The organism is Paraburkholderia sp. RL17-347-BIC-D (assembly GCF_046027915.1).
GTDB lineage: Bacteria > Pseudomonadota > Gammaproteobacteria > Burkholderiales > Burkholderiaceae > Paraburkholderia.
On sequence record NZ_JARESS010000009.1, the window covers coordinates 1 to 56,535 of the forward strand.

52 protein-coding genes (1 of these 52 only partly in view) are annotated in these 56,535 nt (G+C 64.4%); 22 read left to right on the forward strand and 30 right to left on the reverse strand.

The window, feature by feature from the left end; all coding sequences use genetic code 11:
* Positions 1-339: 339 nt before the first annotated feature.
* On the forward strand, positions 340-669 hold the full coding sequence (locus P0D96_RS14305; RefSeq protein ID WP_132382733.1) for a hypothetical protein: 330 nt from the start codon (positions 340-342) through the stop codon (positions 667-669).
* 31 nt (positions 670-700) lie between these two features.
* Here the strand turns inward: P0D96_RS14305 and P0D96_RS14310 are convergent, their stop codons facing one another.
* The gene (locus P0D96_RS14310) at positions 701-1,285 is read right to left on the reverse strand and encodes a malonic semialdehyde reductase (protein ID WP_132382735.1); all 585 of its coding nucleotides are present in this window, start codon (positions 1,283-1,285) and stop codon (positions 701-703) included.
* Between the two features lie 154 nt (positions 1,286-1,439).
* Here P0D96_RS14310 and P0D96_RS14315 point away from each other — a divergent pair, with 154 nt between their 5' ends.
* From P0D96_RS14315 to yjfF, 5 genes are all read left to right on the forward strand, one after another.
* A complete protein-coding gene (locus tag P0D96_RS14315) occupies positions 1,440-2,051 on the forward strand; it encodes an alpha-ketoglutarate-dependent dioxygenase AlkB family protein (RefSeq protein ID WP_408313975.1) in 612 nt (203 codons plus the stop codon).
* A 340-nt stretch (positions 2,052-2,391) separates the two neighbouring features.
* Positions 2,392-3,378: an ABC transporter substrate-binding protein gene (locus tag P0D96_RS14320; protein WP_132382739.1), complete on the forward strand. Its 987-nt coding sequence runs from the start codon at positions 2,392-2,394 to the stop codon at positions 3,376-3,378.
* A gap of 215 nt (positions 3,379-3,593) precedes the next feature.
* Positions 3,594-5,231 (forward strand): sugar ABC transporter ATP-binding protein, encoded by a 1,638-nt coding sequence (locus P0D96_RS14325; protein WP_408313977.1) that lies wholly within the window; start codon positions 3,594-3,596, stop codon positions 5,229-5,231.
* Positions 5,228-6,259, forward strand: coding sequence for an ABC transporter permease (locus tag P0D96_RS14330; protein WP_408313979.1), 1,032 nt, complete (start codon positions 5,228-5,230; stop codon positions 6,257-6,259). Before P0D96_RS14325 ends, P0D96_RS14330 begins: the two co-directional genes overlap by 4 nt.
* Positions 6,256-7,353, forward strand: a complete 1,098-nt coding sequence (gene yjfF, locus P0D96_RS14335; RefSeq protein WP_132382745.1) for a galactofuranose ABC transporter, permease protein YjfF — start codon at positions 6,256-6,258, stop codon at positions 7,351-7,353. The genes P0D96_RS14330 and yjfF overlap by 4 nt, the downstream gene beginning before the upstream one ends.
* Before the next feature lie 19 nt (positions 7,354-7,372).
* On the opposite strand, the gene P0D96_RS14340 is transcribed toward yjfF, so the two are convergent.
* Both P0D96_RS14340 and P0D96_RS14345 read right to left on the reverse strand, forming a co-directional pair.
* On the reverse strand, positions 7,373-8,674 hold the full coding sequence (locus P0D96_RS14340) for an MFS transporter (RefSeq protein WP_408313981.1): 1,302 nt from the start codon (positions 8,672-8,674) through the stop codon (positions 7,373-7,375).
* 66 nt (positions 8,675-8,740) lie between these two features.
* Positions 8,741-9,520, reverse strand: a complete 780-nt coding sequence (locus P0D96_RS14345) for a putative hydro-lyase (protein WP_408286116.1) — start codon at positions 9,518-9,520, stop codon at positions 8,741-8,743.
* A 183-nt stretch (positions 9,521-9,703) separates the two neighbouring features.
* Between P0D96_RS14345 and P0D96_RS14350 the strand changes: the two genes are divergently transcribed.
* The gene (locus P0D96_RS14350; protein WP_408313983.1) at positions 9,704-10,642 is read left to right on the forward strand and encodes a LysR family transcriptional regulator; all 939 of its coding nucleotides are present in this window, start codon (positions 9,704-9,706) and stop codon (positions 10,640-10,642) included.
* Between the two features lie 29 nt (positions 10,643-10,671).
* On the opposite strand, the gene mdcH is transcribed toward P0D96_RS14350, so the two are convergent.
* The 8 genes from mdcH to P0D96_RS14390 are packed head-to-tail and all read right to left on the reverse strand — an operon-like array spanning position 10,672 to position 17,769.
* Positions 10,672-11,604 carry a malonate decarboxylase subunit epsilon gene (gene mdcH, locus P0D96_RS14355; protein WP_408313985.1) on the reverse strand — a complete coding sequence of 311 codons (933 nt, stop codon included), beginning with the start codon at positions 11,602-11,604 and terminating at the stop codon, positions 10,672-10,674.
* Positions 11,604-12,308 carry a malonate decarboxylase holo-ACP synthase gene (locus P0D96_RS14360; protein WP_408313987.1) on the reverse strand — a complete coding sequence of 235 codons (705 nt, stop codon included), beginning with the start codon at positions 12,306-12,308 and terminating at the stop codon, positions 11,604-11,606. The genes mdcH and P0D96_RS14360 overlap by 1 nt, the downstream gene beginning before the upstream one ends.
* Positions 12,308-13,126: a biotin-independent malonate decarboxylase subunit gamma gene (gene mdcE, locus P0D96_RS14365; RefSeq protein ID WP_408313989.1), complete on the reverse strand. Its 819-nt coding sequence runs from the start codon at positions 13,124-13,126 to the stop codon at positions 12,308-12,310. Before mdcE ends, P0D96_RS14360 begins: the two co-directional genes overlap by 1 nt.
* Positions 13,123-14,007 carry a biotin-independent malonate decarboxylase subunit beta gene (locus P0D96_RS14370; RefSeq protein WP_132382759.1) on the reverse strand — a complete coding sequence of 295 codons (885 nt, stop codon included), beginning with the start codon at positions 14,005-14,007 and terminating at the stop codon, positions 13,123-13,125. The genes mdcE and P0D96_RS14370 overlap by 4 nt, the downstream gene beginning before the upstream one ends.
* Entirely contained in the window at positions 14,004-14,318 is a 315-nt protein-coding gene (locus P0D96_RS14375) for a malonate decarboxylase subunit delta (protein ID WP_132382761.1), read from the reverse strand. Before P0D96_RS14375 ends, P0D96_RS14370 begins: the two co-directional genes overlap by 4 nt.
* Complete coding sequence (locus P0D96_RS14380) at positions 14,306-15,304, reverse strand: triphosphoribosyl-dephospho-CoA synthase (RefSeq protein WP_408313992.1); 999 nt, start codon at positions 15,302-15,304, stop codon at positions 14,306-14,308. The genes P0D96_RS14375 and P0D96_RS14380 overlap by 13 nt, the downstream gene beginning before the upstream one ends.
* Before the next feature lie 2 nt (positions 15,305-15,306).
* Entirely contained in the window at positions 15,307-16,986 is a 1,680-nt protein-coding gene (mdcA, locus tag P0D96_RS14385; RefSeq protein WP_408286102.1) for a malonate decarboxylase subunit alpha, read from the reverse strand.
* Between the two features lie 9 nt (positions 16,987-16,995).
* Entirely contained in the window at positions 16,996-17,769 is a 774-nt protein-coding gene (locus P0D96_RS14390; RefSeq protein ID WP_408178460.1) for a GntR family transcriptional regulator, read from the reverse strand.
* A 191-nt stretch (positions 17,770-17,960) separates the two neighbouring features.
* Between P0D96_RS14390 and P0D96_RS14395 the strand changes: the two genes are divergently transcribed.
* Both P0D96_RS14395 and P0D96_RS14400 read left to right on the forward strand, forming a co-directional pair.
* The gene (locus tag P0D96_RS14395; protein WP_408314142.1) at positions 17,961-19,259 is read left to right on the forward strand and encodes an MFS transporter; all 1,299 of its coding nucleotides are present in this window, start codon (positions 17,961-17,963) and stop codon (positions 19,257-19,259) included.
* Positions 19,260-19,431: 172 nt separating this feature from the next.
* Positions 19,432-19,758, forward strand: coding sequence for a type II toxin-antitoxin system Phd/YefM family antitoxin (locus tag P0D96_RS14400; RefSeq protein WP_408313994.1), 327 nt, complete (start codon positions 19,432-19,434; stop codon positions 19,756-19,758).
* Positions 19,759-19,811: 53 nt separating this feature from the next.
* Here the strand turns inward: P0D96_RS14400 and P0D96_RS14405 are convergent, their stop codons facing one another.
* Positions 19,812-20,732 (reverse strand): DMT family transporter, encoded by a 921-nt coding sequence (locus P0D96_RS14405; RefSeq protein ID WP_132382769.1) that lies wholly within the window; start codon positions 20,730-20,732, stop codon positions 19,812-19,814.
* A 114-nt stretch (positions 20,733-20,846) separates the two neighbouring features.
* Between P0D96_RS14405 and P0D96_RS14410 the strand changes: the two genes are divergently transcribed.
* Positions 20,847-21,725, forward strand: coding sequence for a LysR family transcriptional regulator (locus P0D96_RS14410; protein ID WP_132382771.1), 879 nt, complete (start codon positions 20,847-20,849; stop codon positions 21,723-21,725).
* Here the strand turns inward: P0D96_RS14410 and P0D96_RS14415 are convergent.
* The 6 genes from P0D96_RS14415 to P0D96_RS14440 form a co-directional block, all read right to left on the reverse strand.
* Complete coding sequence (locus P0D96_RS14415; RefSeq protein ID WP_408313997.1) at positions 21,710-22,768, reverse strand: ABC transporter ATP-binding protein; 1,059 nt, start codon at positions 22,766-22,768, stop codon at positions 21,710-21,712. The genes P0D96_RS14410 and P0D96_RS14415 overlap by 16 nt on opposite strands.
* Before the next feature lie 28 nt (positions 22,769-22,796).
* Complete coding sequence (locus P0D96_RS14420) at positions 22,797-24,401, reverse strand: ABC transporter permease (protein WP_408313999.1); 1,605 nt, start codon at positions 24,399-24,401, stop codon at positions 22,797-22,799.
* Complete coding sequence (locus tag P0D96_RS14425; protein ID WP_408314001.1) at positions 24,401-25,444, reverse strand: iron ABC transporter substrate-binding protein; 1,044 nt, start codon at positions 25,442-25,444, stop codon at positions 24,401-24,403. Before P0D96_RS14425 ends, P0D96_RS14420 begins: the two co-directional genes overlap by 1 nt.
* A 58-nt stretch (positions 25,445-25,502) precedes the next feature.
* A complete protein-coding gene (efeB, locus tag P0D96_RS14430; RefSeq protein ID WP_132382779.1) occupies positions 25,503-26,810 on the reverse strand; it encodes an iron uptake transporter deferrochelatase/peroxidase subunit in 1,308 nt (435 codons plus the stop codon).
* Between the two features lie 37 nt (positions 26,811-26,847).
* Positions 26,848-27,999: an NHL repeat-containing protein gene (locus P0D96_RS14435; RefSeq protein WP_408314004.1), complete on the reverse strand. Its 1,152-nt coding sequence runs from the start codon at positions 27,997-27,999 to the stop codon at positions 26,848-26,850.
* Between the two features lie 101 nt (positions 28,000-28,100).
* The gene (locus tag P0D96_RS14440; protein WP_408314006.1) at positions 28,101-29,624 is read right to left on the reverse strand and encodes a carbohydrate porin; all 1,524 of its coding nucleotides are present in this window, start codon (positions 29,622-29,624) and stop codon (positions 28,101-28,103) included.
* 335 nt (positions 29,625-29,959) lie between these two features.
* On the opposite strand from P0D96_RS14440, the gene P0D96_RS14445 reads away from it, so the two are divergent.
* From P0D96_RS14445 to hutC (P0D96_RS14485), 9 genes are all read left to right on the forward strand, one after another.
* On the forward strand, positions 29,960-30,643 hold the full coding sequence (locus P0D96_RS14445; RefSeq protein WP_408314008.1) for a hypothetical protein: 684 nt from the start codon (positions 29,960-29,962) through the stop codon (positions 30,641-30,643).
* A gap of 181 nt (positions 30,644-30,824) precedes the next feature.
* Positions 30,825-31,661, forward strand: a complete 837-nt coding sequence (locus P0D96_RS14450) for an arylamine N-acetyltransferase family protein (RefSeq protein ID WP_408314010.1) — start codon at positions 30,825-30,827, stop codon at positions 31,659-31,661.
* A 12-nt stretch (positions 31,662-31,673) separates the two neighbouring features.
* Positions 31,674-32,354, forward strand: coding sequence for a methyltransferase family protein (locus P0D96_RS14455; RefSeq protein ID WP_408286083.1), 681 nt, complete (start codon positions 31,674-31,676; stop codon positions 32,352-32,354).
* Between the two features lie 291 nt (positions 32,355-32,645).
* Entirely contained in the window at positions 32,646-33,506 is an 861-nt protein-coding gene (locus P0D96_RS14460; RefSeq protein ID WP_408286081.1) for a transporter substrate-binding domain-containing protein, read from the forward strand.
* Between the two features lie 99 nt (positions 33,507-33,605).
* Positions 33,606-34,328 carry an ABC transporter permease gene (locus P0D96_RS14465; RefSeq protein WP_132382791.1) on the forward strand — a complete coding sequence of 241 codons (723 nt, stop codon included), beginning with the start codon at positions 33,606-33,608 and terminating at the stop codon, positions 34,326-34,328.
* Positions 34,329-34,342: 14 nt separating this feature from the next.
* On the forward strand, positions 34,343-35,098 hold the full coding sequence (locus tag P0D96_RS14470; RefSeq protein ID WP_106280534.1) for an ABC transporter permease: 756 nt from the start codon (positions 34,343-34,345) through the stop codon (positions 35,096-35,098).
* 35 nt (positions 35,099-35,133) lie between these two features.
* Positions 35,134-35,925, forward strand: coding sequence for an ABC transporter ATP-binding protein (locus tag P0D96_RS14475; protein WP_012426714.1), 792 nt, complete (start codon positions 35,134-35,136; stop codon positions 35,923-35,925).
* Positions 35,926-35,963: 38 nt separating this feature from the next.
* Positions 35,964-37,613 carry an HAL/PAL/TAL family ammonia-lyase gene (locus P0D96_RS14480; protein WP_408178447.1) on the forward strand — a complete coding sequence of 550 codons (1,650 nt, stop codon included), beginning with the start codon at positions 35,964-35,966 and terminating at the stop codon, positions 37,611-37,613.
* Between the two features lie 92 nt (positions 37,614-37,705).
* The gene (gene hutC, locus P0D96_RS14485; RefSeq protein WP_132382795.1) at positions 37,706-38,467 is read left to right on the forward strand and encodes a histidine utilization transcriptional repressor HutC; all 762 of its coding nucleotides are present in this window, start codon (positions 37,706-37,708) and stop codon (positions 38,465-38,467) included.
* A 24-nt stretch (positions 38,468-38,491) separates the two neighbouring features.
* Here the strand turns inward: hutC (P0D96_RS14485) and hutC (P0D96_RS14490) are convergent, their stop codons facing one another.
* The 5 genes from hutC (P0D96_RS14490) to P0D96_RS14510 form a co-directional block, all read right to left on the reverse strand.
* On the reverse strand, positions 38,492-39,295 hold the full coding sequence (hutC, locus tag P0D96_RS14490) for a histidine utilization transcriptional repressor HutC (RefSeq protein WP_408314012.1): 804 nt from the start codon (positions 39,293-39,295) through the stop codon (positions 38,492-38,494).
* Positions 39,296-39,347: 52 nt separating this feature from the next.
* A complete protein-coding gene (locus tag P0D96_RS14495; RefSeq protein WP_408178444.1) occupies positions 39,348-40,217 on the reverse strand; it encodes an amino acid ABC transporter ATP-binding protein in 870 nt (289 codons plus the stop codon).
* A 19-nt stretch (positions 40,218-40,236) separates the two neighbouring features.
* Positions 40,237-40,899, reverse strand: coding sequence for an amino acid ABC transporter permease (locus tag P0D96_RS14500; protein WP_132382801.1), 663 nt, complete (start codon positions 40,897-40,899; stop codon positions 40,237-40,239).
* 21 nt (positions 40,900-40,920) lie between these two features.
* The gene (locus tag P0D96_RS14505) at positions 40,921-41,571 is read right to left on the reverse strand and encodes an amino acid ABC transporter permease (RefSeq protein WP_106280544.1); all 651 of its coding nucleotides are present in this window, start codon (positions 41,569-41,571) and stop codon (positions 40,921-40,923) included.
* An 89-nt stretch (positions 41,572-41,660) separates the two neighbouring features.
* Positions 41,661-42,488: a transporter substrate-binding domain-containing protein gene (locus P0D96_RS14510; RefSeq protein WP_408314014.1), complete on the reverse strand. Its 828-nt coding sequence runs from the start codon at positions 42,486-42,488 to the stop codon at positions 41,661-41,663.
* Between the two features lie 288 nt (positions 42,489-42,776).
* Between P0D96_RS14510 and P0D96_RS14515 the strand changes: the two genes are divergently transcribed.
* Together P0D96_RS14515 and P0D96_RS14520 are read left to right on the forward strand one after the other, a co-directional pair.
* Complete coding sequence (locus P0D96_RS14515; RefSeq protein WP_408314016.1) at positions 42,777-43,766, forward strand: isopenicillin N synthase family dioxygenase; 990 nt, start codon at positions 42,777-42,779, stop codon at positions 43,764-43,766.
* Positions 43,763-45,175, forward strand: coding sequence for an FAD-binding oxidoreductase (locus P0D96_RS14520; RefSeq protein ID WP_408314018.1), 1,413 nt, complete (start codon positions 43,763-43,765; stop codon positions 45,173-45,175). Before P0D96_RS14515 ends, P0D96_RS14520 begins: the two co-directional genes overlap by 4 nt.
* Before the next feature lie 22 nt (positions 45,176-45,197).
* Here the strand turns inward: P0D96_RS14520 and P0D96_RS14525 are convergent, their stop codons facing one another.
* The 3 genes from P0D96_RS14525 to P0D96_RS14535 form a co-directional block, all read right to left on the reverse strand.
* Positions 45,198-45,980 carry a substrate-binding domain-containing protein gene (locus P0D96_RS14525; protein ID WP_132382811.1) on the reverse strand — a complete coding sequence of 261 codons (783 nt, stop codon included), beginning with the start codon at positions 45,978-45,980 and terminating at the stop codon, positions 45,198-45,200.
* Between the two features lie 173 nt (positions 45,981-46,153).
* On the reverse strand, positions 46,154-49,612 hold the full coding sequence (locus P0D96_RS14530) for an alpha/beta fold hydrolase (protein ID WP_408314020.1): 3,459 nt from the start codon (positions 49,610-49,612) through the stop codon (positions 46,154-46,156).
* A 204-nt stretch (positions 49,613-49,816) separates the two neighbouring features.
* Positions 49,817-50,608 (reverse strand): hypothetical protein, encoded by a 792-nt coding sequence (locus P0D96_RS14535; RefSeq protein ID WP_408314022.1) that lies wholly within the window; start codon positions 50,606-50,608, stop codon positions 49,817-49,819.
* Between the two features lie 470 nt (positions 50,609-51,078).
* Here P0D96_RS14535 and P0D96_RS14540 point away from each other — a divergent pair, with 470 nt between their 5' ends.
* Positions 51,079-53,031, forward strand: coding sequence for an ATP-binding response regulator (locus P0D96_RS14540; RefSeq protein ID WP_408178438.1), 1,953 nt, complete (start codon positions 51,079-51,081; stop codon positions 53,029-53,031).
* A 43-nt stretch (positions 53,032-53,074) separates the two neighbouring features.
* Here P0D96_RS14540 and P0D96_RS14545 read toward each other — a convergent pair whose 3' ends face one another.
* The 4 genes from P0D96_RS14545 to P0D96_RS14560 all read right to left on the reverse strand — a co-directional run.
* Entirely contained in the window at positions 53,075-53,851 is a 777-nt protein-coding gene (locus P0D96_RS14545; RefSeq protein WP_132382818.1) for a response regulator transcription factor, read from the reverse strand.
* A gap of 330 nt (positions 53,852-54,181) precedes the next feature.
* The gene (locus tag P0D96_RS14550; RefSeq protein ID WP_408286065.1) at positions 54,182-54,373 is read right to left on the reverse strand and encodes a hypothetical protein; all 192 of its coding nucleotides are present in this window, start codon (positions 54,371-54,373) and stop codon (positions 54,182-54,184) included.
* Entirely contained in the window at positions 54,348-55,352 is a 1,005-nt protein-coding gene (cydB, locus tag P0D96_RS14555; RefSeq protein ID WP_408178435.1) for a cytochrome d ubiquinol oxidase subunit II, read from the reverse strand. Before cydB ends, P0D96_RS14550 begins: the two co-directional genes overlap by 26 nt.
* A gap of 41 nt (positions 55,353-55,393) precedes the next feature.
* Positions 55,394-56,535, reverse strand: partial view of a cytochrome ubiquinol oxidase subunit I gene (locus tag P0D96_RS14560; protein ID WP_408314025.1) — the 3' portion only. 271 nt of this gene lie beyond the right edge of the window; only the last 1,142 of its 1,413 coding nucleotides appear in the window; its start codon lies off the right edge, out of view; its stop codon occupies positions 55,394-55,396.

Consider the following 56,535-nt stretch of genomic DNA (forward strand, 5'->3'; position numbering starts at 1 on the left):
GGGCCCCCCCCCCCCCCGCCGCCCCCCCCCGAGCCGATCCATTCTACCGAGATGTGCAAGCGCGTGCCGGCGGCGCCAAATTCGATGTCGGCACGCCAGACCGCCTACCTCTGAAGGTGTTCGCACGTTACTGCATTGCAGCAATCCACGCTGTTGTATGCAGGCCGTCCAGCTGGCTGATACGGTCGAATTAAATGGGCTTTGAATTGTGCCCGAGCGTGGACTATTCTCAAATAGAACCGGCTTGTATTAAAGCCAGGGCGAGGGCCACAATGAAGCCGTCGCAGTCCGCTTAGCGGTTCGTTTTGTCGCCGCCGGAAGGCGAAGCAGGAGGCGCACATGAAGCTGCTCAGATCAGGCAACCCGTTCCGCCACGCGCACCATGCGCATCACGTCGGACACGAGGGCAGCCATGTCATGCTGCCGCTCGTCGTCATTTCGGTGATGGCGATCGGCGTGTACTTCGGCGTGCGCAACATCGATTTTTCCGAGTTGGGCAAAAGCGCGCTGTTCTATGTCGTGATGCTCAGTGTCGCTCTGGGTATCGCGGGATTGTTCGGCGTCGTCGGGGCCTGGGTTCGGTCAAACGGCGACGACGCCGAAGAGGGCTTCTGCTTCATTGGCGCGTTGATCGGCGCCGTGGTGTTCTACGTGGCGATCTTGAGTTGACCGCTCTCAACAGCAGATCGGGCGCCGTGGATCAGACGATCCGCGCGGCCTCGTCGAAAGCGAAGCGCGGGCTGCGCGGGAACAGTTTCGACGGGTCGCCGTAGCCCAGATTGATCAGGAAGTTCGACTTCACGGTCGTGCCGGCAAAGAACGCTTCGTCGACCTTGGCGGCGTCGAAACCCGACATCGCACCCGTGTCCAGGCCGAGCGCGCGGGCGGCGAGAATCAGGTAGCCGCCTTGCAGCGTCGAATTGCGAAATGCCGTGTCAGCGATCGCCTTGTCGTTACCGGCAAACCAGCTGCGCGCATCGGCGTGCGGAAACAGCTTCGGCAGGTGCTCGTAAAATTCCATGTCCATCCCGACGATCGCCGTGACCGGCGCTGCCATCGTCTTCTCCAGATTGCCTGGCGACAAAGCCGGGCGCAGCTTCTCCTTGCCCTCCTGCGTTTTGACGAAGACAAAGCGGCCCGGGCTGGAATTGGCCGAGGTCGGGCCGAGCAGCACGAGTTCGATGAGTTGTTTGAGCACGGCGTCGTCGACAGGTTTTTGCTGCCAGCCGTTATGCGTGCGCGCTTCGCGGAAAAGCTGATCGAGCGCCTGGTCGGAAAGAATCATTTGATTGTTCCTTGAAGGTTGTGTGTGAATTGGAAAGGACGGCGCCCGGATCAAACCGCAAGCCGCGCGTAGGAGCGTCGCCGTCGTTGCCGCCATAATAGCCAAGGTTCTTTCCGGTCGCGCATTGAGCGCGCGATCGTACTCAGGCAATCTCATGACGGATCTCTTTGCGGATTTTTCCGATGCTCTGCCGGCGCCCGACGTCGACTGGTATCCCGACTGGCTGACGCCTGAAAGGGCGGCACGGGCCTTGACGCAACTCATCGACGAAGTCGAATGGCGTCAGGACATGATAGGCACGCCCGCCGGCCGCGTGCCGCTGCCGCGGCTGACCGCGTGGCAAGGCGAGCCTGACGCCGTCTATGTCTACTCGGGTATTCGCAACGTGCCACAACCGTGGACGCCGACCGTCGCCGAGCTGAAGTCCGCCGTGGAGTCTATTTGCAACGCGCATTTTAATAGCGTGCTGATCAACCGCTACCGCAGCGGCACCGACAGCATGGGTTGGCATGCGGACCGCGAGCCCGAACTCGGCGCACAGCCGGTGATCGCCTCGGTGAGCTTGGGTGTCGCACGCACGTTCGATCTGCGGCATAACAAGACCGGCGTCGTGCAGTCTTTTTCGCTGAAGGGCGGCAGCTTGCTGGTGATGAAGGGCAACACGCAAGCGGATTGGCGGCATCGGGTGCCGAAGGAGCCGCGCGTGGCGGGTGAGCGGATCAATCTGACGTTTCGGTGGGTGACGCCGCGCGCGAGTGTCCGCTGATGGGTCGCGTGTTGGGCGGCGGCGGTGGCGCCGCATAGCCGAGCGTGCCCGACAAGCGCGAACAAGCCGAACAAGCAGCCGAGCACGTAAGCGCATAAAAAAGCGCCAAGCGCATCGCCGAGCCAACCAACGCACTCCGCCCACATCAACAGCGCATCCCACGTCCACGCCACAACCGCCACCGCCCGCTATACCAAAATTGATATCGCCGACGCGAATCATATGATTGGACGGTTAACGCCCTAGACACTACGCTACATCACGATCCACGCACCGTGAGGGCCGCAACGGCTGGGCGGATTCGATGGGTCGCCTACACAACAACGATCAGGAGACAGTCATGGCGAATACACGACGCGCCGCATGTCGTGCGTTGGGCGCGCTCGCACTCTGCGCGGGCTTTGGTGCGCTGACGCTGACCACGCCGGGCGCTTACGCGCAGGACAAACAGATCACGCTGGGCTTCGCGCAAGTCGGCGCGGAAAGCGCATGGCGAACCGCCAACACCGAATCGGTCAAGTCCGCTGCGGCCGAGGCGAAGATCAAGCTCAAATTCTCCGACGCGCAGCAGAAGCAGGAAAACCAGATCAAGGCGATCCGTTCCTACATCGCGCAGAAAGTCGACGTGATTGCGTTTTCGCCGGTCGTCGAGTCGGGCTGGGAACCGGTGCTACGCGAGGCTAAAGCCGCGAAGATTCCGGTGATTCTCACCGATCGCAACATCGACGTGAAAGACACCTCGCTCTACGTGACGATGATCGGCTCGGACTTCATGGAAGAAGGGCGGCGCGGTGGTCATTGGCTCGCGGATCACTATAAAAACGACCAAGGCCCCGTCAACATCGCTGAACTTCAGGGAACGGTCGGATCGGCGCCTGCCAACGACCGGCACTCGGGTCTTCTCGAAGTGATCAAGAACGATCCCAAATTCAAGATCATTGCCTCGCAAAGTGGGGACTTCACGCTGGCCGGCGGCAAGCAGGTCATGGAAGCGTTTATAAAGACATATGGAAATAAAATAAATGTAGTTTATGCGCATAACGACGATATGGCGCTCGGCGCCATCCAGGCGATGGAAGAGGCCGGCATGCATCCGGGCAAGGACGTCATCGTCGTTTCGTTCGATGCGACCAAGGGCGGCTTCCAGGCGATGGCCGCAGGCAAGATGAACGTCGATGTGGAATGCAGTCCGCTGCTCGGGCCGCAATTGATGTCGGCGGTGAAGGATGTGGTCGCCGGCAAGCCGCTGCCCAAGCGTATCCTGACGGAAGAGACGGTCTTCCCGATGAGCGTCGCCGCGCAGACACTACCGACGCGCAAGTATTGACGGTAATTGATAAGGCTTCCTGACTGTCATAAGCGGACATAGACGCACGGAACAACGCGCGACAGGGAAGCGCAGTACCGACACACGAAAAAAGGTTTCTCCAGTGGTGCCTGGCCGTCCGTCTGCTTGGGTAGCGGGCGGCCTCTTTTCCGCGCAATGCCGGCTGGAGGCTGCTGGAGGCCGCCGAACCACGCACCGCCGATCGAGCGAGGCCTATGACGCATCCCGCTTCCGAACCGAATCCGCCGGCTGGCGGCACCGGCAACGCCCAAGCCGCCACCGGAATCACCGGCGCCGCGGCAACCCATGCCGACGGCACCACGAACACTGTCGAACCGATTCTCGCCACCGCCGGCGTCAGCAAGACGTTCCCGGGCGTGAAGGCGCTGCAGCGGGTCGATTTCCGCCTGTTCCCCGGCGAGATTCATACGCTGATGGGGCAGAACGGCGCGGGCAAATCCACTTTGATCAACGTGCTCACCGGCGTCGTCGCGCCGGACGCCGGCACGATCCGCCTCGGTGGCGAGGTGGTGGCGTTCGCCTCGCCGCAGGAGGCCGAAGCGGCCGGCGTGCGCACGCTGTATCAGGAAGTGAACCTGTGCCCGAATCTCTCGGTAGCGGAGAACATTTTCGCGGGCCGGCAACCGAGACGCTTCGGCGCAATCGACTGGCCCGACATCAAGCGTCGGGCTCAAGCCGCGCTGGCGCGCCTCGACGTGACGCTCGACGTCACCCGTTCGCTCGATGCATATCCGATCGCCGTGCAGCAGATGGTGGCCATCGCGAGGGCGCTTTCCGTCGACGCGCGTGTGCTGATTCTCGACGAGCCGACCTCGAGCCTCGACGACGGCGAAGTCAGCCAGCTCTTCAAAATACTTCGGCATCTTAAGCAATCGGGAATTGCGATTCTGTTCGTCACGCATTTCATCGAGCAGACGTATGCCATCTCCGATCGCATTACGGTGATGCGCAACGGCGAGCGCGAAGGCGAGTATCTCGCGCGCGATCTGCCGGCCGATCAACTGGTATCAAAGATGGTCGGCCACGAGCGCATGAGCGCACGTTTGCGTGAAGCCGCCCAGGAAGGACACGACACGCATGAAAAACAAGTCGCGCAGACCGTCCAGCCATTCATCGAGCTGCGCGGCGTCGGACGGCGCGGCACCATGCAGCCGATCGACCTCGACGTGCAGCCGGGTCAGATCCTCGGCCTTGCCGGTTTGCTCGGCTCGGGCCGCACGGAAACCGCGCGGCTGTTGTTCGGAGCCGACCGCGCCGACAGCGGCTCCATTCTGGTGGAAGGCCGCCCCGTGCGGCTGCGTTCGCCGCGCGATGCGGTGCGCCACGGCATAGGCTATTGCGCGGAAGACCGCAAGAAAGAAGGCATCGTCGCCGAACTGTCGATCCGCGAGAACATCCTGCTGGCGTTGCAGGCGCGGCGTGGCTGGTGGCGCAAGATCAACCGGCAACGCGCGCGCGAACTGGCTGATCTATGGATCGAGCGGCTCGGCATCAAGGCCGCGGATGCGGAACAGCCGATCGGCCTGCTGTCCGGCGGCAATCAGCAGAAAGCGCTGCTGGCGCGCTGGCTCGCCACCGATCCCAAGCTGCTGATACTCGACGAGCCGACACGCGGCATCGACGTCGCGGCCAAGTTCGACATCATGGATCGTCTGCTGGCGCTGTGCGCGAGCGGCTTGAGCATCCTGTTCATTTCGTCGGAGATCAACGAGGTGCTGCGCGTGAGTCATCGCGTGGCGGTGTTGCGCGACCGTCGCAAGATCGCCGAAGTGGCCGGTAAAGCGTCGAACGAGGACAACATCTATCGACTCATCGCGGGGAGCGGCGAATGAAGCTATCGAACTGGTTCGTGCGCGACGGCGCCGAGCGGCCGTTGATCTGGCCATGCGTCACGTTGGTGTTGTTGTGCGGGCTGAACCTGTGGGTCAATCCGCATTTTCTGTCGCTGCGCATGCTCGACGGCCATCTGTTCGGCGCGCCGATCGATGTGCTGAATCGCGCTGCACCGCTGGTGCTTGTCGCCACCGGCATGACACTCGTGATCGCGACGCGCGGCATCGACATTTCGGTGGGCGCCGTGGTAGCGATCGCGGGCGCGGCCGCCGCCACGATACTGGCAACGCAGCCGGTGCCGACTGGTGGACTGATCGCACAGGCGCTGATCGCGGCGTTGATCGTCGGCGTGTTGAGCGGCATGTGGAACGGTTTGCTGGTGTCCTTCGTCGGCATGCAGCCGATCATCGCCACCTTGATCCTGATGGTGGCCGGCCGGGGCATCGCGCAATTGCTGACGGCAGGGCAGATCATTCCGATCGGCGCGCCGGGCTATCTGTTCGTGGGCGGCGGCTACTGGCTCGGCGTGCCGTGCTCGGTGTGGATCGCCACGGTGGCGGTGCTGGCCACCGCCGCGCTCGTCGAAGGCACGGCGCTCGGGCTGTTCATTCGCGCGATCGGTGTCAATCCGGTCGCCACGCGTCTGGTCGGCTTGCGATCCAAAGCGCTCGTCTTCGCGGTGTACGGCTTCTCGGGACTGACCGCGGCGATGGCGGGCATTCTCATCAGTTCGAACGTGCGCAGTGCCGATGGCAACAACGCCGGGCTGCTGCTCGAACTCGACGCGATCCTCGCGGTGACACTCGGCGGCACGTCGCTGCTCGGCGGCCGCTTCAGTCTCGCGGGCACGGTGCTGGGCGCGCTGATCATTCAGACGCTGACCTACACCACGTATTCGATCGGCGTGCCGCCGGAAGCCACGCTCGTCGTCAAGGCCGCCGTGGTGCTTGCGGTGAGCGTGATCCAGTCGCCGTCGGCGCGTGCGCTCGGTCTATCGCTTGTCACGCAACGGAGGGTGGCGCGATGAGACGCATCCTCGAAGCCTGGGCTCATATCGTCGATCCGCGCACGCTGCCGATTGCCGTTACGATCCTGCTGTTCTGCGCGCTGTTCGGATTCGGCTCGGTGATGTACACCGGGTTCTTCTCGTGGCAAGTGCTCCTCGATCTGCTGGTCGATAACGCGTTCCTGCTGATCGTGGCGATCGGCATGACGTTCGTGATCGTGTCCGGCGGCATCGACCTGTCGGTGGGATCGGTCGTCGCGCTGACGACCATCGTCGAAGCGGTGCTGTCCGAACATCTGCATTGGCCGGTCTGGGTGATCCTGCCGATCGTGCTGCTGATGGGCACCGTGTTCGGCGCGGTGCAGGGCGCGTTGATTCACTTCTTCCGCTTGCAGGCGTTTATCGTCACGCTGGCCGGCATGTTCTTCGCGCGCGGCTTGTGCTTTCTGATCACGACGCAGTCGATCACCATCACCGATCCGACGTTCCAGAAGATTTCGGCGTTTCGTCTCGACATCGGCGTCGGCTCGGTGACGGCGAATGTGCTGATCGCGTTCGTCACGCTGCTGGCGGCGATCTATGTGGCGCACTTCACGCGGTTCGGGCGCAACGTTTACGCGATCGGCGGCAACGCGCGCTCGGCTTTGCTGATGGGCTTGCCGGTCGCGCACACACGCATCGGCGTGTATGCACTGAGCGGCTTCTGCTCGGCGCTCGGCGGCGCGGTCTTCACGTTCTATGTGTTGTCGGGCTACGGTTTGCAAGGGCAGGGCATGGAGCTCGATGCGATCGCCGCGACCGTGATCGGCGGCACGCTGCTGACGGGCGGCGTCGGCTATGTGATCGGCTCGCTGTTCGGCGTCGGCATTCTCGGCACGATCCAGGCGCTGATCACGTTCGACGGCACGCTCAGTTCGTGGTGGACCCGCATTGTGATCGGCGCCTTGCTGTGCGCGTTCTGCCTGTTGCAACGGCTGATCGAGCGTCACGCCAAATCAGTGGGGCGTCCGGGTGGCACCGGCGCGGTCGTGACCGCGGGACGGGAACGCGGGCACGCGGACGGCTCGGCGGCGTCGGATTCGCATGTGATCGGGCGTGCGCCTGAGCAGGCTTGAACACGCGCGCAGCGGCGGCTCACGTGCTGAGTTGCCGTCCTCTGGTTTCAGGCAACGTCAGCGCGGCGAGGATCACGACACCATACGCGGCCGCTGCGAACACGCCGATCGCGTGGCCGAGCGTCATCGTCTGCGAGACGTAGCCGATCAGGAACGGAAACGTCGCGCCGACCGCCCGCCCGAAGTTGTAGCAGAAGCCCTGACCGGAGCCGCGAATCCGCGTGGGGAACAGTTCGGTGAGGAACGCGCCCATGCCCGAGAAAATGCCGGACGCGCAGAAGCCGAGCGGGAAACCGAGCACGAGCATCGAGAGATTGTCGAGCGGCAGTTGCGTGTAGATCAGCGCAATCGCGCACGACGCCAGTGCGAACGCGATGAAGGCGCGCTTGCGGCCGATCCTGTCGCTGACATAAGCGCCCGTCAGATAGCCGCAATACGAACCGATGATTATCACGCCCAGATAGCTGCCGGTGCCGATCACGCTCAGATGCCGTTCGGTCTTCAGATACGTCGGCAGCCAGGTGGTCACCGCGTAGTAGCCGCCTTGCACGCCGGTTGCCAGCACGGACGCTCGCAGCGTCGTCCACAGAATCTCGCCACGGAAAATATCGAGCAGCGAGGTGCGCGTTTGCGTGGCGGCCTGCGCCGCTTTCTGCTGCCGATGCACTTCGGGTTCGTCGACGAAGCGGCGGATCCAGATCACGAACGGCGCCGGCGCAATGCCGATCGCAAACAGCACGCGCCACGCGTAATCGGCCGGCACCAGCGAGAACACGGCCATGAAGAGCAACGTCGAGATACCCCAGCCGATCGCCCAGCCCGCCTGCACGAGTCCCACCGCCTTGCCGCGATCGCGCGCTCGGATGACTTCGCCGATCAGCACCGCACCGGCCGTCCACTCGCCGCCGAAGCCGAGTCCCATCAGCCCGCGCGCCCACAGCAGTTGCGAGAAATTCTGCGCCAGCGCGCAAGCCAGCGTGAAGACCGCGAACCAGAGAATCGTGATCTGCAGTGTCTTGACCCGGCCGATGCGATCCGACAGCACGCCGGCAGCCCAGCCGCCGAGCGCAGAACTCAGGAGCGTGACCGTGCCGATCAGACCGGCGTCGCCGCGCGTGATGCCCCACGTCGCGATGAGCGTCGGAATCACGAAGCTCAGGAACTGCGTGTCCATGGCGTCGAGCACGTAGCCGATCTTGCAACTCCAGAAGGCGCGCTTCTCACTGGCGGAGATCTGCCGATACCATGCGAACGGGCCTTTTCCTGATCCGGCCGGGTCGTAATGCCCGGTGTCGGCGGTCAACTGCGCTTCGGTTTCCATGCTTGCACTCCGGTCGTCGTTGGCCGCGTTTCGTCGCGCGGCTGGTGATGGGGGCAAACGCCGCGGCTACAGCACCGCCAGCGTGGTGTTGGGAATGTCGGTGACGAGCATGTGTCCCGGCTTGTGCGCAATCGCGAACGGCAGACGCGCGCTTTCGATGGCGGCTTGCGGTGTGACGCCGCAAGCCCAGAACACGGGCAACTCGTCGCCGCGCACTTCGACGGCGTCGCCGAAATCGGGACGCGCCAGATCGCGAATGCCGATCAGCGACGGATCGCCGATATGAACCGGCGCACCGTGCACGGCGGGAAAGCGGCTGGTGATCTGGATCGCGCGGATGGCGTCGGCGGCTTTCATCGGCCGCATCGAGACGACGCGGTTGCCGCCGAATACGCCGGCCGCCACATTGCGCTCGTGTGTGCGATACATCGGCACATTGACCTGCTGTTCGATATGCCGCAGCGCGATGCCTTCACGCCGCAGCATTTCTTCGAAGGAAAACGAGCAGCCGATCGCGAACACCACCAGATCGTCGCGCCACAATTCGTCGAGACTGCGCACTTCCTCGGCGCGCTCGCCATGCCGGTACACATAAAACGCCGGCACGTCGTTGCGGATGTCGAGATCGGCGCCGAGCGCGGGCACGCGCCAATCGCCTGGTTCGCCGATGGCCAGCAGCGGACAGGCTTTCGGATTGAGCGTGCAGAAGCGCAGGAAATCGTCGGCGTGTTGTTTGGGCAGGATGGCGAGGTTGGCTTGCGCATAGTCGCCGCAATAGCCCGCAGTGGGGCCGGACAGGCGGCGGCTGCGTATCTGCTGACGAAACTCGGACGGCGTGTAGGACATGGACTGCTCGACTCCAGGTAGATCGCGTTGGCTGAAAAGCTCTGTGATGCAACCCAGATTAGTAACGTCAAAAATATCCATCCAGCGAGTTTTTATTGCGTTTCGTTAAATTAAACTTAACAGCGCCGCAGCCGGTTTGCGGCGATGATCGCGTCCATCCCGCCGCTGTTGAGAGAACCTGCAATGAACACCCGCTTTGTCGAAACGTTTCTGACGCTCGCCCGCCTGGGCAGTTTTCGCGCGACCGCCACCGCCATGCACGCGACGCCCGCGGCGATTTCGCTGCGCATCAAAACGCTCGAAGCGGAGTTGGGCGTCGAGTTGATCGAGCGCGATGCCGCGGAATTTCAGCTCACCGCGAATGGCGAGCGTCTGCTCGCGCATGCGCGCTCGGTGGTGCAGGCCACGCGCTCGCTGCAACTGGCCGCGCAAGATGAGACGCAAGTGGCGACGCGCTTGCGCCTCGGCGTGATCGAGACGGTGGTGCATAGCTGGCTGCCGGACTACATCCGCATGCTGAACCTCGAGTACAACCGCATCGTCGTGGATCTCACCGTCGATTCGAGCGCGATACTCGGGCCGCGTTTGCGCGCGGGCGAACTGGATCTGGTGATTCAGGTGGAAGAAACCGGGGAGCATGAGGCGTCGATCGTGTCGACCTTATTGGCGAGCTATCCCGTGCGCTGGATCGCGCGCAGCGATCTGATTCCCGCCAGCCGCGCAAAACATGTGCAAACGATGTTGAGCAAACCCGTGCTGACGTTCGGCCGTGGCACCGCGCCGCAAGTCGCCGTCGATGCGATCGTGCAGGCGCTCGCAAAGCGCGCCGGTGTGCCGCTCGCGCAGACTCAGGTGACCTGCATGCCGTCGGTCGCGGTGATCGTGAAACTGCTGCGCGACGGCTTTGGGATTGCGGCGGTGCCCGCGCTATTCGTCGAGCCTTATCTAAGCAACGGCGAACTGGGGCAATTGCAGGTGCGTCCGCTGCCGCCGCCGATCGATGTCGCGATGTATTACCGTGACGACGCCGATGTCGGCGTGCTGGCGGCATCGCGTGTCGCGCGTAACGCGTGCGATCAGTATGCGAAGGCGATGGGGCGGCAGTTGATCGAGAAACGCTGAGGCATGCTGACGAACACCGCGCGGCGTGTTTAGCCGGCGTCCAGACGCCGTCGCGCGGTGGCCACGAGTCGATCGAACGAGAAGGTGCTGGCTGCGAGCGCGGCGGTTTCAGGAAAGTACTCGTGCGCGATGTCCGTCAAGACCTGACCCGGTGGCGCTTCGATCAGCACGTGTGCGCCCATTTCCTGCATGACCGTAAGCGCGTCGAACCAGCGCACGGTGTGGCGGATATTGGTCGCGAGGTCGTTGCGGATCGCGTCCGCCGTATACAACGGACGGCCACCGCGATTGCCGACATAGATGCTTTGCGGCGCGTGAAAGGGCACGTCCTTCGCGTAGGCGACCAGTTCGTCCGTGGCTTGCGCGAGCAATTCGCAATGCGACGGCACACTCACCGCGAGGCGAGTGGCCTTGCGCGCGCCCGCTGCGAGCGCGCGTTTGATGAAGGCGTCCAGTGCGTCATTCGGGCCCGCTATGACAATCTGGCGCGGCGCGTTCACATTGCCGATATAGACATGCTGCTGTTCTTCTTCGGCATGCCGCGCAGCGAGGGTTTCCACTTGATACTCGGTCAAACCCGATATCGCGGCGAGACCGTAGCCGGATGGGTACGCAGTCTCCATCAATTCGGCCCGGCGGCGAACCATTTTCAGCGCGTCTTCGAAGTGAATCGCGCCGCAGCTCACTGCCGCCGGATACGCGCCGACCGATAAGCCCGCGCTGATCTCCGGCACGAACCGTTCGGCAGCCAGCGCGCGCATGAGCGCCACGCCCGCGACCGTCAAGCCGATCTGCACCGCGACGGTCGAGCGCAAGGCGTCGGGCGTGTCCAGTGTGAGCACATCGACGCCGAGCACCTGCGACGCTTCCGCGAGCGTGTCGCGCACCGCATGATGCTCCGGCAGACGATGCAGGAAACCATCCGTCTGCGCGCCCTGGCCGGGGAAAAGCAGCGCGAGCATCAGGCGTCGCCGCCGTGAGACGTGGCGGCCCAGGGATTCTCGATCAGTTGCGGGCCACGCTCGTGGCGTGCCAGCACGCGCGGTTTGCCCGCTGCCCACTCGGCTAGCGGCACGCCGCCGGCGGGCGTATCGAGCTGCGCGTCCACGCGCACGCCGATGCGTTCCGCCAGCGCTTGCAGATGCCGCAGCAATTCAACGGCTCGAACTTGCGCGAGCGGTTTGTCGCGGGTGCGGATGAGCAGGTCGAGATCGCTCGTTGCCGTCACCGTCGGTACGTGTGTCGCAAGTTCGAAGCCGGCACTACCAGTCGGTCCCCAGACGAATGCACTCAACGGACCCGTCGCGTCCTCCTGCAACGCGGCGAGCGCGGCGAAAGCGGGCAGTGCGTTGCGCCCGGCGAGTGGCGTGCATGAAAAAGCGAGCGCTTCCGGCGACACGGCGCTCACCACATCCGCCGACGCTGCCCACGTGCCATAGCGCTCCGACCGCCCGGCACCGCGCATACCGATCGCGACGAAGCCGTTGGCCGCCAGCGCGCGTCGTACGACCGCATACGGCGCGCGCTGGAAAGCCCCGCGCACCCACGCCGGTTCACCATCGAATGCTTGCAAGCGTTGCAGACGCAGCAAATCATGCGGCCGCCATCGCGCGTCGCACGACAATGCGTGTTCGATTGCAAACGGCGGCGCGGCACACACTTGCATCACACGGCATCCCATTGTTCGGCGAGACGCCGCCGCACTTCGATCGACGCCGCGCGATTCTTCTGCGCCGCCGCCGATTCCAGCCGATGCGCGAGATTGCGGCGGCCATCGTCGCGCACGCTGCGTATCTGCTCGCTCAACACCTGGCGCACACGCTCGATCTGCGCGGCGTCCGGTGCATCGGCATCGACGCCGTCGATCAACTGGTCGAGCAGGCCGAGTTTGGCGAAAGACGTCATCGAGTAAGACATCGGCACGATGGTTTCGCCGAGCGCGTCGAGCGCTTCGACCGTGCGGCGCGTGACGCGCGCGGCGGCTTCCTTGCCCATCGCGTGAACCATGGTGCCGGGCGCGTCGAGCGCGACGATGCGGTTGCCCTGGTAGCCGTGCGCGAGGAAGGCGCCCGACATGGCCGGTCCGACGATCAGCGCGATCACCGGATGGCCCGCGTCGCGCGCGGCGGCGTAGGCGTCGACGGCCGCGGCGCAGGCGAGGTGAATACCGAGCATCTCCTCGCGATAGCCGTACGCCTGGCTTTTCACGTCGACGATCGCGACGATCGGGCGGCGCGTGCCGCTCGCTTCATCCCGCGCAACGGCATCGCGCACGGCGCGCGCGAGCCGCCAGCCCTGTTCGAGGCCGACCACGTTATCGGTCGCGCGCGGAAAGCGGTTGGCGGGATCGGGCACGACTGAGAAGAAATGCGCGGTCTCGCCGTCGAGCGGCGCGTCGCCGCTCAACACAGGCGCCTGGCTGATCGATTCGCCTGCCAGCGCCTGGAACCAGCGCGCGCCGCGGCTAGGTTGTGCGTCGCTCATGCTTGCTCCTTGCGTGATTCGGTTTGCCCGTGACGGTTGAACACGTCACGCATGGATTCCGGTGTGACGCTAGCGGGATCGATCTGCGCGAGCCGGTTCAGGAAAACGTCGACCTGTTCGCTGCGATGCGCGGCGGGCACGCCTTGCTCGAAGGCGGAACGCACGGCGGTGCGCACCGCGTCGGCGTCGTCGTCGACCAGTTGATCGGCGAGCGCGGTCGCCGCCCGCTGTTCGCCGCCGATCAGTTGCCACACGCGGCGGCGATCGCTTGCATCGAGCTCGTCGATGCCGGCTTCCTGTTCGATCACTTCGGGTCCGTTCATGCCGAGCCGCCCTTGCTTCGTAACGACCAGGTACGAGCACAACGCAGCCGCCAGCGACATGCCGCCGAAGCAGCCGACCATACCCGCGATCACGCCGACCACCGGCACATGCCGCCGCAATGCGACGATCGCGGCCTGAATCTCCGCGATCACCGCGAGGCCGAGATTGGCTTCCTGAAGCCGCACGCCGCCGGTTTCGAACAGCACGACCGGCCGCACGATCTTGCCGCGTTCGCAGTCGCGCAAGGCCAGTTCGAGCGCCGCGGCGATCTTGCTGCCCGACACTTCGCCGATGCTGCCGCCCTGGAACGCGGACTCGATCGCGGCGACCACGGCGGGTTCGCCGTCGATGGTGCCGCGCGCGATCACGCAGCCGTCATCCGCCTGGCAGACGACGCCTTGCAACGGCAGCCACGGCGATTCGATCTTGTCGAACGGGCCGAGCAGTTCGCGGAAAGTGCCCGCATCCAGCAGCGAGCGGGCGCGCTCGCGCGCCGGCAGTTCGATGAAACTCTCGCGCAGCATCGGCGCGGGATGAGCGGTCGCAGCCGTATTCATGCGTCGTCTCCCTGTTCGGCGGCTTCGACGGCCTCCGCGAGCCGCAACGCCACCACGCCGGGCGTCGCGCCGAAGTCGTTGATTTCGATTTGCGCGGCGCCGTCGTAGCGGGTGAAAAAGCGGTCGAACACGCTCTTCCAGATGTGGCTGTAGCCGTCGACGCTGGTGCGCACGACGACGTGCGCCGTCAGTGCGCTAGCCGGATCGGCGGGCGAGAGCAGCACTTCCAGATCGCCCGAGCCCACCACGCCGACATGCGCGCGGGTCGTGACGGCGCGTTTCGCCGGATAGTCGAAGGTCAGATTTTCCATGAGTCGGAGCTCCTGTCGGCGTCGTGATGCGCCAGCATGTCGAGAAAGAGGGTGGCGGCGAGCAGATCGGCTGCGCCGCCGGGCGATGCGTTGAGCGATAGCAAGTTGTGTTCGAGCGCGGCGAGAGCGGCGCTGCCCGCGGGCGTCGAACTGCCGCCCGCGTCCAGCACGCGTTGCGCGCCGTGTTGCCCGGCGTGCAAACCGGGCAAGCCCGCGCGATGCAGCAGGCAGGTGTCGTCCAGCTTTGCCATGATCGAGAGCAGGGCGTCGACGCGCGCGGCGTTTTCGTCGATGCCTCGCTCGCGCGCCGCGAGCAACGCGGGCAGGCCCACATCGACGACATGCGGGAAGCCGTCTTGCGCTTCGCGGCGCGCTCCGCCGACCTGGTAGCGCTGACGCGCGCGTTCGCCGTGACTGTCGGCGGGCGCGGCGAAGCGATCCGGGAAGCAGGCGATCTGCGCGGCAAGCGTGCTGATCTGCGACGCGTTCGGACGCATGGCGCCGATGGGCAGCGACGCCCCCGCGACCAGCAGGCCGACGATCCAGATCGCGCCGCGATGCGCGTTGCTGCCGCTTGTTGCTTGCAACATGTCCTGTTCGCCGGCGCGGCCGATCTGCGCGAGTTCAGCGCGCAGTAACGCGGACGGTTCGCCGCGGCGGCGCGCCGCGCGGGCAAGCATCGCGAAGGTCGGCTCGAGCGCGTGCGCCGAGCGCAGCATGGTGTCGAGATCGAGGTCGCGATGCGCGCCGCTGCCGCGCCGGTCGACCAGCGCGGGCTTGGGCGTGAGTTGCGCTTCGTCGATCAGTGCGGTGATGGCATAACGTGCCAACTGTGTGTCGGAAAGCGTAGGCGCGAGACGGGCGGCGCGGGCCGTGGCGTGTGAGCCGTCGGCAACGTCGACGCGCGAATCGGCCGGCGTCGCGCGTACGGCGCGACCACACGGTGCTTGCGCTTGCGCGCACGCGAGCAAAGCAGCGGGCGCCATGCTCACCAGCTCCTGAAGCGCGCCGGCGGCTCGTACAGGCCGCCCGACCACGTCACCAGATCGTCGATGCTGCGTGCCGCCAGCAGCGAGCGCTTGGCCTCGCCGCGCCGGATGCCGAGATCCTCGGGATACGCGACGATGCCGCGCCGCCGCAACTCCGCTGTTTTCTCCGGCTTGGCGCGCAGCCCGATCGGCGTCACGCCGGCCACGGCGGCGATCGCCGCGCGCCGCTCGTCGATGCCTTCGGCCTTGTGCAGATGCGCGATGCCTTCTTCGGTGACCACGTGGCTGACGTCGTCGCCATAGATCATCACGGGTGCGACCGGCATGCCGCTTTTCGCGCCGACCGCGACGGCGTCGAGTTCATCGACGAAGGTCGGCTCGCCCCCTTTCTTGTAGGTCTCGGCCATCTGCACGACCAGCTTGTGGCCACGGGACACTGGACCCTCATCGCGCAGCAGCTTGAGCCACGCTTCGCTCGAATGACGCCGGCCGCGCGGATCGTGGCCCATGTTCGGCGCACCGCCGAAACCGGCGAGACGCCCGCGGGTGACGGTCGACGAATTCGCGTCCGCATCGATCTGCAAGGTCGAGCCGATAAACAGATCGACGCCGTATTGCCCGGCCAACTGGCACAGCACGCGGTTCGAGCGCAGGCTGCCGTCGTTGCCGGTGAAGAACACGTCGGGACGGGCCTCGATATACGCCTCCATGCCGACTTCGCTGCCGAAACAATGAATGCTGTCGACCCAGCCTGATTCGATCGCCGGAATCATGGTGGGATGCGGGTTGAGCGTCCAGTTGCGGCAGATCTTGCCCTTCAGACCGAGCGATTCGCCGTACGTGGGCAGCAGCAATTCGATCGCGGCCGTATCGAAACCAATGCCGTGATTCAGCGAGCTCACGCCGTACGGTTCGTAGATGCCGCGAATCACCATCATGGCGGTGAGCACCTGCAGGTCGCCGATATGGCGCGGATCGCGTGTGAACAGCGGCTCGACGGCGAACGGCCGGTCCGCCTGCACGACCACGTCGACCCATGAACCCGGAATATCGACGCGCGGCAGTTCGTCGACGATCTCGTTGACCTGCACGATCACGATGCCATGACGGAAAGCGGCGGCCTCGGCGATGGTGGGTGTGTCTTCGGTATTCGCGCCGGTGTACAGATTGCCGTGACGGTCGGCCTTTTCGGCGCACAGCAGCGCGACGTGCGGCGTCAGATCGACGAACATGCGCGCGTACAACTCGACGTACGTGTAGATCGCGCCGATTTCCAGCTGGCCGTCTTCGAGCAATTGCGCAACCCGCAGGCTCTGCGGCCCGGCAAACGAAAAGTCGACCTTGTGCGCGATGCCGCGCTCGAACAGCGTCAGATGCTCAGGGCGGCCAATGCTCGAAATCAGCAGATGCACGTCATGGATCTTTTGCGGATCGACCTTGGCGAACGAACGGGACAGGAAGTCGGCCTGCTTCTGGTTGTCGCCCTCGAGAGCGACGCGGTCGCCCGGCTGAATCAGCGTTTCGAGCGCATCGACGATGCGCTCCGGCGGCAGCACACCGTCTTCGAGCCAGGGTGCAATGGCGGCGAGGCGGCGGTTCTTTTCGTCGCGACGCGTGGTCCACGAACGGGCGGTAGGTGTTGAAACTGCGGACGCAGCGGCTTGGGCGGGTTGGTTCATCGGCTTCTCTCAGCTCCCGGTGGTGGCACGCGGGCGTCTGCCGCGCGGCTTGGGTTGATTCGCGAGCGCGGCCTCGGCCTGCGCGCGTTCGGTCAGGAAACGATAAAGCAGGTCGCCCGTGCCCAGCAGATGCGCGACGACCAGCTTTTGCGCGGCGGGAATGTCGCGGCGTTGCACGGCGTCGAGCAGGGCGGCGTGTTCATTGTCGGACTCGCCCTTGTACGACGGCAAGCCGAACTTCAAGCGCAGATATCTTTCACCACGCCGGTGCAGCGTGCCGATCATGTCCTCGAGTTGCGGACGGCCGGCGGGCGCATACAGGCTCATATGAAACGCGACATTGCGCGCGACGTACAGCGACGGGTTTGCCTCGAGCTCGGCGGCGCGGCACAGAGCAACGGATTCCTGCAAGGTGGCGGCCGTGTGATTAGGAATCGCCAGCCCGATGGCGAGACTCTCCAGCGCCGAGCGGATCTCGTAGATTTCGCGCGCTTCTTCCGCCGACAAAGGCGCGACGGTCGCGCCCTTGTGCACGGCGGCCTTGGCCCAGCCCTCGCTCTCCAACTGCCGCAAGGCTTCGCGCACGGGAATTGCGCTGACTGAAAAATGCCGCGCGATCGCGTCCTGCCGCAGCGGCGCGCCGGGGGCCAGCGTTCCGTCGACAATCGCCGCACGCAGCGCCTCCGCAATCACGCGGGACGTGCTCTCACGCGGCGCCGCCGCGGGTAGAAGCGGCATGCGCGCCGGGGCGTCCAGGGGAAAACCATCTATTGCGTCGCTCATAATATCAAATATTATATATGAAAAGACGCGAATTACAGGCGGGCAAACCCGGAAATTTGTTTGCCTTCTGTCCGTGGCGTCCTCTGACTGGTCGTGCGAGGACACCTCGGTTCGTCACAAACGCGCCATCTCGTCGTTCGCGTTAAGTACGTCAACCTTAAGTACGCCAACCGTTGGGCCGGAGGAGCATGATGAATTCACTAACCGACCGCACGTCGGTCTCGCGGCGCCGCACGCCGCTCAATCGTTCGCAGATCGCAGGTTTTTGGGGGGCGTGGGCAGGCTGGACGCTCGACGGGATGGACTCGTTCATCTACGCGCTCGTGTTGACGCCGGCCTTGACCGAACTGCTGCCGCGCTCGGGTTATGCGGCGACGCCGGCGAACGTCGGCCTGGCCGGGTCGATCCTGTTCGCGCTGTTCCTGGTCGGGTGGGGGCTGTCGTTCATCTGGGGGCCGCTTGCCGACCGCTTCGGCCGCACCAAGGTGCTGGCCGGCACCATCTTCACGTTCGCCATTTTCACGGGACTCGCGGCGACTTCGCACAACGTGTGGGAGCTCGGTATCTATCGCTTCATTGCAGGCGTCGGCATCGGCGGCGAGTGGGCGCTGGCCGGGACCTATGTGGCGGAGGCGTGGCCGGAGGATCGCCGCAAGATGGGCGCCGGCTATCTGCAAACGGGCTACTACGCCGGGTTCTTCCTTGCGGCGGCGCTGAACTACACGGTCGGCGTGCATTACGGCTGGCGCGCGATGTTCCTGACCGGTGCGGTGCCGGTGGTGGTCGCGATTCTGATCCTGCTGCGGGTGAAAGAGTCGGAGAAGTGGGAGAAGGCCGAGGCGCGCACCGTGCGCACCAAGCCCTTGCGCGAGATCATGGGACCGGCTTATCGACGCCGCACCTGGGTCGCGTGCATTCTGCTGACCATCGCCATCATCGGGCTGTGGGCGGGCGCGGTGTACGAGCCGTCCGCCGTGATTCAACTGGCGACCAAGGCCGGCATGGCCAAGAACGATGCGATCAGAACGGCGTCGCTGGCCACGGGGCTCTTGTCCATCGCGACGATCCTCGGCTGTCTCGCGTTACCGCCGCTCGCTGAGCGGATCGGCCGCAAGAAGACGCTGGCGATCTACTTCGTCGGCATGGCGGTGGCGATCGTCGGCAGCTTCGGCTGGGCGTTTTACTTGCCCAATGGGCTCGCGCCGTTCATCGCGTGGCTCTTCGTGCTGGGTTTCTTCGGCGGCAATTTCGCGCTGTTCAGCTTGTGGCTGCCGGAGCAGTTCGAAACCCGCGTGCGGGCGACGGCGTTCGCGTTCTGCACGTCGTTCGGGCGGTTCGTCGGCGCGGGCGTCAACTTTCTGCTCGGCGCGGCGGTGCTGCATATGCATACGCTCGGCGTGCCGGTGGCGTTGACGGCGCTCGCGTTTATCGTCGGCCTGTTCGTGATTCCGTTCGCGCCGGAGACGAAGGGCGAGGTTTTGCCTCAGTGAGTTTGGCCGTTTGGCTGAGTGGCGGGTGGAGTTGCCCCTGCGCATTGTTGCGTGGGGTCAACGTCCGCGAGTAGGGGCGATAGTCTGATTGTCAAAGCGTATCTTATTTTATTCAATCAATTGAAGTTGGTCGTCAAACTTTGCTGGTGCATTAGCAACTCAAACGAGAAGCTTGACGCCGTCGGTCCTCTCCAATGGTGGCTTGAGCTACGCAGCCAACAATCAAAGATTCATGAACACTTCTGGTTTTGACGAGACCCGCGTCGTTTCCGTGAAAGCAGCGAGCGAAAGTCGCAGCACTGGACTGGAGACGACGTTGTATCTGTTGAGCTCCACAAAAAACGCGCTGAGACTGGCGAGATCAATCGCACAGTTACAGGCGCGTGGCGTATTGTCTCGTGAGCCAGTGGATGATGGCCCAACGGAAAATACGAAACCGGGCCGTGAGGTCTTTCCGACCGGGCACGGCGTTTCTGGCCTTGACAGCGGCGACGCATAAATAAGGCGTGACACGAACTTCATGAGTGGCCGACTTTTAGCGCTGCTTCCATCTCAATCCACCTGGCGCCGCACGCGCCCGCCAGGACGCAGCACCGAAAGCAGCGGCCACCCGAGATTCACCCCCAGACTGGCGACCACGATCAGCACCATGCCCGCCAGTTGCGGCATCGACAGCGCCCGTCCATACACGACGGCATCGACCACGATCGCCGTCAGCGGATACACGAACAGCAACACGGCGATGATCGGCGTGCTCAGCTTGGGCAACGCACCGTAAATCAGCACATACGACAGCCCCGTATGCAGCACGCCCATGCCGACCAGCCAGAACCATTGCATCGGGCCGATATGCACGGCAGTGAGCGGCGCGATGAATGGCAGGCAGACTACACCGACCGCGCACTGCGCGAGCGTCAGCAGATGCGGCCGCAAATTGCCGAGCCCTTTGGCGATCAACGTGACGCTCGCGTACAGCACCGAACCCACCAGCGCTTCGCCGATGCCGATCAGATAGCTCGTATGGCCCTGTAGATTCTCCGTGGCCGCGACGCCCGACGCGAGCACGAGTCCCACGAAAGCGGTCGCGATCCAGCCGAGCCGGTCCACGCCGAGCCGCTCGTTGAACAATGCCGCGCCGATCAGCACGACCCAGAACGGCTGCACGTGAAACACCACGGTTGCAACCGCGATGCTGGTGCGATGAATCGCATCGAAGAAACCGACCCACTGCGTGACCATCAGCACGCCCGTAATCAGCGCCAGCGTGACGGTGCGTCGAGTGAAATGCGCGCGCGTGAAGAAGCCTTTCCACGCGCAATACGCGGCGAGCGACAGAAAGCCGAACAGGCAGCGAAAAAATACGAGCGTGAGCGCGCCGAGGCGCGCTTCCTCGACGAAGACCCCGAGCGTGCCCATCAAAAGCCCGCCGCTGGCCAGCGTGATGGCGCCTTGTTGACGTTGGGTGAGGGACATGCGCAACGGCTCCGCGAATTGATGTGATGAGGTGATGTCCCGAGTATTGCGCGGCTTGCACGGTACCGACAAACGAATTAAATTGAGCAATTCCATAAGCTGGATTGATAAATCATGCACCCCGAATTCGACGTCGATCTGCTGCGCACCTTCGTTGCGGTGGTGGAAACGGGCAGCTTCACGAAGGCGTCGACGACCGTGCATCGCTCGCAGGCGGCCGTCAGCATGCAGATCAAGCGGCTCGAAACCATGCTCGGCACCACGCTGTTCGCCCGCAACACGCGCAATCTGTCGCTCACGCGGCCGGGCAATACGCTGCTCGAATACGCGCGGCGCGTGCTCGCGTTGCATGAGGAGGCGTGGTCGGCGATCGTGCGGCCCGAGGTGACCGGGCGCGTCGTGCTCGGCGCGCCGGACGATTACGTGTCCTCGCTGCTGTCGCCCGTGTTGCGGCGCTTCTCGAATCTGTATCCGCACGTGGAAATCGAAATCGTCTGCGCGCAGAGCACGTCGCTCGCGCCAATGCTGGCCGACAACAAGATCGATCTCGCTTTCGTCACGCGTGACCGCAAGATGCGCGGGGAATTCGTGCGCAGCGAGCCGATGGTGTGGGTGGGGGCGTCGGTGGATACGCCGGTGCTGGCGGTGTCGCCGCTACCGGTGGGGCTCTATGAGCCGGGCTGCGTGGCGCGCCAGCATACGCTGGCCGCGCTCGACGGCGCGCGGATTCGCTACCGCGCGGCATTCAGCAGCGCGAGCCTGATGGGACTGGTGGCGACCGTGGATGCAGGCTTATCGGTAATTGCGCTCACGCGTTGCAGCGTGCCGCCACGGCTTACGATTCTCGGTGAAGCGCAAGGCTTGCCGAAGATCGCGCCGCTGGAAATCGTGGTGGCGCGCAGCGCCAAATCGGATCGACCGACCTGCGATTATCTGGCCGCGCAGATGATGCAGGACCTCTCGCTGCGGCCTCAGGCTCAACCGCGAGCGTAAGCCGTCACCTCGCCATCCACTGCGAGCCGCACCTGATCCCCCGGCCGCGGGCAAAGATAGCCCGCCACGCGCGCGCGCACGATCGTCCGCATGTCGGAATGCAATTGGAGCGCGACGCCCGCGTCCTGCCCCTGAAAGATCACTTCCGTGACGACTGCGTCATAGGCCGCCGCGCCGTTCGGCATCGTTTCTTCGGCGCGCAATAAGCGGATCTGCTCGGGCCGCACCATCACATCGACAGCACCCTGGCCCATCGGTCCGGACAACGCCAATTCGCCCAGTTCACAACTCACGCGATCCTGCCTGACCATGCCCGGCAACAATACCGCCTCGCCGACGAACGATGCCAGTTCACGCGTCACGGGCCGCCGGTAGAGCATCTCCGGCGTCGCGGTCTGGATCAGCCGGCCGTTCCACAATACCGCCACTTCATGCCCGAGCGACAACGCCTCGGATTGATCGTGCGTGACCAGCACGGCTGTCGCGCCGGTCGCGGCCAGCGCGCTGGCAACCGCTTGCCGGGTTTCGAGCCGCAACGCGGCGTCGAGCGATGAGAAGGGTTCGTCGAGCAACACCAGCGTGGGCGACGGCGCGAGCGCGCGCGCCAGCGCGACGCGTTGCTGCTGGCCGCCCGACAACTGCTGCGGCGCGCGTTCGCCGAAGTTCGCCGGCAAGCCGACCAGTTCCAGCAACTCGGCCACACGATGCCGCGCGCGCCGCTGTGCGCGCGGCAAGCCGAACACGATGTTGTCCGCCACCGATAGATGCGGAAACAGCGCGCCTTCCTGCGGCACATAGCCGATGCGGCGCTGTTCGGATGGCACATGCAGGTCGTCGCCGGCCACGCGGCGGCCGTCGATGTCCACACTGCCGCCATCCGCGCGTTCGAAGCCGCACAGCAGGCGCAGCAGGGTGGTCTTGCCGCTGCCCGACGGGCCGAGCAGCGCCAGCAGCGTGCCGCGTTCGACGGACAGATCGATGCCGTGCAGCACTGGCGTGCCGTCGAATGATTTTTGCAGCCCGCGGATACGAAGTTCGCTCATGAAAATCCGATGGTAAAAGCGCGGCGCGTCAGCCGCGTTCGCCGAGTAGCGCCGATTTGCCGAGCAGCGCGAACAGCAGGCCCGAGGCGAACAGCGAAATGCCGGTGAGTAACGCTGCGTAGGGCGCCGCCGCGGCGAACGCCATCGTCGAGGTGTCGGCCCAGACCTGGGTGGCGAGTGTTTGCGTGTCGAGCGGGGAGAGCAGCAGCGTCGCGTTCAGTTCGGTGACGACCGAGATGAACACCATCGCCGCGGCCGCGCCGAGTCCAGGTCCCGCCAGCGGCAACACCACACGGAACAGCGTCTGCGACCAGCTCAGGCCGAGCGCGCGCGCGGTCTCCTCGAGACGCGGCTGGGCCTGCATGAAGGCGGCGCGCACACTGACCAGCGCCAGCGGCATGAACAGCATGGAGTAGGCGATCACCAGCAGCGTCGCGCTCTGATAAAGCGGCTGCAGCGCGTGCACCGCGAGCGACACGATCGCCAGTGCGATCACCAGACCCGGCACGCCTTGCGCGAGAAACACGGTGCGTTCGAACAACGTCGCGAAACGGGTCGGATAGCGCACCAGCAGGAACGCGAGCGGCACGACCAGCAAGGTGGTCAGCAGTGCGGCGGCAAGCCCGAAACCGAGCGACGAGAGCGTGGCGTTGAACAGCAGTTCGGGCGACACATCCGCCGGTGTGACGGCCGCCGCGCCCGGTTGCGTGAGCCAGTAGCCGATCATGCCGAGCGGCACGCCGAGCGTGGTGATCGACAGCAGCGCAAAGCCGGCGACGACGATCCAGCGCCACGCGCCGAGTTCATAGCGCAACACCGCGCGACGTGTGCCGCGATCGACGCGTTCATAACGCGCCGCGCCGCGCACGCGAAACTCGAATGCCAGCACGATCAGGCAGATCACGATCAGCAGGCACGCGAGCAGCGAAGCGCCGCCGCCATCGAAACTGGTGCGGAATTCTGCGTAAATCTGCGTGGTGAACGTGTGAAAACGCAGCAGCGTAAACGCGCCGAACTCGGACAGCACGCCGAGCGCCACCAGTAGCATGCCGCCGAGCAGCGCCGGACGCAGTTGCGGCAGCACGACGCGAATGAAAGTGGTCCAACGGTTGCAACCAAGTGCGCGCGCGCTTTCTTCGAGCGCCGGATCCATGCCGCGCAACGCGGCGGCGACCGGCAGATAGACGAGCGGAAAATACGCACAGGTCAGCACGAGCAACGCGCCCGCGAAGTCCTGCAAATCCAGGCTCAGCGACACCCACGCATAGCTCGAGATGAAGGCGGGCATGGCGAGCGGCGCGGCGCTCAATACGGCCCACGCGCGGCGTCCCGGCAAGTGCGTGCGTTCGACGAACCACGCGGCGGCCGTGCCGATCACGGCGGCGACCAGCGTGGTCGAGACGGTGATCATCAACGTGTTGAGCAGCAGTTCGCCGACGAGCGGCCGGAAGATCAAGTCGATCGCCTCGCCGACGCCGAAGCTCGCGGCGCGCCAGAACGTAAACGCAATCGGCAGCAACACCAGCAAAGCGCTGAGTGCCGCTGCCGCGAACAGTCCGCGAGGCGCGCGCGAACGGGCGCGCGCCGGGACAGTCGGGACAGCCGGTGGTCCGGCTGACAAAGCTTCGCTCATTACAGCAGGCCTGCCTGGCGCAGCAGCTTGCCGGCCTGGCTGTCGTCGCCGAGTTGCTGGATCGTCAGCGGCGGCGGGCTCAGTTCGGCGAGCGGCTTGAGGATCGGATCCGGTGCGACGCCTGCGTGCAGCGGATATTCGAACATCACGTGGCTATTCGCCATCAACTGTTGCGCGCGGTCGCTGACCAGGTACGCGAGAAACTTCTGTGCGCCGTCCGTGTTGTGCGCGGACTTCAGCACCGCGGCGCCCGATACGTTCACGGCCGCGCCGGCGTCGCCGTTGCCGAAGTGATAGATCGCGCTGCGAGTTTTGCCGTCGCCGAGTTCGGCATGCAGGCGCGCCCAGTAATAGTTGTTGATCAGACCGGTCGCGACACCGCCGCGGTTCACGGCGGCGACCACGCCTTCGTCGTCGTCGAAAATCTGCGCGTTGGCTTTCAGGCCCTTGAGCCATTGCACCGTTTGCGCTTCGCCCTTCAGCGCGAGCACCGCGGAGACGAGCGGCAGGAAGTCGCCGTCGCTCGGGGCAATGCCGATCTTGCCTTTCCATTCCGGCTTGGCGAGATCGAACAGCGATTGCGGCAGTTGTGAAGCCTGAACCTTGGTGGTGTTGTAGGCGAGCACGTTTTCACGCGCGGTCACCGCGACCCATGCGCCGGTCGGCGAGCTGAAGCGCGCCGGCACGGTGGCGAGCGTCGAGCTGTCCACTTTGTTCAGCAGGCCTTTCTCTTCGAGCAGCATCAGCTCCGGCGAGTTTTCCGTGAAGTACACGTCGGCGGGCGTGGCCGCGCCTTCAGCGACGATCTGCGCGGCCATCGCCGGGCCTTCGCCGTTGCGGATCTTCACCGAGATGCCCGATTGCTTTTCGAAGTCCTTGGCGAGCAGATTGACGACCTGCTCGTGCTGCGCGTTATACAGCGTGATCGACGCGGCCTCGGCCGCCGACGGCACCGTCGCGAAAGCGGCCAGCGTGAGGGCGGCCGCGCTGCCCAGCGTATTGGCCAGGACACGCAGACGAGTGCCAAACAAGTTGTAAGCCATGATCCAGAAGTCCGTTGTGATGTTGTAGTTGATCTGTGTTGTGTCGACTGCGTCTGCTTTACGTCTCGAACAATCCCGCGCCGATATACGAACCCGGCTTCGCGCCCGGCGGCACAGCGAAAATCGCGCTGCCGACGTGCGTCGTGAACTGGTTCATCATGTCGAACTTCGCGAGCCTGTCGTTGATCGGAATGAAGCCGCTGCGCGGGTCGCTCTGATGTGCGATGAAAATGAGGCCCGCGTCGTACTCCGTTTCCTGGCGCCACGGCGGCCAGCGCTCGATGTAGAAGTTCGTGCCGTCGTTATACGAGTACGAGCGGCGCAAAATCTGCGCGCCGTTGTTGCTCGCCTGATTCGACAGACGCACGTGCGAGTTCTCCGGAATCACCGGATTGCCGTCCTTGTCCTCTTCCTTCAGGTCCACGGCGTCGAACTCGTTCTTCTTGCCGATCGGCGCGCCGCTGTACTTGTGACGTCCGAACACCTGTTCCTGGAAGTCCAGTTCGGTGTTGTCCCAGTGCTCCAGCGTGATGCGGATGCGCCGCACGACCGTGTAAGTGCCGCCTTCCATCCACGGCGCGTCGGCGCTCGCGCCGGCCCACACGAACTGGTTCATCAACGGCGGCTTGGCGGTGGACGGATTGTTGGTGCCGTCCTTGAAGCCCATCAGATTGCGCGGCGTCTGACCGCGCGGACCCGACAGGAAACCGGACTGGCCCCAGCGCATCGCCGCCGTGCCGTACGCGAGGCGCGACAACTGCCGGACCGCGTGAAACGCGACCTGCTGATCGTTCGCGCAGGCCTGGATATACAGATCGCCGCCGGTTTTTTCCTTGATCAACTGGTCGCCGTTAAAGCGCGGCAGATCGACGAGCGCGGCGGGGCGGCGCGCGGCGAGGCCGTAGCGATCCTTGCCCTCATGCGTGAAGAGACCGGGGCCGAAGCCGAAGGTGATGGTCAGCCCGCAGGGGCCGAGGCCGAGCACATCGCCGGAATCAGGCGCGGCCTTGTTGTCGGCGGCGTCGCCGGTCGGCAGCGGCGCGGCCGTGCCGCCTTGCGTGAGACGCGCGGCGGCGTCGGTCCAGGCGCGCAGCAGTGCGATCACGTCCTCGCGCTTCTCGGTGGTGAGATCGAGCGCGGCGACGTAGGTGTGACTTTGCTGCGGCGTGACGATGCCGCCTTGATGCGTGCCGTAAAACGGCTCGACGGCGAGTTGCGGATCGGCGAGAGCATGCGGCTGCGTTTTGCCTAGCGCGTTCTGCGATGTCGCGAGACCCGCGCCGAGGCTCGCGCCCGCCGCGACCGCGGCGCCGCCCGCCTTGAGAAACCCGCGCCGTTTGGGGCGCGGGGGTTGATCGTTTGCCATGGTTACTTCACCTTCGTTCGGCTTTGGAATGTGCAACTTACTTTGCGAGCACCAGCGTGTTCACGTCGTCCTGCACGTAGTAGAAACCGTCGCCCTCAGGCGTCATCGCGAGACCGAACAGGTCGCCGTTGCCCGGGGGCGATTGCGCCTTGTCGGTGTCGATCCAGCGCGCGTAGATCTGCTTGCCGCTGGCCGGATCGATTTCGACGATCTGGCCGTTCAGCGCGTTGGTGACGAGCAGGTGGCCGTTGGGAGCGGTCACCATCGCGAGCGGCCGGTGCAGCAGGCCGTCGGCGGTCAGTTGACGGCCGACGCCCGCGCTGCTGTCGCGCGTCATCGGTTCGTCGATTTCGGTGATGCGATTGCCGATCGCGTCGGACACGTACAGCAGTTTCTGATCGGCCGAGAGCGCGAGTCCGGTCGGGCCGACGAGGAACACGCCCTTGTCCGCCTGCGCGCCGAAGCCGCTGCCCACCACTGTTTCTTTCTTCACGACCGGCGGCTTGCCGGCCGGCACGTCGAGATCCAGACGCAGCACGGTGGCCTGCTTGAACACCGGCGGATTGCCGTCAGCTCCACCCACGCCGAAGCCGGCGTTGCTGACGAACAGCGTGGCGCTGCTGCCGTTGTCGACGACCGCCATGTTGCCCCACGGATCGTTGATGTTCGGGCTGCTGATGGTCGAGGCGACCTTGCCTTGCGGATCGATCACGATCAGGCAGCCGGCGCCCTTGGTGCCGGTGGTGCCGTCGTTGCTCGGCGTGCTGCCGACGATCACATAGCCGGACTTGAGCATGGTCATCGCGGTCGACAGACCGATGCCGCCGGGGCATTCCTTCAGATCGCGCGGCACCGTCGCGAACACCGTCATCTCCTTGGTGTCCGGGTGATAGTTGATGATCGTGCTGCCGGTGCCTTGCAGATTGGTCGAGTTGTTGAAGTTGCCGACCAGCACGTCACCTTGCTTGACCGTGCCGGCCGTGACCGGCGCGACCACCACCGCGTACGGATTCTGGTCGCCGTTGCCGGGCACTGTGTTGATCAGCGTGGTGTGGTGCTTGACGGTTTCAAGGAAACCTTGCGGATCGGCGTGCGCGCTGCCGGCGGTCGCGAATGCGGCCGCGCTGACAGCGGCGGCGATCAGGGCCCGCGCGGCGCGCGGCGAAAACTGGCGCGTGGGAGTGTTCACGATTGAGCCTCCGTGCCTGCGCACAAAGCGGTGGTTGCGGTCATGATCGAAAGCATGGGATTCGATTGGGTCGGTAGCGTGTGAATGGGGCGCGGACGTCATCAGAAGTTGATGTTGGTCCGCACGCCGATGACGAACGTGTTGCGCAGCGGCTGCGTCGGATCGTTCGGATTCTGGCCGGCGCCGGCATTGAACGTGTATTGCGCGTCAGCTTGCAGTTGCCACCACGGATTGACCTGGTACTGGTACGTCGCCTCGAGCGTGGTTTCGCTGGTGCGTATGCCGTACGGGCTGTTGCTGAATGCCCGCGCATCCGTATCGAGGCCGTTCACGTGATTGCCGACCTTGATGTAGGTGAGCGCGAGGCCGACGCTGTCGTTGTCGCGGCCGGCGAACGGCGCTTTCATCACGACGCCGAGGTTGGCGGCGAGACTCACCAGGTTGCGGTCGCCGGGCGCGCCCATCACGCGGGCAAAGACGCCGATGCTGCGCGGCTCGTCCGGGTCCGGACGCCAGATCATCTGGTCCGCCACGGCGTAGAAGCTGTAGTCGCCGTGATGATTCTGGGCGATGCCGCTGCTGGCCGAATTGGCGAGCGACAAGCCGGTATTGTCGTAGCGCTGATCCGCGAAGCTGCCGTTGTTGTACCAGACACCGAGCTTGTAGGTGCCGGGCAAACCGCCGCCGCCCGCGCCGACCATTTCGCCGTCGGCCGGCTGGTTGATCGCGTACTGCAACTCGCCGATGAACAGCGTGCCATTGTGCAGGTTGAAGTTAGTGCCGCTCTTGTTGTCCGGGTTGTTGCCGAGCGGGTCGCCGTCGTACACGCCTGCCAACGCCGTCAACGCCGGCGTGATCTGGCCGCGCACGCGCACGCCGAGGTCCGACAGCGGATACGCCGGGCCGCCGGACGGCATGTCGTACGAGGGCAGGGCGGGCCAACCGAACATCGTGTTGACGAACAGCGCCGAGTACTGACTCGTGATGAACTCCTGGTCGATACTTTGCTGACCGATCTTCACATCGATGCGCTTGTTCGGGAACGACTGCTGATACCACAATTCCCACAGACGGGTTGCGTCGTCGGCTTCGATGCCGCTCGCCGTATTCAACGTGCCGAGCTTGTTAGCGCTGAGGTTGGCACCATGGATCTGCAAGGCGCTGACGTTGAACAGGCCACCCGGCAAACCGAACGCTTTTTGCGTGTCCAATTGCACGGTGCCGGTGGTCAGGCCGTCGTAGTCGGCGCCGCGCGCGAGACCGCCGCGCAGGTTGGCGAGCACTTCGCTGGTTTCGGTGAGCGTGAAGGTCACGCCGTATTTGCCGAGCCAGGGGCGCAGGCCGCCTATGTCGCCGAGCATCTGCTGTCGATTCCAGAAGCCGGTCCACTGGTTCGTCTGGGTCGCCTGAATCTTCAGGTCGGCCTCGGGCGCTTCCGGCGCCGCGTCGGGATTCGCTTCGGCCATGGCGGCGCCGGCTGTCAGCGACGCCCACGCGAACGCCGTGCAAAGCGCGGCACGCCGCATGGAGGGCAAACGCGAACGGCGCGTGGTGTTGGCGCGCGGCACGGAATCGCGAAACGGACGGGCTGCTACGCCGGGTCCGTTGAAATGGGCGAACTTCATCGAAATCCTTATTGGTGTTGTATCGACTGATTTGAACCATCGCGGCGCATCGCCGCATGCCCGCGATTTGCTGCATTGGTTCGCGATGCCAACTGCAGCAGATTGCGAGATCGTACGCATGCGGATTTGGTGCGTCAACACAAATGAGAACGATTCGCATCAATATTACTGACATATAACTTTGCTCTTTACGTACTGCTACTAAACGGCATTTGCACGTAATTTGCAGAGAATGAGAAAGTAATGAATCTGTATGGTGGTGGTCATATGAACGCGTTCCGGGGTGGGGTGTCGAACTCGCACGAGTACCCGAAACGCCAATTCAGGAGATGGATATGAACAAACGCAGAGTGTTGATTTCGTTGCTGGCGAGCGGCGGTTTGCTGGTGAGTGGCGTCTCGAATGCGCAGCTGAATCTCAAACAGTTCGGCATAGGCGGCGGCGACAGTTCCGCGGGCGCTGGGGCGACGGCGTCGTCCGGCGGCGTGTCGCAACTGTTGCAGACCTACGTGGGCGCGAACCAGCAGGTGCTCAGCGGCCAGTCGAGTCTGGCCTCGGCGATGGGGATGAGCAGCGCGGCGGGGCAGGCGCAGCAGGCGGCGGGATTGTTGAGCGGCGGCACGCCTTCGGTGAGTCAATTGACGCAGATGGGCAGCACGCAGCAGTCGCTCTCGCAGACGCTGACCCAGGCCTTCGCTAGCCGCGCGAGCGGTGGTGCGTCGGCTACGCCGATCAACAAGGAGGCTTTCACGGACGGCCTGTCGTCGCTCGGTAAAGGCGTGAGCCAGTATTCGAGCCTGCAGTCGGGGCTCGGCAGTATCGGGCAGATGAATCCGTCGTCGCTGCTACAGGCCGGCATGAATCCGCAGACGGCGCAGAGCGCGTCATACATCGCGCAATCGGCGCCGGGGCAGTTGCAATCGTTGATGTCGACGCTGAGCTCGGCCGTGCAGTTCGCGTCGAGCCACGGCATCAGCGTGCCGTCGGTTGCGACCTCGGCGCTAAAGGGCGGTCAATAAGAAACCGGTTCGGAGATGAACGCCGCCCTCGTTCGGGCGGCGTCGACCGGCGGCTACGAAAACAGGTAAAGGCCGCCACAGCGAGCGGACCACAAAAGCGGCTATGATCGATTTCCAAAACCGCACGGCCGCGCATCACCGATACGCGTCCTGTGTCCAAAACCATACCGGAAACCTGCCGATGTCTCACACAGTGAATCTGGACAACTATTTCGCCCGCATTGGCTACGAAGGCCCGCGCGCTGCAACGCTGGAAGTCCTTCAGGCGCTTCACCGGTTGCACCCGCGCGCGATTCCGTTCGAGAACCTGAACCCGCTCACGCGGCGTCCGGTGAAACTGGATCTCGAATCGGTCGAGCGCAAACTCGTCACCGAACACCGCGGCGGCTACTGTTTCGAACAGAACGCGCTATTCGCCAACGTGCTGATGCAATTGGGCTTCGAGGTCACGCCCTTGCTCGGGCGCGTACTGTGGGGCCGCGAATCGGATGCGCCGCCGCCGCGCACGCATATGGTGTTGCGCCTCGACATCGAGAACGAAGCCTGGATCGCCGACGTGGGTTTCGGCAGCGTGACGCTGACCGCGCCGCTGCGGCTGACCGCGGGCATCGCGCAGCCCACCGAACTCGGCACGTTCCGTCTCGCCGACGCATCGCGCGACGCGCTTTTTCTCGAAGTGCAGGCGCGCGACGAAAGCTGGGCGCGGGTCTACCGCTTCGATCTGCAACCGGTCGAGTGGATCGATTACGAAACCTCGAACTGGTACACGTCGACCTCGCCGGAAGCGATTTTCGCGAGCACGCTGATCGTGTGCCGCGTGCTGCCCGAAGCGCGGCTCGCGCTGCTCAACGATCAACTGAGCGAACGCGCAGCCGATGGCCGGCTCATCAGCGAGCGGCAACTCAGGAGCGCCGGCGAACTGGCGGCGTGCCTGCGCGATCAGTTCGGCTTGAACACCGGCGAGATCGACATCGCCGAAATATTCGACCGCGTGCGCACGCCGGCGAAAACCGCGTAGCAACGAACCGTCATGGTCGCGCGCCTCATCTTTCAAACGGTGGTCTGGCTGGTGGGCATGGGCGCGCTGCTGTTCGGCGCGGCGGGCACCTTGGCATGGCCGGCCGGGTGGTGGTATGTGATCGAGTTGGGCGTGCTGAGCCTGTGGATCGGTTTGTGGCTGGCGCGCCATGATCCCGGCCTGCTCGCCGAGCGACTGTCGCCATTCGTGCAGGAGCAGCAAAGCCGCTGGGACCGCGTTTTCATGGTGAGCGTCTCGGTGGCGTGGTGCGGCTGGCTCGTCCTGATGGCGTTCGACTCAATGCGCTTTCACTGGACCGCGCCGTTGCCGGTGGCACTGGTCAGCCTCGGCTCGCTCTGCGTGTTCCTCTGCCTCTTCATGTGCCGCTTCGTGTTCCAGGCCAATAGCTATGCCGCGCCGGTCGTGAAGATCCAGGCGAGCCGCGGGCATAAAGTGATCGACACCGGTCTTTACGCGCATGTCCGTCATCCCATGTATTCCGCCGCGCTGCTGCTGTTCGTCGGCACGCCCTTGCTGCTCGGATCGTGGTGGGGTCTCGCCTTCGTGCCGGTCATGGTGATCGGCATTGGCTGGCGAGCGGTGCGCGAAGAGCGCGTGCTGGCCGCGCAACTCGACGGTTACACGGACTACATGGCGCGCGTGCGTTATCGCTTCGTGCCGTTCATCTGGTAGGGCGCATCGAACCGCCGTCTCCGCGCGCGTTTGCTCAGCTTGCATCAACCTGTCTAGACAAAACGAATTGCGCTTGCCGGTGCTGCGAAGCACGCCGTGCATCTTCCGCGCATTAAGAACTCCCCGCAAAGCCACGCCACGCTGCATCGTCTAGGGGCTTACCCGATGATTCCGCTAATTTCTCGCAAATTCTCTTGCGACAGCTTTTTTACTCATGCAGACTTGTCTATACAAATTAAGCGGCGGTTAAACATTCGGCTCGACGGTTTCCTCAATCAAAGGAGTTTCGACGTGAAAGTGAAGCGCACGACGGCAGCAAAAGCATTGATCGGCGCCGTTCTCGGCGCCGCGGCGATTTTCGCGGCACCGGTGCAGGCCAAAGACTGGAAGACGGTGACGATCGCGCTCGAAGGCGGCTACGCGCCGTGGAATCTGACCTTGCCGGGCGGCAAGCTGGGCGGCTTCGAACCCGAACTGGTCGCCAACCTGTGCGAGCGCATCAAGCTGCAATGCAATCTCGTGGCGCAAGACTGGGACGGCATGATTCCCGGTCTGCAGGCGGGCAAGTTCGACGTCCTGATGGATGCGATCTCGATCACGCCGGAGCGTGAAAAGATCATCGCCTTCTCGAAGCCGTACGCCGCCACGCCTGCCACGTTCGCCGTGGCCGATGCGAAGGTGTTGCCCAAAGCCGCGCCGGGCGCGGCCGTCGTCAAGCTGTCGGGCGACCCGAAAGCCGACCAGCCGACCGTCGACGCCTTGCGCAAGCAGTTGAAGGGCAAGACCATCGGCATCCAGTCGGGCACGGTCTACACCAAGTTCATCAATGACGGCTTCAAGGACATTGCCACGATCCGCGTCTACAAGACATCGCCCGAACGCGATCTGGATCTGGCCAACGGCCGCATCGACGCCTCGTTCGACGACGTGACGTACTACGCCGCCAACATCGACAAGAAAGAAACCGCGTCGATCGTGATGGCCGGCCCGAAGATCGGCGGCCCGATCTGGGGCCCGGGCGAAGGCCTCGCGTTCCGCAAGCAGGACGCCGACCTGAAGGCGAAGTTCGACACCGCGATCAGCGCCGCGCTCGCCGACGGCACCGTCAAGAAGCTCTCCGACAAGTGGTTCAAGACCGACGTCACGCCTTGATTCGCCTTCACGTTAAGAGGCAACGGCAGGCGCGTGGCGAAAACCAGCGCATGCCGGCCGGTTCGATCCGCCGCATTGGATGAAGATGAGAGGTAGGAAATGGCTCTGATACAGATGCTCGGCTTCGGGCCGGAAGGCTGGGGCGGCGTATTGCTGCTCGCGGCGTTGATGACGGTGGCGCTCACGCTCGCGGCGCTCGCGGTCGGCGCCGTGTTCGGCGCGCTGGTGGCGGCCGCCAAGCTGTCGCGTTTTCGTACGCTGCGCGTGGTCGGCGATATCTACACCACCGTGTTTCGCGGCGTGCCTGAACTGCTCGTCATCTACCTGTTCTATTTCGGCGGCTCGACGCTCGTCACGACCGTCGGCCAGTGGTTCGGCGCGGAGGGTTTCGTCGGCGTGCCGCCGTTCGTGGTCGGCGCACTGGCCGTGGGCATGATTTCAGGCGCGTATCAGGCCGAGGTGTACCGCTCGGCGGTGCTGGCGGTGTCGCGCGGCGAACTCGAAGCCGCGCGCTCGATCGGCATGCCGACGCTGACCATGGCGCGGCGCATCCTGATTCCGCAAGTGCTGCGTTTCGCGTTGCCCGGCATCGGCAACGTCTGGCAATTGAGCCTGAAGGATTCGGCGCTAATCTCCGTGACGGGCCTCGCCGAATTGCTGCGCACGAGCCAGGTGGCGGCGGGTTCCACGCATCAGTACTTCACGTTCTTCGTAGTGGGCGGTGCGCTCTATCTGCTCATGACCAGCATCTCGAACCGGGTCTTCAACCGTGCCGAAGCGCACGTGGGCCGATCCTTCAAGCGCAACTTCGCGCGTAACTGACGAGGGCGGCCATCATGCATTTCGACTTCGACTTTCTGTTCGACACGATCAAGCAACTGCTCGGGGCCGTGCCGACCACGCTCGGCCTGTTCTTCTGCTCGCTGATTCTCGGCGGCCTGCTCTCGCTCGTGATCGTCACGATGCGCGTGTCGCCGCACTGGCTGCCGAATCGCTTCGCACGCGCTTATATCCTCGTGTTCCGCGGCTCGCCGCTGCTGATCCAGATGTTCCTCGTGTACTACGGCATGGGCCAGTTCGGGGTGATACGCGAGAGCTTCCTGTGGCCGGTGCTGCGCGAGCCCTACATGTGCGCGGTGTTGTCGCTCGCGCTATGCACGGCCGGCTATACCGCCGAGATCATTCGCGGCGGTTTGATGGCCGTGCCGGTCGGTCAGATCGAGGCAGGTTATTCGATCGGCCTGTCGGGCTTCGCGCTGCTGCGTCGCGTGATCGGCCCGATCGCCTTGCGCCAGTGTCTGCCGGCGTATTCGACTGAAGCGGTGCTGCTCGTCAAATCGACGGCGCTGGCAAGTCTCGTCACCGTGTGGGAAGTCACCGGCGTCGCGCAACAGATCATTCAGCAAACCTATCGCACGACGGAAGTCTTCATCTGCGCCGCGCTGATCTATCTGTTCCTGAATTTCGTCATCGTGCGGCTGCTCGGCATGCTCGAAACGCGTCTGTCGCGCCATCTGCGCGCGGCACGCCCGCAGGCCGCGGCGAACCGCCCGGTTTCCGCCACCACCGAAGCACGCCGCGCCGCGCCCTGAACGGCCGCCCATCCTGGATGAATCTGGAGAATCCCATGAACGCTACGGCACCCGTTGCACTGTCGGTCAAGAACATTCACAAATCGTTCGGCGACCATCACGTGCTCAAAGGCATTTCGCTCGACGCCCATCAAGGCGACGTGATCTCGATTCTCGGTGCGAGCGGCTCGGGCAAGAGCACCTTCCTGCGCTGCCTGAATCTGCTCGAAACGCCCGACGACGGCTCGGTTTCGCTCGCCGGCGAAGAGTTGAAAATGAAGCGCCGCGGCGACGGCAAGCTGCAACCGAGCGACCGCCGCCAGGTGGACCGGGTGCGCTCGCAACTCGGCATGGTGTTCCAGAACTTCAATCTCTGGTCGCATATGACGGTGCTGGAAAATCTGATCGAAGGGCCGATGCGCGTGCAAAAACGCAGCCGCGCCGAGTCGGTGGAAGAGGCGGAAGCGCTGCTCGCGAAAGTCGGTCTCGCGGAAAAACGCGGCCACTATCCGGCGCATCTTTCAGGCGGTCAGCAGCAACGCGTGGCGATTGCGCGCGCATTGGCGATGCATCCGAAAGTGATGCTGTTCGACGAACCGACCTCGGCGCTCGATCCCGAACTGGTGGGCGAAGTGCTGCGCGTGATGCGCTCGCTGGCCGAAGAGGGCCGCACCATGCTGGTCGTCACGCACGAAATGGGTTTCGCGCGCCATGTATCGAATCGCGTGATGTTCCTGCACCAGGGGCAAGTGGAAGCCGACGGCACGCCCGACGAGGTGTTCGTCGAATGCAAGTCGGATCGGTTCCGGCAATTCGTTTCGAGCCATCAGGACCGCACCACCAACTGATCAGCATCACCAGATAACCTACCAAGCAGAGCACTGACATGGCCGTGATCCGTTCCGATCGTCCTCTCGACTGGGCTCAGGTGGCAGCGGTTGCCGCCGGCGAGCCGCTCGAACTTTCCGCCGGCACCCGCGCGCGCATCGCGGCGGCGCGTGTGCTTGTCGAACAGATCGTCGAGCGCGGTATTCGCGCGTATGGCGTGAATACCGGCGTAGGCGCGCTGTGCGACGTGATCGTCTCGCCCTCCGAACAGCGCACGTTGTCGCGCAACATTCTGATGAGCCACGCGGTCGGCGTCGGCGCGCCGCTCGGTGTCGCCGAAACGCGCGCGATCATGGCCGCGGCCGTCAATAACTTCGCGCACGGCCACTCGGGTATTCGCCTCGAAGTCGCGGACCAACTGGTGGCGCTGCTCAACGCGGATTGCCTGCCGGAAGTGCCGGCGTTCGGCTCGGTCGGTTATCTGAGCCACATGGCGCATATTGCGCTCGTCTGCATCGGCGAGGGCTACGTGCGCTTTCACGGCGAGCGGCTTAAAGGACGCGACGCGCTGCAACGCCTCGGGCTCGAGCCGCTCGTGCTCGAAGCCAAGGAAGGGCTGAGTCTCGTCAACGGCACGCCGTGCGTCACGGGCCTCGCCGCGTTGGCGCTCGCGCGCGCCGAACGCCTGCTCGACTGGACTGATATGGTCGCCTCGATGAGCTTCGAGAATCTGCGCGGCCAGCTCGCGGCTTTCGACGAAGACTCGCTGGCCTTGCGCATCTCGCCGGGGCTGAACCTGGTCGGCGGGCGGATGCGCGCCGCGTTGGCCGACAGCGGCATTCTCGCGGCGGTGGTCGGTCAGCGTACGCAAGACCCGCTGAGCATGCGGACCATTCCGCACGTGCACGGCGCGGCGCGCGACGTGCTCGCCGCGACCGCCGACGTGGTCAATCGCGAGCTCGCCTCGATTACCGATAACCCGATCGTCGCCGGCACGCCGGAAGAGCCACGCGTGTATTCGCAGGCGCACGCGGTGGGCGCCTCGATCGCGCTGGCAATGGACAGCCTCGCCACCGCGATCGCACAAGTCGCCGCGATGGCCGAGCGGCGCCTCGACCGTCTCGTCAATCCGCTGGTGAGCGGCCTGCCGGCGTTTCTCGCCGAGCCGGGCGGTACCTGTTCCGGTTTCATGATCGCGCAGTACACGGCGGCGTCGCTGGTCGCGCAGAACCGGCGGCTCGCGCTGCCCGCGAGTCTCGACGGCGGCATCACTTCGGCCTTGCAGGAAGATCACCTGTGTCATGCCACGCCCGCCGCGCTGAAGGCGCTGGAAATCATCGACAACGCCGGGCGCATCGTCGCGATCGAACTGCTGGCGGCAGCGCAAGCCTACGACCTGCAAAGTATCGACGCGCCGCGCGCACCGCACACCGGAGCGCTGTGGCAGCGCGTGCGCCGCGCCGTGCCGACCTATCGCGACGACCGTCCGCTCGCGGACGACATGAGCGTCGCCTTTCGCATGATTGCCGACGAAGCGCCGCCGCCGTTGCCGAACCCTGGTAACATTGGCCCTCGGCCGGTCAGGTCCGTCGACGGCGCGGAGATGATGGCGCCAGCAACGCTTACGAATCTGGCGGCCGCGGGCCACGTCCGCGCGGCCGCGAGCATCGCCGTCAACGACGGGCAGGCCGCCGCGCACATGGCATGACTCGGACGATGCCGGTGAGCGGGCTTACCCGCCGGCGAGCCGGCCAAGGTGTACCAACCAAGTACAACCCGCGTACCACCCACGAGGTCGGAGTGAACACAACTACAAACGCGCGAATCGCGGAGACGCAGGACCGCCCTGATCGCGGCCAGGAGACACCCGCGAAAGCCATGCCTGCCTACGAGCAGATCAAACGCTACGTGATCAGGCGCATCAGCGAAGGGGACTGGAAGCCCGGCGGGTTGATCCCGTCCGAAACGGAACTGGTGAAGGAATTCGGCGTAGCGCGCATGACGGTGTCGCGCGCGCTGCGCGAATTGACCACCGAACGCGTGCTCACGCGCGTGCAAGGCTCCGGCACATTCGTCGCGCCACAGCGCTACGAATCGACCGTGCTGGAAATCCGCAACATTGCCGACGAAATCGCCGCGCGCGGTCACCGCCATTCGGCGCGTGTGCTGACGCTCGAACCGAGCGACGACCCGCAGGCGCTCGAAGCGCTCGGTCTCGCCAGCGGACCGGCGTTTCATTCGTGCATCGTGCACAGCGAGGAGGGCGAGCCGATCCAGTACGAGGACCGCTACGTCAATCCGAAGGTGTTCCCCGATTATCTGGAGCAGGACTTCACGATCGAGACGCCGAATCACTACATGGTGCGGCTCGCGCCGATTCAGCGCGCCGAGTTTCGCATCTATGCGCAGAAGCCCGACGCCTATGTGCGCCGGCATCTGTTGATGGATATCGGCGAGCCGTGCCTGCAACTATGGCGCCGCACGTGGGTAGGCGACGACGTGGCGACGTCGGTGCAGCTGTGGCACCCGGCGTCGCGTTTTCATCTCGCAGGCAACGTCTAACGTAGTACGACGCGTGCCGCGTTCTCAACCCTGGCGTTGCGACAGATCCGGCGAGAAGCGGCAGCCTAGCCGATAACGCGACCCAGGGTGCACGAAACGCGCGAACGTGACCGCCACGCCGCTCGTCCACGTGCGGCGCATCAGCGTGAGGCACGGTTCCTCCGCACGGATTTCGAGCAGTTCGGCTTCGGCGCGCGTGGGCAGGCCGGCGTCGACCACGTGCTCGACGTCGTGCGCCGGCACGATGTCGAACAGATATTCCGACGGCCTCAGCGCCGAAAAATCCTGCAGCAGAAAATCTGGCGCGACGGCCGGATTCACAAACCTATCCTCGAGTTGCACCGGCAAGCCGTTCTCGCGATGCACGCAGATCACATGAAATACCGAAGCACCCGGCGCGAGCCCTAACGCGTTCGATACCATCACGGACGCCGTTTCGCGTTGCGACAGGACCGTGTCGCAGCGGTATTCATGGCCCCGCGAGCGGATCTCGTCGCCGATATGGGCGATCATCAGCAGCGTCGATTGCGGCTTGCTTTGCGCGACGAAGGTGCCGACACCTGAGACTCGCGTTACCAGTCCTTCTTCGGCGAGTTCACGCAGCGCGCGGTTGACGGTCATGCGCGACACGCCGAGCGTCGCCACCAGATCGAGTTCCGACGGCAGACGGTCGCCCGCGCGGCGCTCGCCCGATTCGATGATGTGACGGATATGGCTCTTGACCTGTTCGTAGCGCGCGGCCGGCGCGTCGGCCGCGGCGCGTGCGGCTTTCATGGCCGACGCGGGAAGCGGCTTGTCGTGGGTGCGGCTGCGAACGGTGGAGGACATCGGCGGCCCTTGCGTCAGCGTCCGCGTGAAGCAGGCAGAAACCGGCGCGTGTTCATAGCGGTTGCGCTTCGTCGGGGCCGCGCGTCCAGAACGCGTTGCGGTCGAAGTAGTTTTGCAGGAACTGCCGCAAGCGCGGCTGCCCTGCATCGTGAAAGACATCGCGCGGTTTGCCTTGCACGGCGATCCGGCCTTGATCGATGAACATGACTTTGTCCGCGACCTGCGCGGCAAAGCCCATTTCATGCGTGACCACCGCCATCGTCATGCCGTCGCGCGCGAGTTGCTTCATCACTTGCAGCACTTCGCCGACCAGTTCCGGATCGAGCGCCGAGGTCGGCTCGTCGAACAGCATGATGTGCGGCTCCATGGCGAGCGCGCGCGCAATCGCCACACGTTGTTGCTGGCCGCCCGAAAGCTTGGCCGGATACGCGTCGCCCTTGTGTGCGAGGCCGACCGTTTCGAGCATCGCGTTGGCGCGGCGGCGCGCTTCATCGCGTGATAGATGCCGTACACGGAGCAACGATTCCATCACGTTGCCGAGCGCCGTCATATGCGGCCACAGATTGAACTGCTGAAACACCATGCCGACGTTGCGCCGCACGCGGTTGATTTCGCTTTGCGACGCGCGCACGCGTTTGCCGTTGCGCTCGCTATAGCCGAGTAGTTCGCCTTCGATGCGCACGTCGCCCTGATCGTAGGTTTCGAGCGCGGCGAGGCAGCGCAGCAGCGTGCTTTTGCCCGAGCCCGACGGCCCGATGATGCACACCACTTCCGAGCGCGCGATCTCGAGATCGACACCGCGCAGCACTTCGACTTCACCGAAGCGTTTGCGCAAATCGCGCACTTCGATCAGCGGCTCGCCGGACGATGGTCCGACGGTAGCAGTGGATGCGGACGAGGGCATGTCGGCGATGGCGTTCATAAGAGGCTCCCGTTTCCGTTCATGCCATGAAGCGCGCGATGCGGGCCTCGGCCCACATGCCCGCGCGCGAAGTCAGTTCGACCAGCGCGAGATAGCACACACACAGTACCAGCAGCGTTTCGACGAAAGCAAAGGTGGCCGAGCCGATGCCGGTCAGCACGAACGTGAGTTCGGGTACGGTGACGATGGACAGCACGGCCGTCTCCTTGCTCAGCACGATAATCAGATTGGTCAGCGCGGGTACGATCAGCACGAGCATTTGCGGCACCTGAATCCGCACGACCGCCTGCCAGCGCGTGAGGCCAAGACACGACGCCGCTTCCAGATGACCCGGCGGCACGGATTGAAAGCCGGAGCGAAAGGCTTCGGCGAAATACGCGCTGCCGTAAAGGCCCAGACCGAGCACACCGGCGGTCATCGGTTCGAGCGTGAGCCCGAAGGACGGGCCGCCGTAATACAGCAAAAAGAGTTGCACGAGAAACGGCGTGCCGCGAAACAGTTCGATATAGAAGCGCAATATGCCGCGCACCCAGCGTCCGCAAAAGAGTTGCAGCACGGCAATCAGAAAGCCGATCAGGATGCCGATTGCGACGCCCGCGGCCCAGGTGCCGAGCGTCGTGGCGAGGCCCGCGGCGATCGGCTGCAGGTTGTGCGTGATGACGGTGGGATCGAGCTTTTGCATGGCGTGGTGTCGATGTCGAACTCAGGCGTGCTGCAAGCGATATTCTGCGGCGTGCGCGACGAGCGCGAGCGCACCGCAGATCACGAAGTAGATCAGCCCGGCCGCGACGTACGCTTCGAGCGGCCGATAGGTGCTGGCCGCAATGTTCTGCGCAGTGCGTGTCAACTCGGCCACGCCCACCACCGAGATCAGCGACGAAGCCTTGATCAGAAGCACCATTTCATTGACGAGCGAGGGCAGCGTCAAACGAAACGCTTGCGGCACGAGAATGCGGCGCAGCATGTCGAACGGCGACAGCCCGAGCATGCGCGCGGCTTCGAGATGGCCCGGCGGAACGCTGAGAAAACCGCCGCGCAATATTTCGGCGATATACGACGCGGAGCACAACGACACCGCGCTGAGCGCCGCCACGATCGGCGACACGTTGATGCCCGCGAACGGCAACAGGTAATACACGAGCAGCAACTGCACCAGCATCGGCACGCCGCGAAAGAAGAACACATAAGCGCCGCCGAACATGCGCGCCGCGCGGTTCGGCGAGAGCCGCGCCGCGCACACGCCGATCGCGACGAAGAAACCGATCAGGAGACCCGTCAGCGAAATGCCGATGGTGGCGAGCGCCGCATGCAGCAGCAGCGGCAAACCCTGGAGAAAGACGGTCGTGCTGAACATAAGCGTCGCACTCGCTGGAACGGGGAGGGCGATGCGGCTCGTGGCAAAGGCCGCATCGCGTGCATCAAGACACGTGCAACATCAGTCGATCAATAGTTCGGCGCGGGCATGGTCGTCGGCGCGTCCATTGCGACACCGAACCATTTCTTCTGCAACGCGGCGAGGCGTCCGTCGCTATGCATTTTCACGAGCGCGGCGTTGAAGGCATCGGCGAGCGGTTTGCTGTCCGCGTCTTTACGCAGGCAGTAAGCGAAGTACACCTTTGCGCCGAACGGCGGCTGCACCACGGCGAACGTCTCCGGGCGCTGCTTGGCCACGTACGCGATGTTGGTCATGGAGTTCGCGACCGCCGCGATGCGACCGGCGGCGAGATCGGCGTAAGCCTGATTGTTGTCGACGTATTCGCGGATTTCAGGCGGCTTCGGCAACGTGGCGACATAGGCCTTCAACTGGTCGAGCTGCGCCGAGCCTTTGCCCGCGCCGACCGTCTTGCCCGCGATATCCGACGATTGCTTGACTGACGTATCGTTCGCGCGTTTGAGCAGCGCGTCGGTGGCGTCCGCGATCGGCAGCGTGTACGTGTAGCGCTCCATGCGCGCCTTGGTGACGGTGAGCGGGCCGCCGACCATGTCGAACTTGCCGGCTTCCAGACCCGGCAGCACGCTTGGCCACGGCAAGTCGAGAAAGCGCACCTTCACGCCCATTTCCTTGCCGACCTCGGCGAACAGATCCTTGTTGAAACCCGCTTGCTGACCGTTTTCGAGGAAGTCGAAGGGCGCGAACTGCATCTCGGTGCCGACCACCAGTTCGCCGGCTTTCTTCACTTTGGCGAGCTGGTCTTCCGCGTGGGCGGTGACGCTTGCCGCGCACAACGCCAGCATGACCAAACGACACTTCCAGCCTGCAAGGATGCTCATGGGATTCTCCGGTTGGCAAAGCGGTGTCGCGCGAAAATGGTGCACGAAACGAGTCCTTTCGGATTCGGCGCGAGTCATGCGAGGCAGTATATACCGCAGTTTTCGCGCGAAATAAATAAACGCGCGAGTAGAGAAAAGCCCTTATACGAAGCGCTGCAAAGCAACTTGCGGGTACGCTTTTGGCGGTATATACAACTGCAATGCATGAGGCGGGAACGCGTCTTCCCGCAGACGATTCAGGCGCCACCTTTCATCTGCCGATTCAGCCGGACTTTCAGGAGCAGCGCGATGCCCGTGACCCGTATTCCGATCATCGATCTCGCCGGCGTACGCGCGGGCGACCCGGAGGCTTTGCCGCGCGTGGCGCGGGAAATCCGTGAAGCGTGCACGACGATCGGCTTCTTCTACATCATCAATCACGGCGTGCCGCAGGCGTCGATCGATGCCGCCGCGCAGGCCGCCCGCAACTTCTTCGCGTTTCCGGTGGAGACCAAGCGGCGCGCGGCGGTCAATCAGCGGCACCGCGGCTTCAACGCGCTTGGCGACGCGACCATGTACCAGGCCAAGCGTCCCGACTACAAGGAGTTTTTCAGCATCGGCCTCGAGTTGCCGGAGGACGACCCCGACGTGCTGGCCGGCCAGGCGTTGCGCGGACCGAACAATTGGCCGGACTTCATGCCGGAGTTGCGTCCTGCGCTGTATGGCTACTACGAGGCGGTCGCCGCATGCGGCGCCGATCTGCTGCGCGCGGTGGCGGTGAGCCTCGGCGTCGATGAGCAATTCTTCGCGCCGCGTTATACGAAACGGATGCAGCGCACGCAGATGGTCTACTATCCGCCGCAGCCGCCCCAATCGGACGAAGATCAGTTCGGCGTCGCGCCGCATACCGACTACGGCTGCATCACGCTGCTGTGGCAGGATCAGGTGGGCGGCCTGCAGGTGCGCGAAATCGCCAACGATACGTGGGTGGACGCACCGCCGGTCGACGGCAGCTTCGTGGTCAACGTCGGCGATCTGCTGGCGCGCTGGACCAATGACCGCTTCCGCTCCACCTTGCACCGTGTGATCAACACATCGGGACGCGAGCGTTATTCGATCGCGACGTTTTATGATCCGACGTACGGCGCGCTGGTCGATCCGCGCGATCTCGGCACCAGTAACGCCGATCTCAAGTATCAGCCGGTCGCCGCGGGCGACTATATTCTCGGGCGTATCAACGACTCGATGGGCTATCGGAAGAAACACGCCGTTGAAGGCGCGCAAGGAACCACTGCATGACAGACAACAGAACGGCGAATCAGGCAGCGCCGCTTGCCGCGACACTCGACGCGCTGCGCGCCGCGCTCGGTGAAGACAGCGTACGCGTGGGCGAGCAGATCGGCGAACGCGCCATGACCGACTGGACGCGTCACGAACCGACGCGACCCGCCGCCTTACTGCTGCCGCGCACCACGGAGCAGGTGTCGCGGGCGCTCGCCATTTGCCATGCGGCTCATCAGCCGGTGGTGCCGCAGGGCGGCATGACCGGCCTCGCGGGCGGCGCGATTGCGCGCGCCACGGATATTGCGTTGTCGCTTGAACGGCTGGACGGTGTCGAAGAAGTGGATGCCGCGTCGGCCACGCTGACCGTGCGCGCCGGCACCACGTTGCAAGCCGCGCAGGAAGCCGCCGCTGAAGCCGGCTTCGAACTCGCGCTCGATCTGGGCGCGCGCGGTTCCTGCCAGATCGGCGGCAATCTCGCGACCAACGCGGGCGGCAACCGGGTGATTCAGTCGGGCACCGCGCGCGACCAGGTGCTCGGTCTCGAGGTCGTGCTGGCCAATGGCGACGTGCTCACGTCGCTCGGCAAGATGGTCAAGAACAATACCGGCTATGACCTGAAGCACTGGTTCATCGGCTCGGAGGGCACGCTCGGCGTGATCACGCGCGCGGTATTGCGACTGCATCCGCAGCGTGCCGCGCGCCATACGGCGCTAGTCGCGCTCGACGGCTACGACGCCGCCGTGAATCTGCTGCGCCGTTTGTCGACGCGCTTCGGCAACGATATCGGCGCATTTGAAATCATGTGGCCGGACTTCTACGACTTCGGCGTGAAGCTGACCGGCACGCGCTCGCCATTCGACAACGCGCATCCGCTCTATGCGCTGATCGAACACGCCAGCTTCGATTCGGCCGACGACGGCGAGCGTTTCTCCACCGCGCTGACCGAAGCGCTCGACGCGGGCGCGATCCGCGACGCGGTGATCGCGCAGTCGGTGGCCGACGTGCGCGCGCTATGGGCGATTCGCGAATGCACCGCGGAGTTTCCGGTGCGGCTCGACGCGATCAATTTCGACGTGAGCCTGCCGATCGGCGAGATCGGCGTCTTCGTGGAGCGCTGTCGCGCAGCGCTCGACCAGCGCTGGCCGGGCAACGCGTCGTATTTCTTCGGGCATATCGGCGACTCGAATCTGCATGTCACGGTGGACGGCCATTCGATCCCCGGCGTCGATCATCACGCGGTGTACGCGTTCGTCTACGACATGCTCGGGCCGTTACATGGTTCGGTGTCGGCGGAACACGGCATTGGTTTGCTCAAGCGCGAGTTCTTGCCGATCTCGCGCTCGCCGGCGGAGCTGGCGGCAATGGCGGCGATCAAACATGCGCTCGACCCGCACGGCATTCTGAATCCAGGCAAGCTGTTTTGACCGCGCTACGCCGCCACCAGCTTCAATGCGTGGCGACGGAATCCAGCCCGGTCGATCTGACAGCAGCTTGAGCGTCGGGAGAGGCGAGGTAGTCGAGCAGCGCTTTCGCTTCTTTCGGATGCTGTGCACCGACCGGAATCCCCGCGGCGTAGCGCGTGACCGATTGCACCGACTCCGGAATCTTCCCGACGAAGCTGGCGCCCGCGACTGGCAGCAATTCGCTGACCTGCTGGAATCCCACTTCGTAATCACCGTTGGCAACGACCGACGCGACCGGAATCTTCGGCACCATCTTCGCCTTGGCCTTCACCTGATCTTCGATGCCGAGCCGCTTGAAAAGCTCGCGCTCGATATAGACGCCGCTGGCGCTGTCCGAGTAAGCGATGGATTTCGCATGCAGCAAGGTCTCTTTCAGCGCATCGACCGAACCGATGTCCGGCTTCGGCGCACCGTCGCGCACGGCCATGCCGATGCGCGAGTCCGCCAGTTCGACGCGCGAGCCGGGCATCACTTTGCCTTGCTTGATCAGATCGTCGAGCGCGTAGCCGACCATGATGACCACGTCCGCGTGTTCGCCGTGTTCGAGGCGGTTCGGAATGGCTTCCGGCGATTGGCCCATCGACGGCCCGAGTATCGTGTCGAGCGTATTGCCCGTCGACGCCGAGAACTTGGGACCGAGCAGTTTATAGGCGGCGGTGAAGCCGCCCGAACTCATGACATGAAGCTCCGCCGCCTGCACCTGCGAGGCGGCAACCGCGTTGCCCAGCAAGCCGGCAGTCAATACGGACAGAAGGAATGTTTTCATTGGCGTAAGCATGAAGGTCTAAGGTGCACGATAGCGTTGCAGGGTATAGACCATACATGAACGGCAGCCAAACGAGAACCCGCCGGATGCTGTTGAAACCCGGCGTGTGAGCGAGACGTAAGGAAGGCGCGCTTGGCTCGCGCGCGCCTTTCAGATACCGCCTGCGCGCTACCTCAATGCGCGTCCAGATACTTCACGATCACCGGATAGACATCCACCGCGGCATTCTTCCCGAAGATGCAGTCGATGTGTCCATAGCCGGGAATAATGGTCCGCTCGTAAGGCTGCTCGGGGAAATGCTTGACCAGCATGTCATAGGTGAGCTGCGTGCTGACCGGCAGATAGGTTTCGTTTTTATCGCCGTGGATGAACCCGATCGGCAGGCGCATGCCTTCCAGTCCTTTCATGCCATCGGTGCCGGTGAGATAGACGTCCTTGCCTTCGGCATCGACCACCTTGTGTGCTCTCACCATCGCGGCCAGATGCTTGAATACGCCGACGTCGTGCACGCCGAGTATTTCCTGCAGATTCGCATGCAGCGTCTGGTTCAACTGCTCGTGTTCGTAGAGCAGGCCGTACAGGAAGGTCGCGCGGTGGCAGATCGGATTGCCGCAACCCTCTTTGTGATTGAGCGGGTAGAACTTGAGCGCTTCATCGAGCAGGTTCTGCGGCCATGACTTGTGTTCCGTATAGGCGGTCACGTCGAGTACGCCGAGATGTTGCATGATGTCGGGAATATGCAGGCCGGCCTTGATCTTCTCCAGCGTGCCGGGCACCGGATGCGCCGACACCTGCGAGATGACCACCGAGCGCACGCCTTCGATTCCGTACAGCAGCGACATGCTCAGCGCCACGCCACCCATGCAGTGGCCGAGCACCTGAAGCTCCGGCACGCCGGTCAATTCGCGGATCTTGGCGACCGCCGACGGAATGTCCTCGCGCGCCACCTTGTCGACGTTGGTCGGCACGAACACGCTCGGCATTTCGATGCTGACGCGCAGATCCACGAGCCACACGTCGTAGCCGGCGGCGAAAAGATACTCGACCATGTTGGTCGCGATCAGGTCGGTGGAGTAGATGCGGCTCGATACGCCCGAGCCGTGAATCAGCAGCACCGGACGCGCCGCTTTGCGCGCGGGGTCGTGATAGCGCGTGAGCCTGAGCTTCGTGCCATCGGGCGTGTCGAAGAAAACGATTTGCGGCGCCGGCGCACGCAACGCGCGCTTCAGACGCGGCTCCGCTTTCGGGTCGAAATACTGCAAGGGCGCGGCCACGCCGCCGTATTCGGTGAACAGCACGCCCGCGAAAAACTTGCCGAATTTCAGGGTCCATTCGAGACGGGTCTTGAGATCGGGTGCGTGGGTGACTTCGAGCGTGCGTTGCTGCTTGAGGAAATTCTCGGGCGTGATGATTAGCGTCGCCTTGCCGAGCAGCGGCGCACCGGCTTGCGCCGACTCGCGAACCTCCGCGTAGAGTGTGTTGGTCTGCTCCCACAGATTGATCGGCGAAGTGCGCGTGATGATCTTCTTGCCGCTCAGGAAGTACGTCTTGCCTTCAGTGGCATTGAGCGTCATGCGGTAGTTCATGTTGCGCTCGTCGACGTCCGACTCGTTGACCACGAACAGATTGAAGGTGCCGTCGGAGATCGTCATGGGCTGCGCGGAGAGCGCGGGGCAGGTCAGCGTACCGGCCGTTTGCGCCAGATGCTGCGGATTGCTGAGCATGTCGGCGAGATCTTCCGATTCGACGGTCAGCGTGAACTCCATCGGGCTCGTAGCCGCTTCGCCTGCCACGTTCGGCGTGTAGGTGCCGACCATCGTTTCGGTGAAGTGCAGGCCGATCTTCTGCGGCGAGGACGGCGTCAGGGACGACGACGCGGCCTGCGGCGTCGGCGCGGGCGGCAAGCTCGGCGTGGCGGGCGCGCCCTCGGCCGGCGCGGCGTTCAGCGGATGCGTGGCCAGCAGCAGTTCGCAATTGCGTTCGGCCAGCGCGGAAATCGTCAGGAGCGGATTGACGCCGAGCGACATCGGCATGACGGCGCCGTCCATCACATACAGGCCGTCGTGCACCGCGTTGCCCGTGGCGCCGCTGAACACGCGGCCCATGTGGTCGACCACGCCGTGCCCGGCGTCCTCGCCCATGCCGCAGCCGCCGAGCGGATGCACGGTGACGGTGCGGTTGCCGAGAATATCGGTGGAAATGGGATTGCGCATGTATTTGCCGCCGAGCGGCACGGTCGCCTGCTTGAGCACTTCTTCGACCGCCAGGAAGATCGGCTGCTTGCCGGCGTTCTCCCACACGATGCGCGGCTGGCCTTTGTCGTCCACGTCGATCTCGCCGTTTTCGTCGTCATGCGCCATGACGAGGTAGCTTTGCGTGTGATGGAGTGCGCCGTGATAGGGGCCGCGCAGAAAGCTGGTGGCCACGCGGGCGTCGTAAGCGAGCTGTTCCGCGACGGAGCGCGGCGCGACATCCACGCCTTCGAGCGGCGCGGCGGCGCCGAGCAGGCCGACTAGCGCCGCGCCCACCGGGCCGGCGAGCGAGCCTTCTTCGATCACATAGCCGTCTCTGACGTTGGGGGTGCCGCGATGGTCGATGAGGCCGGTAATGGTCGGCCCGACCGGAGGAATCTCGCCCTTCTCGTGCGCGCCCCAGCCGACGCCGTTGATCACCGGCTCGGTGTTGTAGGCGAAGGCGAGCACGTCGCCATTGCCGGTGAAGTGCTTGCCGAGCATGCCGGAGACGCTCAGCCCCTGCTTGCGCGAGCGCAACAGCAACGCGGTCGAGCCGATCGTGCCGGCCGACACGATGACGATATCGGCGCTCACGAACAGATCGGGCGCGCCAAAGCTTTCGCGCCCGAGGCTCACCAACTGGTAACCCACGATCCATTTCCCGGTGGCCGCGTCGCGCAGCACCGAATGGACGGCGGTACCCGTGAAAATCTGCGCGCCGTGCGCGACGGCGTCGGGCAGATAGTTCATGTGCGTCGAATTCTTCGCGTCGTAATTGCAGCCGGAATTGCAGTCGCCGCAGCCGACGCAAGCCTTCTGCTCGACGCCTGCGGCATTCGTGCGGTCCTTGAAGGTGACGGTGATGTCCGGGCGCGAGAACTCGGCTTTCATACCGAGCGCCTGCGCCGACAGTTCGAGCGCCTGCAGTTTCGGCAGTGTCGGATAGCTGTCGGGCACCGGCGACGGTTGCAGCATCTCACGGGCGAGCGCATAGCCTTTGTCGCGGCCCGCCTTGTCGGCGCGCAACGCGGCCGGCCAGCGTGGGTCGTCCCACAGGCGCGGGTCGGCTTCGAGCGCGACGTTTGCGTTGATCAGCGAGGTGCCGCCGAGACCGCAGCCGACTACCGCGTTCACATCGTCGTTCACATGCACTTCGAGCAATGCCAGCGGTGAGCCGATATGTGCCAGCGCCGTGTTGTATTGCACCTCCTCGGTGCCCTGAAACGGCGTGCGGGGAAATTCCCCGGCCATGAATTCGCGCCCGCGTTCGAGCACGCACACCCGGCGCCCGGCGCGCGCCATGCGGGACGCGGCAATCGCGCCGCCGTAGCCGGAACCCACCACAACCACGTCGTAGTGCGATTGGATTGCAGTTACGACGCTCGATAAGCGGTTCATCACGACCACCTCGTCTGGAATGGAATGCGGGGAGAGACAACCGGGACTTCGGAAGCAAGACGGCGTGCGGCGACGGCTTTTTTATCCTAGGCGGTGCGCGCGCACAAAAAAAGGCGCATCGTATGTGGCGCGCGGGCCTGCTGTGCCGCGTGCGCGGCGTCGTGAGGCGGCGCGAGCGGCCGGCGCTGGCCCAGCCACGTGCTATTACGCGGCCGCTTCATTCATTTCGCTGTCGCTCGATTCGGCGGCGAGCAGGTTCAGCGCGAGCAGAATCGCCGGGCGATTGTCGACGTCGATCTCGATGCCGAGCACGTCCGTGAGCCAGCGGCCGATCTTGGTATTGGAAAAATCTTCGGCGCCGGCCGTCTTCTTCATGGTGACGCCGAGCTTGACGGCGCGATAGTGATACGAGGGCACACGATGCTGCGCTGCGACTGCCGACAGACCGCCTTTACCTTCCGAGCACCAGCCGAGGCTGCCGGCCAGCACGATCCGCTCCGGTTCGTCGAGGCTTTCGATAAAGGCGCGCGCCGAGTACCGTACGCGCTGTTCGTCGAGGCCATATTGCAGCAGCACGCTTTCCACCGGATCTTCCAGCGCTTGCGCGTGCAGATCGATTTCCTGCGCCATGCCGTCGTTTTCCATGGATACGTTGCGCTGATGGCCGGCGCTGCGCAGGCAGTCGATCAGGTAGCGGCGGAAATACGCGCACAATGCGTAGCCGTTGGACGGCGCGCTGTCGGCGCAGGCATGGGTTTCCGTATGGCCGGGCGCGAGGCGCAGCACTTTCGCGTAGATGAACTGGGCGACCAGTTCTTCCTTGTCCTCGCCGAGCGCCTGCAGCTCGAGCGGGTGATAGGTCCGCAAGGCCCGCTTGACCAGTTCGATCATCGACACCATTTCGTCGCCGGACAACCGGGTACGCCGGCGCCACAAATCCGGCAGGATCGCATCGTCGAGATTGCGGACGAACTCGTGGCTCGGAACTGCGCCCATGAAAACCTCCATAAGGGGAAAGGCCAGGGAGCGCGGTGAGCCTGAACTGCAGGCGGGATGTGGATGTTGAAGCGGTGAGGCCGCGCTGGAATGTGAAGCCAGTATGGTTTCCAACGGCGGCTTCGCCTATATGGATTAAGTGGTAGCTGATGGGTAAACTGCCGGGTAAACCATCCGACAAAGTGCATCTTATTCGTCTGAAGAGAAACGGGATGCATTGGACCATTGCATCGCACTGCGGCTACGCAGTTGCATCGCAGACGTAGAGCCACGCCGTATCCGAAGTGTCCGATGCGGTACACGCCGCTTGCGTCGCCGCGCTTCCGATCCACATAACCGAATTTGCCGTGCAATGCGCGGTGCATGGGACCGGAGTAAGTGCTCTGCATGGGATCGGAGTAACGCGCTAACGCGCGAACCCCGATCGACAGCTCAGGCGCTAACTCCGATCGACAAAAGGAGACCGCGCGATGCGGGCCGACCCGATCCAGCGTGCCATCGACGAAGACCTGGTGCGCGTGTTGTACGCGCAGGATCCGATTGCATTCTTTTCGCACTGGTTTTCGATCGCGGTGCTGGTGGCGATTTACTGGCCGAAAATCCCGTCGCCGCCGCTGTTCATCGCGTGCTTCGGTTTCTATGCCGCGGCCAACTGCGCGGGCCTCGCGCTCTGGGTCTGCAACCGCCGTTACCCGAAACTCGTCTCGCCGCGTGGCTGGATCATTCTGCACGCGGTGCGCGGCATGCTGCTTTACAGCGGGCCGGGCATCGCCGTGTGGTTCGCGTTCCAGAGCCCGCAGTCCGACTTGCCGCTGCTGCACACGGTCATGCTCGTCACGCTGGCCGCCGGCGTGTTCATGTCGAATGGCTTCGACCTGCTGAATTTCTCGACCTCGATTCCGTTTCTGCTGTTTCCGTCGATCGTCATGCATTTCGGCACGCATACGTTCGACCGCACGATTCTTGCCATCGTCCTCGCGTTTTTCTTTTGCGCGATCAACGTCTACGCGTTGAGTTATCGCAAGCTGTTCCAGCAGGTCGTGCAGGCGCGCGTCGATCAGCAGTATCTTGCGGAGTCGCTGGCCGCGCAGAAACGGGTGGCCGAAGAGGCGAGCCTCGCCAAGACGCGCTTTTTCGCGGCTGCCAGTCACGACTTGCGCCAGCCGCTGCATGCAATCGGCCTGCTCGCGGCCTCGCTCAACGACACGGCGGCGACGCCCGTGCAGCACGCGAAGACCGCCGAGCACATCGTCTACAACGTCGAGGCGTTGAACCAGTTGTTCAACCAGGTGCTCGATCTGGCGCGGCTCGAAAGCGGCGTGACCCAGGTGATCCGGCTGCATTTCCGGCTGTCCGAACTGTTCGAGCGGGTCGGCAGCCAGTATCGTCCGCAGGCGGCCGCCAAAGGGCTGGCGCTACGCATCGCGCCGACCACGATGGTCGTGCACGACGATCCGGTGCTGCTCGAACGCGTGCTGAGCAATCTGCTGTCGAACGCCGTGCGTTATACCGAAGACGGCGCGATCTGGCTGGGCCTGCGCCGCGCCGGGCGGCAAACGGGCGGCTTTATCGAAGTGCGCGACTCGGGCATCGGCATTCCCGTGGAGGAACACGCGCGCATCTTCGAGGAGTTCTATCAGGTCGCCAATCCGCAACGCGACGCGCGCCAGGGTCACGGCCTCGGCTTGCCGACGGTGAAGCGGCTGGTCAGCATGCTCGGCGGCGAGTTGCAACTGCGCTCGGCGCCGGGCCGCGGGTCGGTGTTCCGCTTTCCGGTGCAGGCGGGCGATCCCGGCGGCATCGTCGCGAGCCTGAACGAAGCGGTGGCCGGCGGTCCGTCGGCGCAAGGGCGGCGCGTGCTGTGCATCGACGACGATCCGTCGATTCTCGAAGGCCTCGTCAGTCTGCTGGGCCGTTGGGGTTGCAGCGTGCTCGGCGCGCGCGACGAAGTCGATGCGCTCGCCGCGCTCGAAGGCGGCTTCGTGCCCGATGCCGTGCTATGCGACTACCAGTTGGCGAATCACCGCACCGGCGCGCAGGCGCTCACCGCCGTGCGCAATGTGCTCGCGCGCGCGGGGCACGACAACGTGGTGACGCTGCTGATCACGGGCGACATGGCGTCGGCGGAACTGGCGGCGCTCGCCTTGCAGGGGATTCCGGTGCTCCATAAACCGGTCACGCCGGCGCGCTTGCGGCGCACGCTGGAGATGCTGTGGCAGCAGGCCGAGCAGGACAAGGGGCGGGCGGGCGCCGCGCTGGAATTGCGCGTGGACCAAACGGGACATGAAGCGGGCGGCCGGCCGGTCAGTGGGGTGACGCGGGTTGCTGAGATCGTGCCGCAAGGCGAAGCGAGAATCGGAGTGCAGAGCCAGACCCAAAGCCAGACCCAAAGCACCCAGTCGCAGAGCGCACCGCAAAAGTAGAGGCGAACGGGCGGCGTGAACGCCGCCTGTCATCGATCGCGTGCTACAGGGTTTTCCCGGCTTCTAGCCAGCCGTTGATTACGGCGATCGCCGTCGACCGGTTATGCACGCCGAGCGCCCGGAAGATCACCGACAGATGCACCTTCACCGTGCCTTCGGCAACGCCCAGGTCGCGCGCAATCATCTTGTTGGTCCAGCCACGATGCACGAGCCGCATGATGTCTTGCTGACGCGGCGACAGATTCTCCAGCAGATGCTGCTGGTGCGGCTGCAATGCCTGGATCTGCGTGAGCGGTTCCGTGAGCGTGGCGCCGCCCTGGCTTGGCGCGTGCGCGCCGACCGGAGCCGCATGTTGCTGCGACGGATCAGCGAGCGCTTCGGCACGGGCGGGCACGGGCGCGGCCTGCGCATCGCGCGAACCCAGCAGGCTGAGCGCTTCCATTGGCACATAAGCGCCGCCGGAAAGCACCAGTTCGATCGCTTTGAGCATGACGCTGGCGGGCTGGCGCTTCGGCACGAAGCCGAGCGCGCCGGCGGCCAGCACCGCGCGCATTTCGTCGGGCGATTCTTCGGCGGAGAGGACGACAAGCGGCAGCGCGGGGTTCGCCTTCAACAGCACTTCGAGCGACGAAGCGCCGCTCATGCCCGGCATATGCAGATCGACGATGGCAAGATCGTGATCGGCGTCGGGACGCGCGAGCAGGGCAAGCGTCTCCCAGTTGTCGGCTTCGTCGAACTGGGCGTCGGGATCGAGGCCGCGCAGCATGCCTTTGACGCCTTGACGAATCAGTTCATGGTCGTCGGCTACAAGAAACTTCATGATGTCTCCGCGAGTCGGGCCTGCCCGATGTGGGCTACCGCCGTTATAGGGTCTCGTTTTACTTCTAGCCTCGTGAATCGCATCATTGCCGCCCACCCCGCGATCATATGCCTGATCGGTGGCGCGGCGCACCTTCCGGCGAACCGCTTGTGTGATCGTTTATTTGTTAAATCGCCGTCTGCTCCGATGCACCGCATGATGTCCAAGGCAGGTCTCTCGCGCATAGTTTACGGCTTGCTTGGTAGACGAGCCGAACGGTCCTTTTTTAAAGGCGTCCCCGCAGGATTCCGAAGGTTATGCGCGCCGGATCGAAGCGCGCTGAAGCAGTCTCTATTTGACTGCAAATAACGTCGCATTCATCAGAAGCTTGAATGCGAATCCGAGCGACATCGCCGAGCCCACGCCGAAGCACCACAGCGCGATGAACCAGAGCCAGCCCGGCACTTTGCGCGCCGGCGCGCTCGATGCGCCGAGCGTTGCGTCCGGGTTGGTCTGCTTAGTGATAGTGATGTTGGTCGCCATGACGCACCTTGCCGCGAAATACCCAATAACCCATCGTCGTGTAGGCGATGATGATCGGCAGAATCACCGCTGCGCCGGCCAGCGTGAACATCTGGCTCGAGCGCGGCGCGGCCGCTTCCCAGAGCGTCATGCTCGACGGAATCGCATACGGCCACAAGCTCACCAGCAAGCCCGCGTAGCCGAGCAGCACCAGCAGCAGCGCGAGCGCGAACGGCGTGTTGTGATGCCGCTCACGCACCGCGCGATGCATGAAGAACGCCGCGACCGCCACGAGGAAGGGCACCGGCAGCAGACGGTAGAACAGGCCGTCGTGGAACCAGCGTTGTGCGATATTCGGATCCTGCAGCGGCGTCCACAGGCTGACCATCGCGACGAAGCCGAGCAGCACGATCGTCAGCGGCCAGACTACGCGATGCAGGCGGCGTTGCAGATCGCCTTCGGTCTTCGCCACCAGCCAGCAGCAGCCGAGCAGCGCATAAGTGACCACGAGTCCGAGGCCCGTGAGCAGGCTGAACGGCGTGAGCCAGCCGAAGGCGTCGCCGGCATACGCGCCGTCGATCACGGGGATGCCTTGCAGGAATGCACCCAGCGCGATGCCCTGAAAGAACGTCGCGCCCGCCGAACCGCCGATGAACGCGAGGTCCCACAGATGCTTCGTGCGATTGGCCTTGGCGCGAATCTCGAACGACACGCCGCGAAAGATCAGACACACGAGCATGAAGATCAGCGGCAGATACAGCGCGGACAGTACGGTCGAGTAGACCGCGGGGAACACTGCGAAGAGCCCTGCGCCGCCGAGCACCAGCCAGGTTTCGTTGCCGTCCCACACCGGCGCGACGGTGTTCATCATCAGGTCGCGTTCCTTCTCATCGGGGAAGAACGGGAAAACGATGCCGATGCCCAGGTCGAAGCCGTCCAGCACCACATACATGAAAAGGCCCAGCGCGATGATCGCGGCCCACACTACGGTTACGTCCATGTTCTTTCTCTATCGCAAGTAGCTGGTGAAGAAGGGCAGGTTCAGGCCGCGTCGATCATGTGATCGGCGGCGGAAAGCGGGCGGCGTGCGGTCTGGTTCGGCAAGCGCTCCGGCGCTTCGTGCGGCGTGTGTCCCGGCAGCGCCGGACCCGCGCGCATCAGCTTGAGCATGTAGTAGACGCCGGTGCCGAACACGAGGAAGTACACGACCACGAAGGTCATCAGCGAGATGCCGACCTGCTGCGTGCTGAGCGGCGACACGGCCTGCGAAGTGCGCATCACGCCGTACACGACCCACGGCTGACGACCCGCTTCAGTCGTGACCCAGCCGGCCAGCAGCGTGATGAAACCCGTCGGCCCCATCGCCACGGCGACGCGCTGGAACCACTTCGATTCGAACAGGCGTCCACGGCGGCGCAGCACCCACGCGGCCACCGACATCAGGATCATCAGCACGCCGAGGCCGGCCATGATGCGAAAGCTCCAGAACACCACCGTCGAGTTCGGCCGGTCTTGCGGCGGAAATTCCTTGAGACCGCGAATTTCGCCGTCCCAGCTATGCGTGAGGATCAGGCTGCCCAGGTGCGGAATCGACACGGCGTAGCGCGTGGTTTCCGCCTGCATGTCGGGAATGCCGAACAGGTTCAGCGCGGTGCCGCCTTTTTCGGTGTCCCACAGACCCTCGATCGCCGCGATCTTGGCGGGCTGATATTCGCGCGTGTTCAAACCATGCTGATCGCCGACGAACGCCTGGACCGGCGTGAGGATCAAGAGGAGCCAGAGCGCCATCGAGAACATCTTCTTGACTGCCGGATCGCGCCGTCCGCGCAGCAGATGCCACGCGCCCACCGCCGACACCACCAGCGCCGCGACGATGAACGCCGCGAGCGCCATATGCGCGAGCCGGTATGGGAACGACGGATTGAACACGATCTTGAACCAGTCGAGCGGCACGACGCGGCCGTTGACGACTTCGAAGCCTTGCGGCGTTTGCATCCAGCTATTGGAAGCGAGAATCCAGAAGGTCGAAATCAGCGTGCCGATCGCCACCATCAGCGTGGCGCCGAAGTGCGCGCGCGGACTGACGCGCTGCCAGCCGAACAGCATGATGCCGAGGAAGCCCGCTTCGAGGAAGAACGCGGTCATCACTTCGTACATCAACAGGGGGCCGGTGACGGGGCCGG

What these genes read in the sequence shown, in the direction of transcription:
- P0D96_RS14305 (WP_132382733.1), top strand. Translation starts at nt 340, where the DNA reads ATGAAGCTGCTCAGATCAGGCAACCCGTTCCGCCACGCGCACCATGCG.
- P0D96_RS14310 (WP_132382735.1), bottom strand. Translation starts at nt 1,285, where the DNA reads ATGATTCTTTCCGACCAGGCGCTCGATCAGCTTTTCCGCGAAGCGCGC.
- P0D96_RS14315 (WP_408313975.1), top strand. Translation starts at nt 1,440, where the DNA reads ATGACGGATCTCTTTGCGGATTTTTCCGATGCTCTGCCGGCGCCCGAC.
- P0D96_RS14320 (WP_132382739.1), top strand. Translation starts at nt 2,392, where the DNA reads ATGGCGAATACACGACGCGCCGCATGTCGTGCGTTGGGCGCGCTCGCA.
- P0D96_RS14325 (WP_408313977.1), top strand. Translation starts at nt 3,594, where the DNA reads ATGACGCATCCCGCTTCCGAACCGAATCCGCCGGCTGGCGGCACCGGC.
- P0D96_RS14330 (WP_408313979.1), top strand. Translation starts at nt 5,228, where the DNA reads ATGAAGCTATCGAACTGGTTCGTGCGCGACGGCGCCGAGCGGCCGTTG.
- yjfF (WP_132382745.1), top strand. Translation starts at nt 6,256, where the DNA reads ATGAGACGCATCCTCGAAGCCTGGGCTCATATCGTCGATCCGCGCACG.
- P0D96_RS14340 (WP_408313981.1), bottom strand. Translation starts at nt 8,674, where the DNA reads ATGGAAACCGAAGCGCAGTTGACCGCCGACACCGGGCATTACGACCCG.
- P0D96_RS14345 (WP_408286116.1), bottom strand. Translation starts at nt 9,520, where the DNA reads ATGTCCTACACGCCGTCCGAGTTTCGTCAGCAGATACGCAGCCGCCGC.
- P0D96_RS14350 (WP_408313983.1), top strand. Translation starts at nt 9,704, where the DNA reads ATGAACACCCGCTTTGTCGAAACGTTTCTGACGCTCGCCCGCCTGGGC.
- mdcH (WP_408313985.1), bottom strand. Translation starts at nt 11,604, where the DNA reads ATGCTCGCGCTGCTTTTCCCCGGCCAGGGCGCGCAGACGGATGGTTTC.
- P0D96_RS14360 (WP_408313987.1), bottom strand. Translation starts at nt 12,308, where the DNA reads ATGCAAGTGTGTGCCGCGCCGCCGTTTGCAATCGAACACGCATTGTCG.
- mdcE (WP_408313989.1), bottom strand. Translation starts at nt 13,126, where the DNA reads ATGAGCGACGCACAACCTAGCCGCGGCGCGCGCTGGTTCCAGGCGCTG.
- P0D96_RS14370 (WP_132382759.1), bottom strand. Translation starts at nt 14,007, where the DNA reads ATGAATACGGCTGCGACCGCTCATCCCGCGCCGATGCTGCGCGAGAGT.
- P0D96_RS14375 (WP_132382761.1), bottom strand. Translation starts at nt 14,318, where the DNA reads ATGGAAAATCTGACCTTCGACTATCCGGCGAAACGCGCCGTCACGACC.
- P0D96_RS14380 (WP_408313992.1), bottom strand. Translation starts at nt 15,304, where the DNA reads ATGGCGCCCGCTGCTTTGCTCGCGTGCGCGCAAGCGCAAGCACCGTGT.
- mdcA (WP_408286102.1), bottom strand. Translation starts at nt 16,986, where the DNA reads ATGAACCAACCCGCCCAAGCCGCTGCGTCCGCAGTTTCAACACCTACC.
- P0D96_RS14390 (WP_408178460.1), bottom strand. Translation starts at nt 17,769, where the DNA reads ATGAGCGACGCAATAGATGGTTTTCCCCTGGACGCCCCGGCGCGCATG.
- P0D96_RS14395 (WP_408314142.1), top strand. Translation starts at nt 17,961, where the DNA reads ATGAATTCACTAACCGACCGCACGTCGGTCTCGCGGCGCCGCACGCCG.
- P0D96_RS14405 (WP_132382769.1), bottom strand. Translation starts at nt 20,732, where the DNA reads ATGTCCCTCACCCAACGTCAACAAGGCGCCATCACGCTGGCCAGCGGC.
- P0D96_RS14410 (WP_132382771.1), top strand. Translation starts at nt 20,847, where the DNA reads ATGCACCCCGAATTCGACGTCGATCTGCTGCGCACCTTCGTTGCGGTG.
- P0D96_RS14415 (WP_408313997.1), bottom strand. Translation starts at nt 22,768, where the DNA reads ATGAGCGAACTTCGTATCCGCGGGCTGCAAAAATCATTCGACGGCACG.
- P0D96_RS14420 (WP_408313999.1), bottom strand. Translation starts at nt 24,401, where the DNA reads ATGAGCGAAGCTTTGTCAGCCGGACCACCGGCTGTCCCGACTGTCCCG.
- P0D96_RS14425 (WP_408314001.1), bottom strand. Translation starts at nt 25,444, where the DNA reads ATGGCTTACAACTTGTTTGGCACTCGTCTGCGTGTCCTGGCCAATACG.
- efeB (WP_132382779.1), bottom strand. Translation starts at nt 26,810, where the DNA reads ATGGCAAACGATCAACCCCCGCGCCCCAAACGGCGCGGGTTTCTCAAG.
- P0D96_RS14440 (WP_408314006.1), bottom strand. Translation starts at nt 29,624, where the DNA reads ATGAAGTTCGCCCATTTCAACGGACCCGGCGTAGCAGCCCGTCCGTTT.
- P0D96_RS14445 (WP_408314008.1), top strand. Translation starts at nt 29,960, where the DNA reads ATGAACAAACGCAGAGTGTTGATTTCGTTGCTGGCGAGCGGCGGTTTG.
- P0D96_RS14450 (WP_408314010.1), top strand. Translation starts at nt 30,825, where the DNA reads ATGTCTCACACAGTGAATCTGGACAACTATTTCGCCCGCATTGGCTAC.
- P0D96_RS14455 (WP_408286083.1), top strand. Translation starts at nt 31,674, where the DNA reads ATGGTCGCGCGCCTCATCTTTCAAACGGTGGTCTGGCTGGTGGGCATG.
- P0D96_RS14465 (WP_132382791.1), top strand. Translation starts at nt 33,606, where the DNA reads ATGGCTCTGATACAGATGCTCGGCTTCGGGCCGGAAGGCTGGGGCGGC.
- P0D96_RS14470 (WP_106280534.1), top strand. Translation starts at nt 34,343, where the DNA reads ATGCATTTCGACTTCGACTTTCTGTTCGACACGATCAAGCAACTGCTC.
- P0D96_RS14475 (WP_012426714.1), top strand. Translation starts at nt 35,134, where the DNA reads ATGAACGCTACGGCACCCGTTGCACTGTCGGTCAAGAACATTCACAAA.
- P0D96_RS14480 (WP_408178447.1), top strand. Translation starts at nt 35,964, where the DNA reads ATGGCCGTGATCCGTTCCGATCGTCCTCTCGACTGGGCTCAGGTGGCA.
- hutC (WP_408314012.1), bottom strand. Translation starts at nt 39,295, where the DNA reads ATGTCCTCCACCGTTCGCAGCCGCACCCACGACAAGCCGCTTCCCGCG.
- P0D96_RS14495 (WP_408178444.1), bottom strand. Translation starts at nt 40,217, where the DNA reads ATGAACGCCATCGCCGACATGCCCTCGTCCGCATCCACTGCTACCGTC.
- P0D96_RS14500 (WP_132382801.1), bottom strand. Translation starts at nt 40,899, where the DNA reads ATGCAAAAGCTCGATCCCACCGTCATCACGCACAACCTGCAGCCGATC.
- P0D96_RS14505 (WP_106280544.1), bottom strand. Translation starts at nt 41,571, where the DNA reads ATGTTCAGCACGACCGTCTTTCTCCAGGGTTTGCCGCTGCTGCTGCAT.
- P0D96_RS14510 (WP_408314014.1), bottom strand. Translation starts at nt 42,488, where the DNA reads ATGAGCATCCTTGCAGGCTGGAAGTGTCGTTTGGTCATGCTGGCGTTG.
- P0D96_RS14515 (WP_408314016.1), top strand. Translation starts at nt 42,777, where the DNA reads ATGCCCGTGACCCGTATTCCGATCATCGATCTCGCCGGCGTACGCGCG.
- P0D96_RS14520 (WP_408314018.1), top strand. Translation starts at nt 43,763, where the DNA reads ATGACAGACAACAGAACGGCGAATCAGGCAGCGCCGCTTGCCGCGACA.
- P0D96_RS14525 (WP_132382811.1), bottom strand. Translation starts at nt 45,980, where the DNA reads ATGAAAACATTCCTTCTGTCCGTATTGACTGCCGGCTTGCTGGGCAAC.
- P0D96_RS14530 (WP_408314020.1), bottom strand. Translation starts at nt 49,612, where the DNA reads ATGAACCGCTTATCGAGCGTCGTAACTGCAATCCAATCGCACTACGAC.
- P0D96_RS14535 (WP_408314022.1), bottom strand. Translation starts at nt 50,608, where the DNA reads ATGGGCGCAGTTCCGAGCCACGAGTTCGTCCGCAATCTCGACGATGCG.
- P0D96_RS14540 (WP_408178438.1), top strand. Translation starts at nt 51,079, where the DNA reads ATGCGGGCCGACCCGATCCAGCGTGCCATCGACGAAGACCTGGTGCGC.
- P0D96_RS14545 (WP_132382818.1), bottom strand. Translation starts at nt 53,851, where the DNA reads ATGAAGTTTCTTGTAGCCGACGACCATGAACTGATTCGTCAAGGCGTC.
- P0D96_RS14550 (WP_408286065.1), bottom strand. Translation starts at nt 54,373, where the DNA reads ATGGCGACCAACATCACTATCACTAAGCAGACCAACCCGGACGCAACG.
- cydB (WP_408178435.1), bottom strand. Translation starts at nt 55,352, where the DNA reads ATGGACGTAACCGTAGTGTGGGCCGCGATCATCGCGCTGGGCCTTTTC.